The sequence below is a fragment of the Bradyrhizobium sp. LB8.2 genome (assembly GCF_040548035.1).
Classification (GTDB): domain Bacteria; phylum Pseudomonadota; class Alphaproteobacteria; order Rhizobiales; family Xanthobacteraceae; genus Bradyrhizobium.
Genome location: NZ_JBEPQV010000028.1, coordinates 56992 through 113191 on the forward strand (window position 1 = coordinate 56992; position 56200 = coordinate 113191).

54 protein-coding genes (1 of these 54 cut by a window edge) are annotated in these 56200 nt (G+C 64.8%); 38 read left to right on the top strand and 16 right to left on the bottom strand.

Annotated elements, in window-relative coordinates; translation table 11 throughout:
- Position 1 precedes the first annotated feature (1 nt).
- Both ABIB06_RS28395 and ABIB06_RS28400 read left to right on the top strand, forming a co-directional pair.
- Complete coding sequence (locus ABIB06_RS28395) at positions 2 to 1243, top strand: threonine synthase (RefSeq protein WP_354047962.1); 1242 nt, start codon at positions 2 to 4, stop codon at positions 1241 to 1243.
- A gap of 86 nt (positions 1244 to 1329) precedes the next feature.
- Positions 1330 to 2298: a tripartite tricarboxylate transporter substrate binding protein BugD gene (locus tag ABIB06_RS28400; protein WP_354047960.1), complete on the top strand. Its 969-nt coding sequence runs from the start codon at positions 1330 to 1332 to the stop codon at positions 2296 to 2298.
- Positions 2299 to 2467: 169 nt separating this feature from the next.
- Here ABIB06_RS28400 and ABIB06_RS28405 read toward each other — a convergent pair whose 3' ends face one another.
- Positions 2468 to 4657 carry a transglycosylase SLT domain-containing protein gene (locus tag ABIB06_RS28405; protein ID WP_354047958.1) on the bottom strand — a complete coding sequence of 730 codons (2190 nt, stop codon included), beginning with the start codon at positions 4655 to 4657 and terminating at the stop codon, positions 2468 to 2470.
- 317 nt (positions 4658 to 4974) lie between these two features.
- Between ABIB06_RS28405 and ABIB06_RS28410 the strand changes: the two genes are divergently transcribed.
- The 7 genes from ABIB06_RS28410 (at position 4975) to ABIB06_RS28440 (ending at position 12563) form a co-directional block, all read left to right on the top strand.
- Positions 4975 to 6711, top strand: coding sequence for an adenylate/guanylate cyclase domain-containing protein (locus ABIB06_RS28410; RefSeq protein WP_354047957.1), 1737 nt, complete (start codon positions 4975 to 4977; stop codon positions 6709 to 6711).
- A 103-nt stretch (positions 6712 to 6814) separates the two neighbouring features.
- Positions 6815 to 6991 (top strand): hypothetical protein, encoded by a 177-nt coding sequence (locus ABIB06_RS28415; protein ID WP_247349180.1) that lies wholly within the window; start codon positions 6815 to 6817, stop codon positions 6989 to 6991.
- 153 nt (positions 6992 to 7144) lie between these two features.
- Positions 7145 to 7357: a hypothetical protein gene (locus ABIB06_RS28420; RefSeq protein WP_247349178.1), complete on the top strand. Its 213-nt coding sequence runs from the start codon at positions 7145 to 7147 to the stop codon at positions 7355 to 7357.
- A 270-nt stretch (positions 7358 to 7627) separates the two neighbouring features.
- Positions 7628 to 8206 carry a hypothetical protein gene (locus ABIB06_RS28425; RefSeq protein ID WP_354047954.1) on the top strand — a complete coding sequence of 193 codons (579 nt, stop codon included), beginning with the start codon at positions 7628 to 7630 and terminating at the stop codon, positions 8204 to 8206.
- Positions 8187 to 8600, top strand: coding sequence for a MerR family DNA-binding protein (locus ABIB06_RS28430; RefSeq protein ID WP_354069508.1), 414 nt, complete (start codon positions 8187 to 8189; stop codon positions 8598 to 8600). Before ABIB06_RS28425 ends, ABIB06_RS28430 begins: the two co-directional genes overlap by 20 nt.
- 1427 nt (positions 8601 to 10027) lie before the next feature.
- The gene (ilvD, locus tag ABIB06_RS28435) at positions 10028 to 11752 is read left to right on the top strand and encodes a dihydroxy-acid dehydratase (RefSeq protein ID WP_354047951.1); all 1725 of its coding nucleotides are present in this window, start codon (positions 10028 to 10030) and stop codon (positions 11750 to 11752) included.
- The gene (locus tag ABIB06_RS28440) at positions 11739 to 12563 is read left to right on the top strand and encodes a tetratricopeptide repeat protein (protein ID WP_247349174.1); all 825 of its coding nucleotides are present in this window, start codon (positions 11739 to 11741) and stop codon (positions 12561 to 12563) included. The genes ilvD and ABIB06_RS28440 overlap by 14 nt, the downstream gene beginning before the upstream one ends.
- Positions 12564 to 12578: 15 nt before the next feature.
- Here ABIB06_RS28440 and xth read toward each other — a convergent pair whose 3' ends face one another.
- Entirely contained in the window at positions 12579 to 13376 is a 798-nt protein-coding gene (gene xth / locus ABIB06_RS28445; protein ID WP_354047949.1) for an exodeoxyribonuclease III, read from the bottom strand.
- Between the two features lie 134 nt (positions 13377 to 13510).
- Here xth and ABIB06_RS28450 point away from each other — a divergent pair, with 134 nt between their 5' ends.
- On the top strand, positions 13511 to 15841 hold the full coding sequence (locus ABIB06_RS28450) for a hybrid sensor histidine kinase/response regulator (RefSeq protein ID WP_354047947.1): 2331 nt from the start codon (positions 13511 to 13513) through the stop codon (positions 15839 to 15841).
- Between the two features lie 9 nt (positions 15842 to 15850).
- Here ABIB06_RS28450 and erpA read toward each other — a convergent pair whose 3' ends face one another.
- On the bottom strand, positions 15851 to 16180 hold the full coding sequence (erpA, locus tag ABIB06_RS28455; RefSeq protein ID WP_007610737.1) for an iron-sulfur cluster insertion protein ErpA: 330 nt from the start codon (positions 16178 to 16180) through the stop codon (positions 15851 to 15853).
- A 150-nt stretch (positions 16181 to 16330) separates the two neighbouring features.
- On the opposite strand from erpA, the gene ABIB06_RS28460 reads away from it, so the two are divergent.
- From ABIB06_RS28460 to surE, 12 genes are all read left to right on the top strand, one after another.
- Positions 16331 to 17539, top strand: coding sequence for a deoxyguanosinetriphosphate triphosphohydrolase (locus ABIB06_RS28460; RefSeq protein ID WP_247349171.1), 1209 nt, complete (start codon positions 16331 to 16333; stop codon positions 17537 to 17539).
- A 9-nt stretch (positions 17540 to 17548) separates the two neighbouring features.
- Positions 17549 to 19339: an arginine--tRNA ligase gene (argS, locus tag ABIB06_RS28465; RefSeq protein WP_247349170.1), complete on the top strand. Its 1791-nt coding sequence runs from the start codon at positions 17549 to 17551 to the stop codon at positions 19337 to 19339.
- Between the two features lie 142 nt (positions 19340 to 19481).
- On the top strand, positions 19482 to 21047 hold the full coding sequence (locus ABIB06_RS28470; RefSeq protein ID WP_354069504.1) for an SPOR domain-containing protein: 1566 nt from the start codon (positions 19482 to 19484) through the stop codon (positions 21045 to 21047).
- Between the two features lie 46 nt (positions 21048 to 21093).
- Positions 21094 to 22122 carry a beta-N-acetylhexosaminidase gene (gene nagZ / locus ABIB06_RS28475; protein ID WP_247349168.1) on the top strand — a complete coding sequence of 343 codons (1029 nt, stop codon included), beginning with the start codon at positions 21094 to 21096 and terminating at the stop codon, positions 22120 to 22122.
- Positions 22119 to 22958 (top strand): segregation and condensation protein A, encoded by an 840-nt coding sequence (locus ABIB06_RS28480; protein ID WP_247349167.1) that lies wholly within the window; start codon positions 22119 to 22121, stop codon positions 22956 to 22958. The genes nagZ and ABIB06_RS28480 overlap by 4 nt, the downstream gene beginning before the upstream one ends.
- 21 nt (positions 22959 to 22979) lie before the next feature.
- Positions 22980 to 23723 carry an SMC-Scp complex subunit ScpB gene (scpB, locus tag ABIB06_RS28485; protein WP_247349166.1) on the top strand — a complete coding sequence of 248 codons (744 nt, stop codon included), beginning with the start codon at positions 22980 to 22982 and terminating at the stop codon, positions 23721 to 23723.
- 167 nt (positions 23724 to 23890) lie between these two features.
- Positions 23891 to 24124 carry a twin-arginine translocase TatA/TatE family subunit gene (locus ABIB06_RS28490; RefSeq protein ID WP_247349164.1) on the top strand — a complete coding sequence of 78 codons (234 nt, stop codon included), beginning with the start codon at positions 23891 to 23893 and terminating at the stop codon, positions 24122 to 24124.
- 85 nt (positions 24125 to 24209) lie between these two features.
- Positions 24210 to 24773 (top strand): Sec-independent protein translocase protein TatB, encoded by a 564-nt coding sequence (tatB, locus tag ABIB06_RS28495; RefSeq protein ID WP_354047943.1) that lies wholly within the window; start codon positions 24210 to 24212, stop codon positions 24771 to 24773.
- Positions 24770 to 25582, top strand: a complete 813-nt coding sequence (tatC, locus tag ABIB06_RS28500) for a twin-arginine translocase subunit TatC (protein ID WP_247349162.1) — start codon at positions 24770 to 24772, stop codon at positions 25580 to 25582. Before tatB ends, tatC begins: the two co-directional genes overlap by 4 nt.
- A gap of 187 nt (positions 25583 to 25769) precedes the next feature.
- Positions 25770 to 27101, top strand: coding sequence for a serine--tRNA ligase (serS, locus tag ABIB06_RS28505; RefSeq protein ID WP_354047940.1), 1332 nt, complete (start codon positions 25770 to 25772; stop codon positions 27099 to 27101).
- Positions 27102 to 27195: 94 nt separating this feature from the next.
- Positions 27196 to 27558, top strand: coding sequence for a hypothetical protein (locus tag ABIB06_RS28510; RefSeq protein WP_354047939.1), 363 nt, complete (start codon positions 27196 to 27198; stop codon positions 27556 to 27558).
- A 100-nt stretch (positions 27559 to 27658) separates the two neighbouring features.
- Positions 27659 to 28426 carry a 5'/3'-nucleotidase SurE gene (gene surE, locus ABIB06_RS28515; protein ID WP_354047937.1) on the top strand — a complete coding sequence of 256 codons (768 nt, stop codon included), beginning with the start codon at positions 27659 to 27661 and terminating at the stop codon, positions 28424 to 28426.
- Positions 28427 to 28445: 19 nt separating this feature from the next.
- Here surE and ABIB06_RS28520 read toward each other — a convergent pair whose 3' ends face one another.
- The gene (locus ABIB06_RS28520; RefSeq protein WP_008547195.1) at positions 28446 to 28817 is read right to left on the bottom strand and encodes a response regulator; all 372 of its coding nucleotides are present in this window, start codon (positions 28815 to 28817) and stop codon (positions 28446 to 28448) included.
- 224 nt (positions 28818 to 29041) lie between these two features.
- Here ABIB06_RS28520 and ABIB06_RS28525 point away from each other — a divergent pair, with 224 nt between their 5' ends.
- The gene (locus ABIB06_RS28525; protein WP_247349468.1) at positions 29042 to 29692 is read left to right on the top strand and encodes a protein-L-isoaspartate(D-aspartate) O-methyltransferase; all 651 of its coding nucleotides are present in this window, start codon (positions 29042 to 29044) and stop codon (positions 29690 to 29692) included.
- A gap of 109 nt (positions 29693 to 29801) precedes the next feature.
- Complete coding sequence (locus ABIB06_RS28530; RefSeq protein WP_354069501.1) at positions 29802 to 31187, top strand: LysM peptidoglycan-binding domain-containing M23 family metallopeptidase; 1386 nt, start codon at positions 29802 to 29804, stop codon at positions 31185 to 31187.
- A gap of 135 nt (positions 31188 to 31322) precedes the next feature.
- On the opposite strand, the gene ABIB06_RS28535 is transcribed toward ABIB06_RS28530, so the two are convergent.
- Positions 31323 to 32327 carry an ATP-binding protein gene (locus tag ABIB06_RS28535; RefSeq protein WP_354047931.1) on the bottom strand — a complete coding sequence of 335 codons (1005 nt, stop codon included), beginning with the start codon at positions 32325 to 32327 and terminating at the stop codon, positions 31323 to 31325.
- Between the two features lie 180 nt (positions 32328 to 32507).
- Here ABIB06_RS28535 and yajC point away from each other — a divergent pair, with 180 nt between their 5' ends.
- From yajC to ABIB06_RS28565, 6 genes are read left to right on the top strand one after another with little or no spacing between them, the layout of a single operon-like run.
- The gene (gene yajC / locus ABIB06_RS28540; RefSeq protein WP_007590674.1) at positions 32508 to 32873 is read left to right on the top strand and encodes a preprotein translocase subunit YajC; all 366 of its coding nucleotides are present in this window, start codon (positions 32508 to 32510) and stop codon (positions 32871 to 32873) included.
- A gap of 47 nt (positions 32874 to 32920) precedes the next feature.
- Positions 32921 to 34525 (top strand): protein translocase subunit SecD, encoded by a 1605-nt coding sequence (gene secD, locus ABIB06_RS28545; protein ID WP_247349155.1) that lies wholly within the window; start codon positions 32921 to 32923, stop codon positions 34523 to 34525.
- A gap of 10 nt (positions 34526 to 34535) precedes the next feature.
- Positions 34536 to 35555 (top strand): protein translocase subunit SecF, encoded by a 1020-nt coding sequence (secF, locus tag ABIB06_RS28550; protein ID WP_354047927.1) that lies wholly within the window; start codon positions 34536 to 34538, stop codon positions 35553 to 35555.
- Positions 35556 to 35615: 60 nt separating this feature from the next.
- Positions 35616 to 35999 carry an Mth938-like domain-containing protein gene (locus ABIB06_RS28555; RefSeq protein WP_354047925.1) on the top strand — a complete coding sequence of 128 codons (384 nt, stop codon included), beginning with the start codon at positions 35616 to 35618 and terminating at the stop codon, positions 35997 to 35999.
- Positions 35996 to 36859: a phytoene/squalene synthase family protein gene (locus ABIB06_RS28560; protein ID WP_354047924.1), complete on the top strand. Its 864-nt coding sequence runs from the start codon at positions 35996 to 35998 to the stop codon at positions 36857 to 36859. The genes ABIB06_RS28555 and ABIB06_RS28560 overlap by 4 nt, the downstream gene beginning before the upstream one ends.
- A 45-nt stretch (positions 36860 to 36904) precedes the next feature.
- A complete protein-coding gene (locus ABIB06_RS28565) occupies positions 36905 to 38149 on the top strand; it encodes a threonine ammonia-lyase (RefSeq protein WP_354047922.1) in 1245 nt (414 codons plus the stop codon).
- Between the two features lie 12 nt (positions 38150 to 38161).
- On the opposite strand, the gene ABIB06_RS28570 is transcribed toward ABIB06_RS28565, so the two are convergent.
- Positions 38162 to 39715, bottom strand: coding sequence for a winged helix-turn-helix domain-containing protein (locus tag ABIB06_RS28570; protein ID WP_354048047.1), 1554 nt, complete (start codon positions 39713 to 39715; stop codon positions 38162 to 38164).
- A 127-nt stretch (positions 39716 to 39842) separates the two neighbouring features.
- Between ABIB06_RS28570 and ABIB06_RS28575 the strand changes: the two genes are divergently transcribed.
- On the top strand, positions 39843 to 40304 hold the full coding sequence (locus ABIB06_RS28575; protein ID WP_354069498.1) for a cupin domain-containing protein: 462 nt from the start codon (positions 39843 to 39845) through the stop codon (positions 40302 to 40304).
- Between the two features lie 69 nt (positions 40305 to 40373).
- On the opposite strand, the gene ABIB06_RS28580 is transcribed toward ABIB06_RS28575, so the two are convergent.
- From ABIB06_RS28580 to ABIB06_RS28600, 5 genes are all read right to left on the bottom strand, one after another.
- Complete coding sequence (locus ABIB06_RS28580; protein WP_354047919.1) at positions 40374 to 41552, bottom strand: aminotransferase class V-fold PLP-dependent enzyme; 1179 nt, start codon at positions 41550 to 41552, stop codon at positions 40374 to 40376.
- Positions 41553 to 41642: 90 nt separating this feature from the next.
- Positions 41643 to 42194, bottom strand: a complete 552-nt coding sequence (locus tag ABIB06_RS28585; RefSeq protein WP_354047917.1) for a CAP domain-containing protein — start codon at positions 42192 to 42194, stop codon at positions 41643 to 41645.
- Positions 42195 to 42302: 108 nt separating this feature from the next.
- Entirely contained in the window at positions 42303 to 43397 is a 1095-nt protein-coding gene (locus tag ABIB06_RS28590; RefSeq protein WP_354047915.1) for a serine/threonine protein kinase, read from the bottom strand.
- A 7-nt stretch (positions 43398 to 43404) separates the two neighbouring features.
- Complete coding sequence (trmFO, locus tag ABIB06_RS28595) at positions 43405 to 44832, bottom strand: methylenetetrahydrofolate--tRNA-(uracil(54)-C(5))-methyltransferase (FADH(2)-oxidizing) TrmFO (RefSeq protein WP_354047913.1); 1428 nt, start codon at positions 44830 to 44832, stop codon at positions 43405 to 43407.
- Between the two features lie 126 nt (positions 44833 to 44958).
- The gene (locus tag ABIB06_RS28600) at positions 44959 to 45111 is read right to left on the bottom strand and encodes a DUF1127 domain-containing protein (RefSeq protein WP_247349143.1); all 153 of its coding nucleotides are present in this window, start codon (positions 45109 to 45111) and stop codon (positions 44959 to 44961) included.
- A gap of 650 nt (positions 45112 to 45761) precedes the next feature.
- Here ABIB06_RS28600 and ABIB06_RS28605 point away from each other — a divergent pair.
- A complete protein-coding gene (locus ABIB06_RS28605) occupies positions 45762 to 46088 on the top strand; it encodes a hypothetical protein (protein WP_247446623.1) in 327 nt (108 codons plus the stop codon).
- A 72-nt stretch (positions 46089 to 46160) separates the two neighbouring features.
- Here ABIB06_RS28605 and ABIB06_RS28610 read toward each other — a convergent pair whose 3' ends face one another.
- Both ABIB06_RS28610 and ABIB06_RS28615 read right to left on the bottom strand, forming a co-directional pair.
- Positions 46161 to 46985 carry a lytic murein transglycosylase gene (locus ABIB06_RS28610; protein ID WP_354047910.1) on the bottom strand — a complete coding sequence of 275 codons (825 nt, stop codon included), beginning with the start codon at positions 46983 to 46985 and terminating at the stop codon, positions 46161 to 46163.
- A 131-nt stretch (positions 46986 to 47116) separates the two neighbouring features.
- A complete protein-coding gene (locus ABIB06_RS28615) occupies positions 47117 to 48025 on the bottom strand; it encodes a DUF2189 domain-containing protein (protein ID WP_354047908.1) in 909 nt (302 codons plus the stop codon).
- Between the two features lie 331 nt (positions 48026 to 48356).
- Between ABIB06_RS28615 and ABIB06_RS28620 the strand changes: the two genes are divergently transcribed.
- Entirely contained in the window at positions 48357 to 48758 is a 402-nt protein-coding gene (locus ABIB06_RS28620; protein WP_247349138.1) for a DUF3597 domain-containing protein, read from the top strand.
- 54 nt (positions 48759 to 48812) lie between these two features.
- Here the strand turns inward: ABIB06_RS28620 and ABIB06_RS28625 are convergent, their stop codons facing one another.
- The gene (locus tag ABIB06_RS28625) at positions 48813 to 49088 is read right to left on the bottom strand and encodes a GNAT family N-acetyltransferase (RefSeq protein WP_247349137.1); all 276 of its coding nucleotides are present in this window, start codon (positions 49086 to 49088) and stop codon (positions 48813 to 48815) included.
- Positions 49089 to 49191: 103 nt separating this feature from the next.
- On the opposite strand from ABIB06_RS28625, the gene ABIB06_RS28630 reads away from it, so the two are divergent.
- Positions 49192 to 50127 (top strand): tetratricopeptide repeat protein, encoded by a 936-nt coding sequence (locus tag ABIB06_RS28630; RefSeq protein WP_354047906.1) that lies wholly within the window; start codon positions 49192 to 49194, stop codon positions 50125 to 50127.
- Between the two features lie 63 nt (positions 50128 to 50190).
- Here the strand turns inward: ABIB06_RS28630 and ABIB06_RS28635 are convergent, their stop codons facing one another.
- Positions 50191 to 50550 (bottom strand): hypothetical protein, encoded by a 360-nt coding sequence (locus tag ABIB06_RS28635; protein ID WP_354047904.1) that lies wholly within the window; start codon positions 50548 to 50550, stop codon positions 50191 to 50193.
- Between the two features lie 179 nt (positions 50551 to 50729).
- On the opposite strand from ABIB06_RS28635, the gene ABIB06_RS28640 reads away from it, so the two are divergent.
- The 4 genes from ABIB06_RS28640 to ABIB06_RS28655 all read left to right on the top strand — a co-directional run bounded on the left by ABIB06_RS28640 (position 50730) and on the right by ABIB06_RS28655 (position 55686).
- Entirely contained in the window at positions 50730 to 52337 is a 1608-nt protein-coding gene (locus ABIB06_RS28640; protein WP_354047903.1) for an acyl-CoA synthetase, read from the top strand.
- A gap of 9 nt (positions 52338 to 52346) precedes the next feature.
- Positions 52347 to 53210, top strand: a complete 864-nt coding sequence (locus ABIB06_RS28645) for a PCC domain-containing protein (RefSeq protein WP_354047901.1) — start codon at positions 52347 to 52349, stop codon at positions 53208 to 53210.
- Positions 53211 to 54169: 959 nt separating this feature from the next.
- A complete protein-coding gene (locus tag ABIB06_RS28650; protein WP_354047900.1) occupies positions 54170 to 54739 on the top strand; it encodes an SRPBCC family protein in 570 nt (189 codons plus the stop codon).
- Between the two features lie 2 nt (positions 54740 to 54741).
- A complete protein-coding gene (locus ABIB06_RS28655) occupies positions 54742 to 55686 on the top strand; it encodes a YVTN family beta-propeller repeat protein (RefSeq protein WP_354047899.1) in 945 nt (314 codons plus the stop codon).
- A gap of 26 nt (positions 55687 to 55712) precedes the next feature.
- Here ABIB06_RS28655 and ABIB06_RS28660 read toward each other — a convergent pair whose 3' ends face one another.
- A protein-coding gene (locus tag ABIB06_RS28660) for an HAD-IA family hydrolase (RefSeq protein ID WP_354048045.1) crosses the window boundary here: on the bottom strand, positions 55713 to 56200 show its 3' portion. 145 nt of this gene lie beyond the right edge of the window; 488 of the gene's 633 nt are visible here — the last part of the coding sequence; its start codon lies off the right edge, out of view; it ends in the stop codon at positions 55713 to 55715.

Consider the following 56200-nt stretch of genomic DNA (forward strand, 5'->3'; position numbering starts at 1 on the left):
CATGCAGGACAACGACAACCTCACCATCGAGCGCCCGAGCTTCGTCACCCATCTCGAATGCGCGATGGAAGGCGATCATTACGCCGCCGATCAGGTCCACAATCTCTCCAAGGCCGGCAAGCCGCTGCTCGTGCGTTACGACCTCGCGGGCGTGAAGAAGGCGCTGACCAAGGACGCGCTCGCCCAGCGCCCCGCCGACATGTGGCGCTACCGCGAGCTGCTGCCGGTGCGCAAATGCAAGGACATCGTCTCGCTCGGCGAGGTCACGACGCCGCTGATCCGGCTGCCCAAGCTCGGCGCCAAGCTCGGCGGCGGCGAGATCATCGTCAAGGACGAGGGGCGGCTGCCGACCGGCTCGTTCAAGGCGCGCGGCCTGGTCATGGCAGTGTCGATGGGCAAGGCGCTAGGCATCAAGCACATGGCGATGCCGACCAACGGCAATGCCGGCGCGGCGCTCGCGGCCTATGCGACCTCCTGCGGCATCAAGACCACGATCTTCTGCCCGGCCGATACGCCGGAGGTGAATGTCAGCGAGATCGAGCTTCAGGGCGCGACCGTCTACCGCGTCAACGGCTATATCGACGATTGCGGCAAGATCGTCGGCGAGGGCAAGGCGAAAGTCGGCTGGTTCGACACCTCGACCTTGAAGGAGCCGTACCGCATCGAAGGCAAGAAGACGATGGGCCTCGAGCTCGCCGAGCAGCTCGGCTGGGACGTGCCCGACGTGATCTTCTATCCGACCGGCGGCGGCACCGGCCTGATCGGCATGTGGAAGGCGTTCGACGAGCTCGAGAAGATCGGCTTCATCGGAAGCAAGCGCCCGCGCATGGTCGCGGTGCAGGCGTCGGGCTGCGCGCCGATGGTGCGCGCCTACGAGGCCGGTACCGAGCATGCGACGCGCTGGGAGGATGCTCACACCATCGCTTCGGGCATCCGCGTGCCGCAGGCGATCGGCGACTTCCTGATCCTGCGCGCGGTGCGCGCGAGCAAGGGCTTTGCGATCGCGGTCGACGACGACAAGATCTCGTCGGCCCTGAACGAGGTCGCGCGCGAGGAGGGGCTGCTATTGTGCCCCGAAGGCGCCGCGACCTACGCCGCCTACAAGGAGAGCCTCGCCGACGGCCGTGTCAGCAAGACCGACCGCGTGATGCTGTTCAACTGCGCTACCGGCCTGAAATACCCGCTGCCAAAGGTCGACCGCACGCTCGATCGCCACAAGCCGATCGACTATTCGCAGTTCTAGCGCGTCATTTCGTCTCTTTGCGAACGAGCCCTCTTCCCGTACGCGGGAAGAGACAAAAATAACAATGTCATCGCTGGGAGAACACAATGAAGGCCACTTGGGCTGCGCTGGTTGCTATTCTCGCTGTTGCAGGCGCCGCGCGCGCCGACGATTATCCTTCACGTCCCATCACCATCATCGTTCCCTTCGCCGCCGGCGGGCCGTCGGATGCCATGGCGCGCGTGCTTGCCGAGCGGATGCGGACGTCGCTCGGCCAGGCCCTGGTGATCGAGAACGTCACCGGCGCCGGCGGGTCGATCGGCGTCGGCCGCGCCGTGCAATCGCCGCCGGACGGCTACACGATCTCCTTCGGCCATCTCGGCACCCACGTTGCCAACGGCGCCGTCTACAAGCTCAACTACGATCTCGTCACTGACCTCGAACCCGTGGTGCTGCTGCCGAGCAACCCGATGATCGTCGTCAGCAAGAACGCGGTGCCCGCGACCTCGCTGAAAGAGCTGATTGAATGGCTGAAGTCGCGGCCGTCGCCGGCAACCGCGGGCACGGCCGGCGCGGGGTCCGGCAGTCACATCGCCGGAGTCTATTTCGAGAGCGTCTCCGGTATCAAGCTGCAATACGTGCCGTATCGCGGCACCGCGCCCGCCCTGAACGATCTCATCGCCGGCCAGATCGACGTCATCGTCGACCAGACCTCCAACTCCATCAACCAGGTCCGCGCCGGCACCATTCGCGCCTACGCCATCACCGACGACAAGCGCCTGTCGTCGGCACCCGACATCCCGACCACGGCGGAGGCCGGGCTGAAGGGTTTTAGCATGACGCTGTGGTCCGGCCTGTGGGTGCCGAAGGGTACGCCGAAGGCGATCGTCACCAAGCTCAATGCCGCAGCCGTGGAAGCGCTGAACGATCCCGCCGTGAAGAAGCAGCTGGAAAGTCAGGGCCTGGAGATGACGCCGCAGGATCAGCTCACGCCCGAAGCGCTTGGCGCGCGTCAGAAAGCCGAGATCGCGAAATGGTGGCCGATCATCAAGGCCGCGAACATCAAGGTGGATTGAGGGGCGGTGTCTGCGTTCCGAGCGCAACACCCACAGACCTCATCCTGAGCAGGCCGCATCGCGGCCGTCTCGAAGGATGTGCCGCAACCGAGAGCGGGGCCTTCACCCTTCGAGACGCCTGCTGCGCAGGCTCCTCAGGATGAGGGGATAGAACGGATGCAAACGGATTTCACTCCGTTCCCGTAAATCCCACCGGCGTCGCCACGGCCGCCGCATCCTTCGTCACCACGCGCTGATCGCTCTTGCCGGCGACCATGCCGCTGCCCTCGAACCGTGCGCGATAGACCAGCACGTTCTCGATCACGCGCTGGACGTAGTTGCGCGTCTCCGACAGCGGGATACGCTCGACCCAGTCGACCGGATCGACCTTGGGGTCCCTGGGGTCACCGCGTGCCTGCACCCATTCGCGCACGCGGCCACGGCCGGCATTGTAGCCGGCGAAGGTCATGATCTGGTTGCCGCGGTATTCGGACAGAAGTGCGCTGAGCTCGGCCGCGCCCATCTGCGTGTTGTAGACGGGGTCGGAGACCATCTTGTCCCAGTCATAGGTCACGCCGAACCGCTTGGCGGTATCGCGGCCGGCTTCCGGCGTCACCTGCATCAGCCCGACTGCGTTGGCCGCCGACTTGTCGCGCTGGTCGAACGAGCTTTCGGTGCGCGCCACCGAATAGATCACGCTGGTCTCGATCGCGGGCGCCACCTGCTTGTGCTCGGGAATGCCGATGGTGGGGAAGGCGTAGTGGTCGAGCGCAAGCCCGCGCGCCAGCGCTGATTTGCCGACCTCCAGCATGACCCGCGCGTCGTTGCGCCGGCCGGCGAGCTCGCCGAGCGCTTCGAGCGCCGCGACGTCGGTGCTCTCCTTGGCGAAATCCTCGGCGTAGTAATACACCATGTCGCGCTCATTGACGCCGTAGAGCATGTCGGCGGCGCGCACGCGTTCGTCCGTGGGCGGTGTATCAGCCGCGGCCAGCACGGGCGAGGGCGCGCGCAGCTCGATCCGGTCGAGGCCGAGTTTGGCGCGGGCGAGCTGTCCGTAATAGGCGGTCGGATAGCGCGCCGCCGTCTGATAGCTCAGGCGCGCATCGGCCGTTGCGTTCATCGCCTCGGCGGCGCGGCCGCGCCAATAGTTGGCCCGCGACAGCGCGATCGGATTGGCCGAACCTTCGTCGATCGCGGCGAAGTGCATCATCGCCGCCCTGGGATCGTCGAGGTAGCGCTGCGCGATCCAGCCGCACATGAAGTGATAGTCGACGCGATAGACTTCCATCGCGGGCACCGCCGCCGAGCGCACCACGTCATAGGCGGTTTTGAACTTGCCCTGGTCGAGCAGCTTTCGCGCAAGCAGGCGGCGCTCGCGCCACCAGGCGTCGGTGTCCTGAGCCGCCATCGTATCGGGCGCGGCGGCCAGGATCACCTCGGCGGCGTCGTCGATGCGGTCGTTCTGGAGATGCCATTGCGCGCGGCACAGCACATAGCCGAGATCGCGGCGCGCCTCGGCCGGAACGTCCTCGAGATAGTCCTTGGCCTTGGTGACCTTGCCGGTGACGGCGGCGCAGGCCTTGACGATCGCGAGCGCATCCTCGCCGAGCCGCTTGGCGGCGCGCCGCGCCCCTGCGTAGTCCTTGGCGCCGAGGCGCTTGTCCATGCGGGCGCGATGGTCCTCAGCGGTCAGGAGATCGCGGAACGCTTCGTAGGAATCCTCTTCGCTGCGCTCGGACAATTCATCCGTGCGCCAGGCCTCGCGCACCAGACGTGCGGCCCTGTCGCTGTCGCCCTCCGTCACCAGCACGCGGGCTAGCGCGAACTTGCCCTTGGCGCTGGTCGGCCGGTCCATCGTGAATTTGTGCACCGTCGCCGCGTCGGCCTTCTCCTGCCACAGCCGGGCCTCGGCACGGCGGCGGAGCAGGGCGCTGCTCGGCCAGTCCGGATTGGCGGCCAGGAAGGCGGCGTAGCGCTTGAAATTCGCGGTGCTCTCGGAATGGCGCAGCATGAACCAGTCGGCGAGTTTCTGTCCGGCGGGGTCAATGATGCGGTCGCGCGCCGCGCTCGCATCGTCCGTCTTGCCCTTTCGCGCGAGGTCGATGGCGTCCTTCAACGCGGCGAGATCGCCGGTCAGCGGCGGGGCTGCCTGCTTGTCCGAGGGCTCGTCGTCGGACTTCTTGGACTTGCGCTTGGCCTCGGCATGCTTGCCGTGCCGCGCTTTGCCGGCGGAGGCATGGCGCTGCTTGCCGGCTTTCGCCTCATGCGTCTTCTTCGGCGCGGACGATTTGTGACTGCTCTTCGCTGCCAGCTCATTAGGAATGAAGGCCAAAGCGGCCACGGCAACGACACACGCGAGCGAGCGTAGGCACTGGTTCATTCGATGGTCCCCCCGCGAAACCACTACAAACCAAGGTCCGCGACGACATGCGGCTTGAGAATCAAGGACGACACCAAAACGATGCCACCACATCGTTTCGCATTCCTCACGCTCGTTCAACAATGCGGCAAAATACGGATCGGGAACGCGGGAACTTCCGAAACGCCGGAAAAGGCCGCTTTTTAACCTTCTCGGGGTTCGCGTGAGGGTTGCGCACAGCTCACGGCGGCGCGAATGGCCAGATTGCGCGTGTTCCCCCGTCAAATCCGGTGTACTGAGTTCCCTCAAGCCATCCTTTCAGCCTTTGCTCCGTACCCATGCCACTTTTCAACCAGTCGATCCGGCGCAAGATCGTCGGCATCGCCCTCGGATTGATCGTCCTGATGCTGGTCACCTCGATCCTGTCGATGGTGATGTCGGGCCAGGTCGGTGTCCTGCTCAACGAGCTGACCGATCGCTACATCCCGGCCTATGGCCATCTGGCACGCGCCAACATCCGCTCGCTGGAACGGGCACTGGCATTGCGGCGCATGGTCATGACCAAGATGCAGTCGCCGTCGGACGAAGAGGCCTATGCGGCGCGCCTTCGCGAGTTCGAGGAAACCGACCGTAGGATCGAGGAGGAGGCCGAAAGCGCGCGCAAGCTCATCAACGCGATTATCGACGATCCCAGAACGGCCTCCGACAATGCCGCGCTGGCGCGGATCGAGACCCGCATCGAGACCGCCGTCGCCGAGCTGCGCCGTGACCTGAACGAGGACCACGCAAAACTCCTTAAGCAGGTCGATGGCAAACAGATGACGGAAGCGCGCGGCACGCTGGAACATCTCGATCTGTTGCGCGATCAGTTCAATCAGCAGATCGATGCGATCCGCGCCGACATGCTGAAGCAGGTATTTGCCAGCACATCGCAGGTGATCGGTCGTCAGCGTCAGGCGATGATCATTTCGGGCATCGTGACCTTGCTCGCGGCGATCGTCGGATTCGCTTTTGCGCTGCTGGTCAGTAGCGGCATCACGCGTCCGGTGCGGCTGTTGCTGGCTGGCACCCGCGAGGTCGAGGCGGGCCGGTTCGACAAGACCATCACTGTCTCGACCCAGGACGAGATCGGCGAGCTCGCCGCCGCCTTCAACCGCATGATCGAGCAGTTGCGGCACAACGAGCGCATTCGCGAGACCTTTGGCCGCTACATCGATCCCAAGGTGGTGCAGGGCCTGATCGACCGGCCGGAAGTCGCCATCGACGGCCAGCGCCGGGTCATGACCATCATGTTCTGCGACATGAGCGGCTTCACCTCGATGAGCGAGGGCATGACCCCGCGCGGCCTGGTCAAGGTGATGAACCACTATTTCACGCTGATGTCCGGCCCGATCAGGAGCAACCGCGGCATCATCGACAAATATATCGGCGACGCCATCATGGCCTATTGGGGCCCGCCCTTCATCGAGGAGGACGAGCCGGCGCTGCTCGCCGGCCTTGCCGCCATCGACATGGCCGACCAGGTGCCCGCGCTGCAGAAGCAATTGCCGGATCTGCTGGGTATCCGCGCCATGCCGGCGCTGTGCGATTTGCGGATCGGCATCGCCACCGGCGAAGTCCTGACCGGCAGCATCGGCTCCGAGCTGATGATGAGCTTCACCGTGATGGGCGATGCCGTGAACCTCGCCTCGCGCCTGGAGGCCGTCAACAAGACCTATGGCACCCGCATCCTGATCTCGCAGGCGACGGCGGATGCGATCGGCTCGCATCTCGAGCTGCGCGAGGTCGATCGTCTTGCAGTCGCCGGCCAGAGCGCGCCGCAATCGGTCTTCGAGGTGATGGGCCGCGCAGGCGCGCTCACTGCCGCGCATGAGAGCCTGCGTTCGCACTACGCCGAAGGCCTCGCCGCCTATCGCGCCCGGCGCTTCGACGAGGCGCGTGCCGCCTTCAACGCGGCGCTCGAAGCCGTCCCCGGCGATGGCCCCGCGCGCGCACTGCTCGCCCGCCTGGCGCAGTTCGAGGTTAATCCGCCGGACGAAGGCTGGAACGGCGCCTGGCGGCTGCAGCAGAAATAGCCGGCCGCGGGAAAAATTGTTTCTACTCGATAACGATGTTCGCCGTGACCTATTTCCCGGGCCTAGGTTTGATGTCCTTGAGGCGTTTGATGGGGATACGCCGATGACAGAACTTGAGGACAGGCTGGAGCGGTTCGAGACGCTCACCGCGGAATGCGAGTTGATCGCCAAGCTCGCCACGGACCGCACCAAGCGGGAATTTTATCTGAAGCTTTCGGAGCAGTATCGCCAGCTGGCGTTGGATATGCGTCAGGCGATCGCGACCAAGGCTGCGGCCTGACGCCGGCTGCAATCCGTTCTTAACACTTGGCGCGCATCCTACATGTCGATGCGGGGACGCTTGCTGTGCTTCTCCGCTGTGGGAATGCCGGGGCACGCTGCGATGCAGCGCGCCTTGTAAACATTGTTTTGTCGTGTCTCACAGGGCGATCCCATGCGGCTCCTTGCGGTGATGATCCTTGCGCTCATGACGGCTGCCTGCAATCAGGAGCAGGACATCACCGGCTCGACCCCGGTCTGCGCGATGCGGAACTACACCTCCTACAATTCCCGCGACATGAACCAGTGCGTTGCCGCCTGCAAGGCGTGCGACCACGGCAACACGGTCACTTGCAGCACCTCTTGCACCCTCAAGGGTGCGCGCTGAGCTGCTCGGCTTCCTGGATTTAAGAGGCCGCCGTGGCCTTGAAGGTGTTTTGGCACCGGAACGATTCACTTGGCTCCCGCGACGTCACCGCGGCCTGGGCTCAGGCCCAGCGCCCAAGAGGGCGTAGCCCGCCCGTTTAGGGACAAGAGGCGAGGACAAGAGGGCGAGCGTAGGCGCCGTTCGGCCTTCCTCATCAGGAAGTTGGGAATTGCCGCGGGAGGAGGATCCAACCAGTGCAAATGTGCTAGGATCGCCGCCAGGAGTTCATTCATGGCCCATCAGTTCCTGCCGCCCCACGCAGACCGTTTCCGCCTTCACCCGGTCGCGCCGCGACTTGCGCCGATGTTCGGCTTCGCGCTGCTGACCATGTCATGCGCGCTTGCTAGCTTTGCGTTCGCCTGCGCCACGCCGTTTGCGGCTTTTGCGGTTGTCGCCGCCGCGATGCTGCCGCTGGGTCCGGCGCTGCTCGTCGTTACCGGCGCGTGGCTGGTGAACCAGACCATCGGTTTCGGCGTGCTGCACTACCCCCTTGACGCCAGCACCATCGCCTGGGGCTTTGTCATCGGCGCGGCCGCGCTTCTATCGACCACCGGGGCGTCGGCCGTGCTTCGCATGCTGCCGCAAGGCCGCACGCCGCTGATGCTGGCGATCGCGCTCGTGGTCGCCTACGTGGCCTACGAGTTCACGCTGCTTGCCGCGACGCCGTTCCTCGGCGGAGAGAGCGCTTTCACCTCTGTCATCGTCACGCGCATTGGGTTGACCAGCGCCGTCTGGCTCGCCGGCCTCGTTGCCGCCTGTGAGATCCTCCGCCTGGTCGATCCGTTCAGCCGTGCGACGCGGAACGCCTAAGCGCCGCGTCCTCGCCAAAGCCGCCGGCATTTCCGTCCCTGCGATCCGCTACTACGAGAGCATCGGTCTTCTGACGGCGCCGGCGCGGCAAGGAGGCCAGCGCATCTACGGCAGCGACGACCTCAGGGCGCTCAGTCTCGTCAGGCATTGCCGCGAGCTCGACTTCTCGATCGACGAGACGCGCGACATCCTCGCATCGGTTCAGCGGCGGCTGCCCTGTAGCGACACCAAGACTTTTGCGGAGAAGCACCTCGCGTCGATCAGGAAGAGAATTGCGGAGCTGCGCGCGCTGGAGATGACGTTAGCTGCGCTGGTCAGCGGCCGCGAGGCGACGTGCTGCGGGAGTGCCGCGCCGGATTGCGTGATCCTGCAGCCGGGATGCGGGGTCTCGTAGCCCGATGGAGCGAAAGCGCAATCCGGGGCCCCTCGCCCGTCATCGGGCACTTGCCGGATCACGCTTGCGCTCCATCGGACCTTGCTGTTTCGCCCCCTCTGTCAAGCCGGCGCATCTAAAATATTCCACTTTACCGAAATTCGGTTTTGACGTATGTGTCGCCCATCCCGGCTCACCCTTGAGGGGCGGCCATGTGTCGTGATGGTCGTAGAGCCGGGCGTGCGGTGGACGCGACAGCGTCGGGTGCGAGAGGCGTGGGCAGGGCGGATTGCTCTCCGTGAGCCCGAGGCTTCGTGCCGACGAGCGGCGCTGTCAGGTTCGTCTCGTCATCAGGTCGGCGGCAACGTGCACAACGTCGTCGAAACCGGTGGCGACAAGCGAGCCGTGCGTACGGCAAAACCGTGTGGTCCTGGCCGTCGTTGCTACGGTCAAGCCTTGGCGGAGGCGGCATTCGCGTCAACCGGCGCGGTGTCCGCGACTTTCGTGAAGGCGAGGGAGGCCAACAGGAACTCGGCTCCCGGGAGAGCACGGCATACGCCGTAAAGCCACTGCGCAGGGAAGGCCGAGTGATTTGGCTACACCTGTATGCTGCTGTGCGGTTTCCTTGCGCTACATCTTCGCGCAGCGGACCGTGGGTGCCAGCCGGCACCCGGCCTTCCCTGCGCCCTCCTGGACAAGAGGGTGAAGCGATGAAGCAAAGCTCGGGCGAATCCGTCGCGAGGATGCGAAGGCGTGTCTGCAATTGAAGTGGACGCGACGTTGAATTCCGCTCTCGTGCCCCGGACGCCGCGCAGCGCCTTGCGGCGCGCTGCAGAGCCGGGGCCCATGCTGCAGAGAATTCGCGGCTTCTGGGTCCCGGCTCCGCGCCGCAACGCTAAGAGGCGTTGCAGCTTGTCCGGGACACGAGAGTGAGCACCGACGATGCCCCTTGCTCCGTCATCGCGAGCGCAGCGACTTGTCCGCCGAAGCTTTAGCGAAGGCGGAAGCAATCCAGAATCCCTCCGCGGAAAGATTCTGATCTCCTACCCAGGATGCGGCGCAGCGCTTCCGGGACACGTGAGTGGTGATGAAGGCGCCGACTCAGCCGAACTGCGCGCCGTCATCTGCCGAGGTGAGCCGCGCGCGTCACCCGCCGCAAAATCTGAGGTTGTGGACCGCCTTTCCAGCGAGGGTATCACTGTAGGCTTTTCCGTGTCCTTCGGGCCACGATTGTGCCGTCCATGCAACACTCCTACCGGATCTAACCCCTCATCTCTGTCCGTTCGCATCAACGCCGCTTTTTGGCCACACCTGAACTTGAATAAAATCACTCTAATGTTTTAGCGGCAGCGGTGGTCCTGAAAGGCGACGGGAAATCCCAAGGTCGATTCAAATCTTGGCTCTGATTTTTCGGGTCTGAAAGGGTTGGCCGGGGAAACTGGTTTGCGATGGACGCAAAGACCGACATCAAGCAGAGGCTGCCGAGCCGTCACGTGACGGAAGGCCCTGCGCGCGCGCCCCATCGCTCCTACCTCTACGCCATGGGTCTCACCACCGAGCAGATCCACCAGCCGTTCGTCGGCGTCGCCTCGTGCTGGAACGAGGCCGCGCCCTGCAACATCTCCCTGATGCGCCAGGCGCAGGCGGTGAAGAAGGGCGTCGTATCCGCCGGCGGCACGCCGCGCGAGTTCTGCACCATTACCGTGACCGACGGCATCGCCATGGGCCATGACGGCATGCGCTCCTCGCTGCCGTCCCGCGAATGCATCGCCGATTCCGTCGAGCTGACGATCCGCGGCCACGCCTATGACGCTCTCGTTGGCCTCGCCGGGTGCGACAAGTCGTTGCCGGGCATGATGATGGCGATGGTCCGCCTCAACGTGCCCTCGATCTTCATCTACGGCGGCTCGATCCTGCCCGGCAATTTCCGGGGCCAGCAGGTCACCGTGCAGGACATGTTCGAAGCCGTCGGCAAGCACTCGGTCGGAGCGATGTCGGACGAGGATCTCGACGAGATCGAGCGCGTGGCGTGCCCCTCGGCGGGTGCCTGCGGCGCGCAGTTCACCGCCAACACGATGGCGACCGTCTCCGAGGCGATCGGCCTGGCGCTGCCGTACTCGGCTGGTGCTCCGGCACCGTATGAAATTCGCGACGCCTTCTGCATGACCGCGGGCGAGCAGATCATGGCCTTGATCGCTCAAAACATCCGGCCGCGCGATATCGTCACCCGCAAGGCGCTGGAGAATGCGGCCGCCGTGGTCGCCGCGTCCGGTGGCTCGACCAATGCTGCATTGCACCTGCCGGCGATCGCGCACGAGTGCGGCATCAAGTTTGACCTGTTCGACGTCGCTGAAATCTTCAAAAAGACACCATATGTCGCTGATTTGAAGCCGGGCGGCCGTTATGTCGCCAAAGACATGTTTGAAGTAGGTGGCATACCGCTTCTGATGAAGACGCTGCTCGACAACGGATTTCTCCACGGTGACTGCATTACGGTTACCGGTCGAACGATCGCCGAAAATCTCAAAAGCGTTAAATGGAATCCGCACCAGGACGTGGTGCACCCGGCAGACAAGCCCATCACCGTCACCGGCGGTGTGGTCGGTCTGAAGGGCAATTTGGCGCCAGAAGGTGCGATCGTGAAAGTCGCGGGAATGTCCAACCTCAGGTTTACCGGTCCGGCCAGGTGCTTCGACCGTGAGGAGGATGCTTTCGAGGCCGTCCAGAAGCGTACCTACCGCGAAGGCGAAGTCATCGTGATCCGCTACGAGGGGCCGAAGGGCGGTCCCGGCATGCGGGAAATGCTCCAGACCACCGCGGCGCTGACCGGCCAGGGCATGGGCGGCAAGATCGCGCTCATCACCGACGGCCGCTTTTCCGGCGCCACCCGCGGCTTCTGCATCGGCCATGTCGGGCCTGAAGCCGCCATCGGCGGCCCGATCGGGCTGCTCGAGGACGGCGACATCATCGAGATCGATGCGGTCGCCGGGACACTTGACGTAAAATTGAGCGACCAGGAGCTTGCCCAGCGCAAGACCAAATGGAGCGCTCGCGCGACTAACCACACGACGGGCGCGCTCTGGAAATATGCTCAGCAGGTTGGACCGGCGGTCGGGGGGGCAGTGACCCATCCGGGCGGCGCGCACGAGAAACAGTGCTATGCGGACATCTAGGCGTATCATAGTTGCGTTTGTGTTTGGGGCTACCGCGCTAGGCGCGCCGGCGCTCGCCTTCGACGGCGCGCCCGTCAGCCCGAAGGATGCGACCATCCCGGTGGTGACGACCTTGCCGGGCGCAGCGGGCAAGGTGCGCAATGTGCCGCCGGCGGTCGCGACTCAGGAAAGCTCGCTCAGCGCCCTGCAATATGCCGCCGAGGGTGGCCACCCCATCGCGCAGTGGAGGCTCGGCCGCATGTACGCCAATGGCGACGGCGTTGCTCAGGACGATGTGCGCGCGTTCGAGTATTTCAGCCGCATCGCCAACGCACATGCCGAGGACAGCCCCTCGGCGCCGCAGGCGCAGATCGTCGCCAACGCCTTTGTCGCGCTCGGTCGCTATTATCTGAGCGGCATCCCGAATTCGAAGGTCAAGCCGGACCAGGAGCGCGCGCGGGAGATGTTCTCCTATGCCGCGTCCTATTTCGGCAACGCGGATGCGCAATACGACCTCGCCCGCCTGTACCTGAAGACACCGGACGCCTCGCGCGAGGATTTCCGCTACGGCGCGCGCTGGCTTGGGCTCGCCGCGCAGAAGGGCCAGCACGAGGCCCAGGCGCTGCTCGGTCAGATGCTGTTCAACGGCGACCGCCTGCCGCGGCAGGCCGCGCGGGGCCTGATGTGGCTGACGCTGGCGCGTGACAGCGCAGGTAGCGACGAGACCTGGATCAAGGAAAACTACAACCGCGCCTTCGCAAAATCGTCCGACGACGACCGCGCCATGTGCCTGCAAATGCTGGAGCAGTGGGTGCAGGGCCGCCGGGAGTGATTGGTTGAGGCGGCCTCACGCCGCCTCGAGGTCCAGATCCGCCCACACCGGCACGTGGTCCGACGGCTTCTCCCAGCTGCGCACATAGCTGTCGATGCCGACATTGGCGAGCCGGTCGCTGGCCTGTGGCGACAGCAGCAGATGGTCGATCCGCAGGCCGTGATTCTTCTGCCAGGCGCCGGCCTGGTAGTCCCAGAAAGTGTAGAGCCCGGGCTCGTCAGTAACCGCCCGCAGCGCATCGGTCAGGCCGAGGCCGAGCAGGGACTGAAAACTCTCCCGCGTCTCAGGCTTGAACAGGGCGTCCTCGGTCCAGGCGGCGGGGTTATGGACGTCGCGGGCATGCGGGATGACGTTGAAGTCGCCTGCGAGGACCAGTGGCTCCTCGGACTTGAGGCGCTCCTTCGAATACTCAAGAAGCCGCGACATCCATTTGAGCTTGTAGGGATATTTCTCGGTCCCGACCGGATTGCCATTGGGCAGATAGAGGCAGGCGACGCGCAGCACCCCACGCTTCAAAGTGACCACGCCTTCGAGGAAGCGAGCGTGCGCATCCTCGTCGTCGCCGGTCAGCCCCGACTTGGTCTCGTCGAACCGGAGCTTCGAGAGCAGGGCGACACCGTTGAACGTCTTCTGCCCATGGGTGACCACGTTGTAGCCGAGCGCCTCGATCTCCAGCCGCGGAAAGGCCTCGTCGACGCATTTGATCTCCTGGAGGCAGACGATGTCCGGCTGGCACTCCTTCAGCCAGGTCAGCAGCAGATCAATCCGCTGCCGGACCGAGTTCACGTTCCAGGTGGCTATTCTGATGGGCATGTCGACGGGCTCCGGGCAGGGGCCATGGTTAGAACAAACTGCAAACGCGCCCGTCAAGGCGTCCGCAAAATCTCCCACAAAATTAACCCGGCTTAAGCCGGCCCTGGGCCATTGATACTGAAAAGGTTTTTCGAATGGGATGGCCGGACAAATCCATGAAGCGAACCGAGCCGCGCGACGGCCTGATCGGCGCGTTCCTGTACTGGCTCGGCGGCTTCGAGATCGAGGACGGCCTGACCGCCGATCTCAGCGAGCGCGAGCTGCGCCGCATCCGCGCCAAGCAGATCGACGCGATGACGCGGCTGATCCCGATGACGATGGCCGTCACCATGCTCAATGTCGCGGTCGTGCTGGTCCTGTTCTGGGGCCGGGGCTGGAACGATTTCCTCGCAATCTGGGGCATGACCCTCGCCGCCACCGCCTCGCTCGCGGTGCGCGCGTGGCGGCGTTCGCATCGGAACCCGCCGCAAGAGGCTACCGCGCGCGCCGCGCGGCAGATGCTGCGGCAGGCATTTTTCCTGGCCGCGATCTGGGGCACGCTGCCGCTCGCCCTGTTCAGCCGCATCGAGCCGACCAGCCAGCTCGTCCTGGCCTGCCTGATGGTCGGCATGATGTCTGGCGGCGCCTTCACGCTCTCGACCTTCCCGCGCGCCGGCCTCGTCTATCTCGCGACGACAACGATCGCCTGCGCCGGCGCACTGCTGTTGTGCGGCACCGGGCCTTACCTCGTGACTGCGGTGTTCCTGCTGCTATTCGCGTTCTTCATGGCGCGCAACATCGTCTCGCAAGGCAATCTGTTCCTCGGCAATCTCAAGGCCCAACTCGAGCTCGAGCGCCAGACCGAGATCATTTCGCTGCTGCTGAAGGATTTTCAGGAGAACGCCAGCGACTGGCTGTGGCAGACCGATGCCGAAGGGCATCTGGTCGACGTGCCCGAGCGCTTCGCCGCCGTCGCGCAGCTGCCGCTGCAGCTGCTGAAGGGCTCGCATTTCGCCGACGTGCTCGACATGCTGTGCCCCGAGGACAAAAGCGCGGCCTACAACGTCGTCGGGCTGATGGAGCACGCCGAACCGCTGCACGAGATGAACCTCAAGGTCGTTGCCGGCGGCGAGGCGCGGCTGTGGTCGCTCACTGCGAATCCAGCCTACGACCGCGACGGCCAATTCCTCGGCTATCGCGGCTTCGGCCGCGACGTGACCGAGCGCTGGCGCGCGGAAAAGGCCGAGGCCGAGAGCCGCGCCAAATCGGATTTCCTGGCGGTGATGAGCCACGAGATCCGCACGCCCATGAACGGCGTGCTCGGGCTCGCCAGCATGTTGCTGGAGACGAAGCTCGATCCGGAGCAGCACGAGGCCGTCACGTCGATCCGCGAATCCGGCGATAATCTCCAGCGCATCCTCAACGACATCCTCGATCTCTCCAAGCTCGAGGCCGGACGCTTCGCGTTCGAGGCGATCGACTTCGCGCCGCAGGCGCTGGTCGAGACAGTCGCGACCGTCGTGCGCGCGAGCGCCAAGAGCAAGGGGCTCACGGTCAAGGTCGAGCTTGATCCGAACCTGCCGCCGACGTTGCGCGGCGACGTCGCACGCATCAGGCAGGTGCTGCTCAACCTCGCTTCCAACGCGGTGAAATTCACCGACCAAGGCGAAGTCACGATCGCAGCAGTCTGTCAGGCGCGCCGCGATCTGCTCGCCACTGTCGAATGGAGCGTGACCGACAGCGGCATCGGCATCGCCCCCGAAAAGCTCGGCCAGCTCTTCTCTGACTTTGCGCAGGCCGATGCCTCGATCAGCCGCCGCTTCGGCGGCACCGGGCTGGGCCTGGCGATCTCCCGGCGCATCATCGAGCAGATGGGCGGCACCATCGGCGTCACCTCGACGCCGGGTGAGGGCTCGACCTTCCGCTTCACGCTGGTGCTGCCCTGGAGCCAGGCGCAGGCATCCGACCACAATTCAGACCGCGACGAAGCCGACGATCTGAAGGCGCGTATCGCCGAACTCGACCGGCCGTTGAAGGTGCTGGTCGCGGAGGACGATGCCGTCAACCGTATGGTCGTCAGCAAGATGCTCGGCGCCTTCGACGTCGAGCTGCGCGTCGTGGCCGACGGCGTCGAGGCCGTCGAGACGGTTGCCGAGAGCAACTATGATGTCGTGCTGATGGACGTGCGCATGCCCGAGATGGACGGCCTTGCTGCGACGCGTGCGATCCGCGCACAGGGCGGGCGCTTCGAAGCCCTGCCGATCGTCGCGCTGACCGCCAACGCCTTCGCCGAAGACGTCAAGATCTGCCGCGAGGCGGGCATGTCCGACTTCCTGGCAAAACCGTTGCGCAAGCCCGCGCTGGTCGCGGCACTGCTGCGCGCGCTGGACGGCCAATTGGTGTCGGAGGATGCACCGCTTCAGCCGCAGCAGATGCCGGTCGAGGCGGACTGGACGGACGAGGAAAGGCAGATCACCGGCGCATAACCGGCGACGTCAGATCGAGAAGCTGGTCCCGCAGCCGCAGGACGCGGTGGCGTTCGGATTGTTGACGCGGAACGAGGCGCCGATCAGATCGTCGACGAAATCGACCTGCGAGCCCGCCAGGAACGGCTGCGAGGCGGAATCGACCAGCACCACCGCATTGTCCTGCTCGATCACGAGATCGTCGTCGGTGCGGGCACGGTCAATGTCGAACTTGTACTGGAAGCCGGAGCAGCCGCCGCCCTCGACCGAGATCCGCAGCATCGCGCCAGACCCTTCGCCCTTGAGGATCTCCCCAATCCGGCGTGCGGCCTTGTCACTGATGGTCACGTCAGTCGTCATCGTTCGTCTCCGATAGTCCCGCGGTCACACCAAGGGCACCTGAAGGAAGGGGCACTTGAAGGTTACTTGCCCAATTCATTTGGTATCCCGGGTGCGGCATAGTTAAGTACCACCATACGCAGAATCAAATGGATAGAGACTAAATTCGCCGTGTCCGTCGGAATGGCTGCCCCCCACGCGCCCTATGCCTGCGATCCCGAGCGCAGCCGCGGCCGGTTGGTTGCGGAACCGCCGAGCCAGACCCGCAGCCCGTTCCGGCGGGATTGCGACCGGGTGATCCATTCCACCGCGTTCCGTCGGCTGAAGTACAAGACCCAGGTGTTCGTGTTCCACGAGGGCGACCACTACCGCACCCGGCTGACCCATTCGCTGGAGGTGGCGCAGATCGCCCGCGCGCTGGCCCGGCAGCTCGGACTGGACGAGGATCTCACGGAAACCCTCGCGCTCGCCCACGACCTCGGCCATCCGCCCTTCGGGCATGCGGGCGAGCGGGCACTGGACGCCTGCCTGAAGGAGTTTGGCGGCTTCGACCACAACGCCCAGACCTTGCGCGTCGTTGCGGCGCTGGAGCACCGCTATCCTGATTTCGACGGGCTCAACCTGACCTGGGAGGCGCTGGAGGGCATCGTCAAGCACAACGGTCCGCTGACCGATCGCAGCGGCGCGCCGGTCGGGCATTATCGCGAGCACGGCATTCCCGTCGGCATCGCCGACTACATCAAGATCTACGATCTCGAATTGTGGAGCTTCGCCTCGCTCGAAGCACAGGTCGCCGCGATTGCCGACGACATCGCCTATGATGCCCACGACATCGACGACGGCCTGCGCGCCGGCCTGTTTCACCTCGACGACCTCAAGGTGATGCCGTTGACCGCGGAGATCATCGGCGAGACCTCCGCGCATTACCCCGACCTCGAAGACGTCAGGCGCGGCGCCGAACTGGTGCGCGAGCTGATCTCGCATCTGATCGGCGCGGTATTCGCCGAGGCGCAGAAGAACCTTGCCGCCGTCAAACCGCAATCCGCCCAGGACGTGCGCCGGCAGAGCCGGGCGCTGATCGCGTTCCCCGCCGCGGTCGCCGAGGAGGAGGCCGCCATCAAGCGCTTTCTCTATCAGCACATGTACCGCCACAAGCGGGTCATGCGGGTGATGGGCGAGGCGGAACAGATCCTGTTCGACCTGTTCGCCAAATACCTCAAATCGCCCGGCGAGCTGCCGCCGGAATGGCTGGTCGGGGCGGAGGCGGACAATGAAGGCGACCGGGCCCGGCGGATCGGCAATTTCATTGCTGGAATGACCGACCGTTTCGCTCTGACCGAGCACCAGCGGCTCTTTGACTCGACCCCGGATTTGCGTTAGGCGGCGCCCATGCCCGACACATCCTCAGCACTGCACCTGTTCGCCGACGTGCTCGCACGCGTGCACGCGGTCTGCCGCGCGCTCGCGACGGAAGCCAACTGGCCCGAGGGTATCGATTTCTCGCGCGTGGTTGTCGAGCCGCCGCGCGACGCCACCCATGGCGACATGGCGACCAACGCCGCCATGGTGCTTGCGAAAGAGGCAAAGGCAAAGCCGCGCGATTTCGCCGAGCAGATCGCCGAGCGCCTGCGCGCGGATACCCTGATCGCCAAGGTGGACGTCGCCGGCCCAGGCTTCATCAACTTGACGCTGAAGCCGGCTGCCTGGGCGGAAGCGCTGCGTACGGTGCTGCGCGAGGGCGCCGATTACGGCCGCGCCCGCGGCGGCTCAAAGGTCAACGTCGAATACGTCTCGGCCAACCCGACCGGGCCGATGCATGTCGGCCATTGCCGCGGCGCCGTGTTCGGCGACGCGCTGGCGAGCCTGCTCGAGTTCGCAGGCCGTGACGTCACGCGCGAATATTACATCAACGACGCCGGCGCGCAGGTCGACGTGCTCGCCCGCTCGGCGTTCCTCCGGTATCGCGAAGCGCTCGACGAGGACATCGGCGCGATACCGGAAGGCCTTTATCCCGGCGACTATCTGAAGCCCGTCGGGCAAGCGCTGGTGAAGGAGCATGGCGACAAGCTCCTCGCAATGAGCGAGGCCGCATGGCTGCCGACGGTGCGCGCCAAGGCGATCGCAATGATGATGGACGAGATCAAGGGCGATCTCGGCGCGCTGAACATCCGCCACGACGTGTTCTTTTCGGAGCGCTCGCTGCTGGACCCCGGCAACAACAAGGTCGCCGAGACGATCGATTTCCTGCGCGCCAAGGGCGACATCTATCAGGGCCGCCTGCCGCGGCCTAAGGGCGCTCCGGCCGAGGATTGGGAAGATCGCGAGCAGCTGCTGTTCAAGGCGACGGCCTATGGCGACGACGTCGATCGTCCGCTGATCAAGTCAGACAATTCTTACACCTACTTCGCCTCCGACATCGCCTACCACAAGAACAAGTTCGACCGCGGCTTTGCCGAGATGATCGACGTCTGGGGCGCCGACCACGGCGGCTACATCAAGCGCATGCAGGCGGCGGTGAAGGCGACGACCTCCGGCAAGGGGGCGCTCGACGTCAAGATCGTCCAGCTCGTGAAATTGCTGCGCAACGGCGAGCCGGTGAAAATGTCGAAGCGGAGCGGGGACTTCGTCACCTTGCGTGAGGTGGTGGATGAGGTCGGCCAGGACGCCGTCCGCTTCATGATGCTCTATCGCAAGAACGATGCGGTGCTCGACTTCGACCTCGCCAAGGTCATGGAACAGTCGCGCGACAACCCGGTGTTCTACGTGCAGTACGGTCACGCCCGTGGCCACTCGATCTTCCGCAACGCACGCGCGGAGGTGTTCCCGGAACTCCCCGAGGATACGGAAAAGCGCATCGCATGGCTCGCCGAGTCGGCGGTAGAGCGGCTGTCGGACCCGGCTGAGCTCGACCTTCTCAAGCGGCTCGCAATTTTTCCGCGCATGCTGGAAGCGGCCGCAAGCGCCCACGAGCCGCACCGAATTGCCTTCTATCTCTATGATTTAGCCAGCGAATTTCATGCACTTTGGACGAAGGGGCGCGATTTGCCCTATTTACGCTTCATTATCAATAATGATGCACTTCTAACGAAGGCGCGGCTGGCCATGGTCCAGGGCGTCGTCTCTGTCCTGGCATCGGGCCTCGCCATCCTCGGCGTCCATGCTCCGGACGAGATGCGGTAGTTTGGGGCGAACTACTTAAGGGGATTGTTGGGGGTAACCGGCAGAAGCCGGATCGCTTAGACTTGGTTGAAAGCCTTGTGGGTCGAAAGCCGTGCCTTGGTCGAGGGGGCGTGCGGCTTTCCCGAAGGGACGCATCATCACGATGGCCGAACGATATCAGGACAGACCGTTTCCTTCCGATGACTATGGTCGCGGTGGTGATCAGCATGGGAGGGCCGAGAGCGGCGATCCCTTGGCCGAGCTCGCTCGCCTGATCGGGCAGACCGATCCGTTCGCAGCGCAGGGGCGGCCCGGCGCGCACCCGCCAGCGGCGCCTGCGCCTGCCCAAAGGTATCAGGACGACGACTACCGGCAGGACGATTACCAGCAGGACCATGCCGAGCAGGCCTCGCCGCCGCCCGGACCACCCTCATGGATGCGGCGCGCCAATGTGCAGCCCGCGCCAGCCCCTGAGCCTGCGTATCCCGTTTCCGGAAGCCCGGTTCATCCGTTGCATCGCTATTCAGCCCAGCCGACCGCGCCGGAGCCTGATTTTCATCAGCCGCAGGCCCATCAGGATCCCGCTCACCAGGATCAGGCTTATCAAGCTCAGGCCTACCAGGATCAGGCCTACCAGCAGCCCGATCAGGCTTACCAGGAGCAAGCCTATCAGCAGCCCGATCCGGCGCGCTACGACGATGCGCTCTACGGACGGCTGGAGGCGGGCGAGCAGGACTACCAGCGCGACCCCGCCTATCCCGACGATCCTTACGCGTTCCAGAGCGACTATCCCGAGGCCGATCTCGACGAGCCGAAAAAGCAGCGCGGCGGCATGATGACGGTCGCGGCGATCCTGACGCTTGCCGTGGTCGGGACCGGCGCTGCTTTCGCCTACAAGACCTATGTGGGCTCGCCCCGCAGCGGCGAGCCGCCGATCATCAGGGCCGACAACACGCCGACCAAGGTCGTGCCGGCGCCGTCGGATTCTTCGGCGAAAGTGCCGGACCGCATGGTCACCGGCGATGGCACCGAGAAGATCGTGCCGCGCGAGGAAGCGCCTGTTGACGTCAACGCCAAGGCGGGAGGTCCCCGTGTGGTGTTCCCGCCGCTGAACCAGAACGCGAACCCGCCTCCGGTCGCGAGCGTGTCGCCGTCCAGTATTCCGCCGTCGGGTGCGGGTCCGAACCCGAGCAACGGGACGCTGCCGAACAATTCGCCGCGCCCGATCAGGACTGTGGCCGTGAAGGGCGATCAGAACGATAGCGCGGCGCCGCAATCGGCTGCGGCCAGGACGGCAACTGCGCCGAAGACGCTCACGGCACCAGCTGCGCCGATCGCCCCGCATACGCCCCCGACCTCGGCCAATGCCAGTGCCAACCAGCCGATGTCGCTGGCGCCGCAGGCGCCGCCAGCCGAACCGCCGCAGCGGATGGCTGCGAGCAACCCGACGCAACTCGCGCCCGCCAGCAGTGGCGGCTATATCGTACAGGTCTCGTCGCAGCAGAACGAGGACAGCGCCGCCGCATCTTACCGGGTGCTTCAGGGCAAGTATGGTAGCATCCTTGGATCGCGCTCGGCGGTGATCAAGCGGACCGATCTGACTGACAAGGGCAAGGGTATCGTCTACCGCGCCTTCGCCGGGCCCTATGGTTCGGCCGCGGAAGCGACGCAGGTCTGCAACAGCCTGAAGGCTGCCGGTGGACCACAGTGTCTCATCCAGAGGAATTAACGGCCGTTTCCTTGACCCCCTCGCGGGTCAGGGTTAATCGGCCGTTATGAGCACGCGGGCCTTCATTACGGGCGTATCCGGAACGGAACTGACCGCCGTAGAGCGGGAGTTTATCCGCAGCGAACGCCCATGGGGCTTCATCCTCTTCAAGCGCAATATTGAGACGCCGGCTCAAGTTGCTGCACTCGTTGCGGAATTGCGAGCGGCTGCGGGTTCTGCTGATGCCCCTGTCCTGATCGACCAGGAGGGCGGACGGGTGCAACGGCTGGGACCGCCGCATTGGCCGGTCTATCCGCCGGGCGCCATTTTCGCAGGCCTCTACGACATTGATTCGGCGTTCGGGCTGACCGCGGCGCGCCTCAGCGCCCGGCTGATCGCGGCCGATCTCGCCGATCTCGGCATCACCGTGGATTGTTTGCCCCTGGCCGACGTTCCCGTGGCCGGCGCCGATGCAGTCATCGGAAATCGAGCCTATGGCACTGAGCCGGGCAAGGTCGCGGCGATTGCCCGGGCCGTCACCGAGGGCCTGGAACAGGGAGGCGTGCTGCCGGTCCTCAAGCACATTCCCGGCCATGGGCGAGCCACCGCCGATACTCATTTCAAGCTGCCGACGGTCGATACATCCAGGGACGAACTGGAACGGACCGACTTCGCGGCATTCAAGCCGCTGGCGGATTTGCCGATGGCCATGACTGCACATGTTGTGTTTAGCGCGGTCGACCCCGCCCATCCGGCGACGACATCTGCGACAATGATCGCTGAAGTGATTCGCGGCGTGATCGGGTTCCAGGGTTTGTTAATGAGTGATGACGTGTCGATGAACGCGCTGTCGGGGAATATCGCCGAACGGACCCGCGCCATCTTCGCGGCCGGCTGCGACGTGGCCCTGCATTGCAACGGCAACATCGAGGAGATGCGCGAGGTCGCCGGCCAGACACCTGAATTGGCGGGCAGGGCGCTGGAGCGGGCAAACGCCGCGCTCGCGGCGCGTAAAGCACCGCAGCCGCTCGACCGCGCGGCCGCACGCGCCGAACTGGACGCATTGATCGCACGGGCAAACACGGCATCGGCATGACCGCAGAAATCCTATCGTTTGAAACCGGGCGGCCCGCAGAACTCGCCGAGGGTGAGCCGGCGTTGGTGGTGGACGTCGAGGGCTATGAGGGGCCGCTCGACCTGCTGCTCGCACTGGCGCGGCAGCAGAAGGTCGATCTCGCCAAGATCTCGATCCTGGCGCTCGCCGACCAGTATCTCCACTTCATCGAAGCCGCGCGAAAGATCCGGCTCGAGCTTGCCGCCGATTATCTCGTGATGGCGGCCTGGCTCGCCTTCCTGAAATCGCGCCTGCTGCTGCCGGAGCCGCCGAGTGCGGACGGCCCGAGCGCGGAGCAGATGGCGACGGCGCTCGCCAACCGCCTGCGCCGGCTGGAAGCCATTCGCGAAGCCGCCAACCGGCTGATGAATAGGCAACAATTGCTGCGCGACATCTTCCCGCGCGGTGAGCCCGAGCAGATCGCCGAGATCAAGCATCCGAAATACACCGCGACGCTCTATGACCTGCTCACCGCCTATGCCTCGCAGCGCCAGTCGCGCGTGCTGGCGAGCGTGCATCTGGCCAAGCGCACGGTGTGGTCGCTCGCCGAGGCGCGCGCCACGCTGGAGCGGCTGGTCGGCAGCATCAGCGAACAGGACGACTGGGGCGTTCTCGACGACTATTTGCTCCGGCACGTTGCCGATCCGACGCAGCGCGCGACGGTGCTGGCTTCGAGTTTTGCGGCTGCGCTCGAACTGGTGCGTGAAGGTCAGCTCGAGCTGAACCAGAAAGAGGCGTTTTCGCCCATCTATTTCCGGAAGGGGCGCCCTCAGCCGATCGTGGACGCAGCTCCTGCGCCCGATGCGCCGGTCGCTTAAGTGCAACAAGGAGAATCTGCCATGGCAAGCCTGGCTGAAATGCGGGTAGATGAGGCCGAGCCGATGGAGAACGAGTCCCAGGCACGTCCCGAAGAATTGCGGCTGCTGGAAGCGCTGCTGTTTGCTTCGAATGAACCGTTGGACACTGCGACGCTGGCCAAGCGCATGCCCGAGGGCGTGGACGTGAAGGCCGCGCTCGAGCAGTTGCAGGCCGACTATTCCTTGCGCGGCGTGAACCTCGTGCGGGTCGCCAACAAATGGACCTTCCGCACCGCGGGCGATCTCGCCTGGCTGATGACCCGTGAGAGCACCGAGACCCGCCGCCTGTCGCGCGCCGCGATCGAGGTGCTCGCGATCATCGCCTATCACCAGCCCGTGACGCGCGCCGAGATCGAGGAGATCCGCGGCGTCGTCACCTCGAAGGGCACACTGGACGTGCTGCTGGAAACCGGCTGGATCAAGCCGCGCGGCCGTCGCAAGACACCGGGGCGTCCCTTGACCTTCGGAACCACCGAGGACTTCCTGTCGCAGTTCACTCTGGAACAGCTCGGCGATCTGCCGGGCTTGGAGGAGTTGAAGGGCACGGGCCTGCTGGATTCGCGTCTGCCGACCGGATTCAGCGTGCCGACGCCGTCGGACGACCCGCAACTGCGTGAGGACGAGGATCCGCTGGAACCGGGCGAGGACCTCGATCTGGCGCTGGCGCCTGCGGTCGAGCCCGAAACGCCGCCGGAAGAGGGTGGTGAGGGCGGCAGCGCGGACTGACGTCCCAGCTCTTTTACCGGCCTCCTGCGACCAGTTAACACTAGCAAGATTACGTAGCGCCAACAGCGAATTGGCGCTGCCTTGGTCCTTGTTTTTGACACCTGCCAAGCCTAGGTTTCTGTGAAGATCGGCCGGTCCCCGGCCATACGCGTTTGGAGGATTGCAGGATGGGTTCACTTAGCATTTGGCACTGGATCCTGGTGATCGCAGTGGTCCTGCTTCTGTTCGGCCGCGGCAAGATTTCGGATCTGATGGGCGACGTGGCGCAGGGCATCAAGGCGTTCAAGAAGGGCATGCAGGACGACGACAAGGTCGCCGACAAGCCCGAGCCGGCCAAGTCCCTCGAGCACACTGCCGCGCCGACCGCGGCACGGTCCGACGTCGGCAGCAAGGCCGTCTGAGCCAGAGAGCACGCGAGACGCAGGTAGCGCCCGATCCTGCGCGCAAGGGATTGGCCGGTCGCGGCTGGCGTGAACGGAAGACCTCATGTTCGACATCGGGTGGAGTGAACTGGTCCTGATCGGGGTCGTGGCCCTGGTGGCCATCGGCCCGAAAGAGCTGCCGGGCGTGCTGCGCATGGTCGGGCAGTGGATGGGCAAGGCCCGCAAGATGGCCGCCGAATTCCAGGGCCAATTCCAGGAAGCGATGCGCGAGGCCGAAATGGCCGACCTCAAGAAGAGCTTCGATGAGGTCAAGGAAGCGGCTTCCGGTTTTGCCGGCAACAATCTGATGACCTCGCTGCAGAAGGACGTCAGCGACGCACTCCGCGTCGATGCCCTGGACAAGCCGGCCGAGACGACCACCACGGCGGTCGAACCGCCGGCGACTTCGATTGAAGCGCCGACGACGTCAAGTGACGCGTCGACGACGTCAAGTGACGCGTCGCTCACCCCGACCACTCCGGAAGCGCCGAGGCCGGAGACCTTCGTGGAGGCCGAAGCGCATGCGGCCGTGAACGAGCCGCTCGCCATCACCCGTGAGGTTGAGCAGGCGCAGGTCGCACAGGACACCGCACCATCCGAAGCGATCAAGGACGCCAAAGCGTCATGAGCGACGCCGATATCGAGGCCAGCAAAGCCCCATTGATGGACCATCTGATCGAGCTGCGGTCGCGGCTGATCAAGGCGCTGCTCGGCTTCGGCGTGGCCTTCATCTTGTGCTTCTTCTTCGCCAAGCAGATCTACAACGTGCTGGTCTGGCCGTTCGTGTGGGTCGCGGGTCCCGAGAACTCCAAATTCATCTACACGGCGCTGCTGGAATATTTCATCACCCAGCTCAAGCTTGCACTGTTCGGCGCCGGCTTCATCTCGTTCCCGATCGTCGCGACCCAGATCTACAAATTCGTCGCGCCTGGCCTGTACAAGCACGAGAAGAATGCCTTCCTGCCGTATCTGGTCGCGACCCCGTTCTTCTTCGTGCTGGGCGCGGCCCTGGTCTATTTCGTCGTGCTGCCGATGCTGGTCCGCTTCTCGCTCGGCATGCAGCAGGCCGGCAGCGACGAGACCGCGCAGATCCAGCTGCTGCCCAAGGTCGGCGAATATCTGTCGCTGATGATGTCGCTGATCTTTGCCTTCGGCATCGCTTTCCAGCTCCCGGTGATCCTGACGCTCTTGGGCCGGATCGGCATCGTCTCGGCAAAAATGCTGCGCGAGAAGCGCCGCTATTTCATCGTCATCGCCTTCGTCATCGCGGCCGTGCTGACGCCCCCCGACGTGCTCAGCCAGTGCTCGCTCGCGATCCCCTTGCTCGCGCTCTACGAGGGCTCGATCATCGCGGTGAGCATTGTGGAGAAGAAGGCGGCAGCTTCAAAGGCGGCCACCGGCACTGACGTATCGACCCCGGCTAATCCGGCGGAGTAGGGACGAGGTGTCATTCCCCGCGAAGGCGGGGAATCCAGTACGCCGCGGCCTCTCGGATAATCATTGACCTCTCTGGAATACTGGATCATCCGCCTTCGCGGATGATGATAGCCATGCTAGGAGACGCGCACATGTAAATCGTCAACATTCACGTTGACTGTTTACGCGCGGCCCCAGGACCACAGCCATGCACGACATCAAATCGATCCGCGACAATCCGCAAGCCTTCGACGCCGGCCTCGCCCGGCGTGGCCTGAAGCCGTTGTCGGCGTCGCTGCTCGCGATCGACGAGAAGCGGCGGGCGGCGATCCTGGCCTCGGAGCAGGCGCAGGCGCGGCGCAATGCGGCCTCCAAGGAGATCGGCGATGCCAAGAAGGCCAAGAACGAGACGCGCGCGGCCAGGCTGATGGCGGAGGTCGCCGAGCTGAAGACAACGATGCCGGAGCTCGAGGCGGCCGCGAAGGCTGCCGACGAGTTGCTGACAATGGAGCTGTCCGCGATCCCGAACATTCCATTCGATGAAGTGCCCGATGGTGTCGACGAGCACGGCAACGTTCAGCGCCATGTGTTCGGCAACAAGCGCAACTACGGCTTCGCGCCGCAGCTGCATGACGATCTCGGCACCGCGCTCGGCTACATGGATTTCGAGGCGGCGGCAAAACTTTCCGGCGCGCGCTTCGTCGTGCTGAAAAAGGGGTTGGCGAGGCTGGAGCGCGCGCTCGGCCAGTTCATGCTCGACCTGCATACCAACGAGCACGGCTACACCGAGATCAACCCGCCGCTGCTGGTGCGCAACGAGGTGATGTTCGGCACCGGGCAATTGCCGAAATTCGAGGACGATCAGTTCTGGGCGATCAAGGGCGAGCTCCTGGCCGCGCCGGACTCTGAGCGGCTGATGACCGAGCGCCTCGGCCTCATCCCGACCGCCGAGGTTGCCCTCACCAATCTCGTTCGCGAATCCATTCTCGACGAGAAGCAGCTGCCGATGCGGCTCACCGCGTTGACGCCGTGTTTCCGCGCCGAGGCGGGCGCGGCCGGGCGCGACACCCGCGGCATGATACGCCAACACCAGTTCACCAAGGTCGAGCTGGTCTCGATCACGACGCCGGAGGTGAGCAAGGACGAGCTGGAGCGGATGCTGTCCTGCGCCGAACAGGTATTGCAGAAGCTCGACCTGCACTACCGTGTGATGACGCTCTGCGCAGGAGATATGGGTTTTTCGTCGCAAAAAACCTATGACATCGAGGTCTGGATGCCGGGCCAAGGTGAGGGCGGCGCATTTCGCGAGATATCGAGTTGCTCGGTGTGCGGCGATTTCCAGGCCCGCCGCATGGATGCGCGCTCGCGTGGGCCGGACGGGAAGCCCCGCTTTGTGCACACGCTGAACGGCTCCGGGACCGCAGTCGGCCGCGCGCTGATCGCCGTGATGGAGACCTATCAGCAGGAGGACGGCTCGATCGCGGTCCCCAGCGTGCTCCAGCCCTATATGGGCGGGATCAAGGTGGTCGCGCGCGAGTAGGCGTGTTGCCAATCTGAAACTCAGAAACGTTTGGTTGCGAAGATCGCGCGGCCGGTTATCCTGCCGGCCACCCGACAACGCGAACCCCTCGTTCATGGCCTTGCACCGCGACATCTTCTGGGTGGGCAGACAATGGGCGGTGACAGGGGCCGGCATCCAGGCTGTCGATCAGCGGCTGCGTGGCGTGCTCGACATCGCGATCGCGCGGCTATGGGACGACGATCTGGTCCAGAGCCGGCGGGCCAAGCCCGGCGTGAATGCCGCGGATTTCGACAACGCGCTGACGATGGCACGGGAACGCTTTCCGCAGGCGCCGGTGGCGGACCCGTTCGTTGAACAGCTGGAGGCGCTCGGCGTCATCGAGGCTCCAATCGTGAGACCGGTCGTGCCGGCGATGAAGCTGCATGCGGAGGGCCGGCTGGCGCGCTTCCTGCCGCAATGGCGCGTTCGCCGCTAACAGAACCGGGAACGGCCGCCGGCCCCCGATCGGCCGGTTTGCCTGATCGGCCCCAGCCGGATAAGACGGATCAGACCCGTTTCAGGAATCGACCTTTCGCATGCGCATTCTCTGCACCAATGACGACGGCATCCACGCCCCCGGCCTCAAGGTGCTGGAGGAGATCGCACGCGCATTGTCCGATGACGTCTGGGTGGTCGCGCCTGAGCTCGACCAGTCCGGCGTGTCGCATTCGCTGTCGCTGAACGATCCCCTGCGCCTGCGCGAAGTCGGCCCGCGGCACTTCGCCGTGCGCGGCACGCCGACCGACTGCGTCATCATGGGCGCGCGCCACATCCTCGGCGCCAAGCTGCCCGACGTCGTGCTGTCGGGCGTCAACAAGGGCCGCAACGTCGCCGAGGACGTGGTCTATTCCGGCACCATCGCCGGTGCGCTGGAAGGCACCATCCTGGGGCTGCCGTCGTTCGCGCTGTCGCAGGAATTCAGCGTCGAGACCCGCGACCAGCCGCTGTGGGACACAGCGCGCAAATTCGGCCCCGACATCCTGCGCAAGGTGATCGCCGCCGGCATCCCGAAGGACACGGTCATCAACGTCAACTTCCCGGCTTGCGCGCCGGAAGATGTGCTGGGCATCCGCGTGACGCGGCAGGGCAAGCGCAATCTCGGCTTCCTCAGGATCGACGAGCGCAAGGACGGCCGCGGCAATCCCTATTTCTGGATCGGCTTCGAGCGCGCGGCGATGATTGATACGCCCGCCGAAGGCACCGATCTCGCGGCGCTGCGCGGACGCTACGTCTCCGTCACGCCGCTCAGACTCGACCGCACCAACGAAGCGTTTTCCGAGGCGCTGAGTGCGACGCTGAAGTAAGTCTGCTGGAACTTAAGGCCTAGCCGCCGCGAAGCGCGGCTTCGATGGTCTTGCCGAGCGCGTCGAGCTGAAACGGCTTCTGAAGCGCCGGCCGATCGCGGTACTGCTCGGGGAGCCCGGAGGAGCCGTAGCCGGTGGCGAAGATGAACGGGCAGCCTTTCGCCTTGATGACATCGGCGACCGGCGAGATGACCTTGCCGTTGACGTTGACGTCGAGAATGGCGATGTCGAACTCGGTTGCCTGGGCGAGCCGCATGGCTTCGGTGATGTCGCCCGCCTCAGCCGCGACCTTGTAGCCCAGCTCTTCGAGCATATCCGCGACCATCATCCTGATCATCACCTCGTCTTCGACGAGGAATACAGAGCGGCCTGAAAGCCCCGTCGCGGTCATGGTAGAGTCCTTGCCCATTGCCAAAAACGTTCGCAGATAACGTGAATCGACGCAATGCGCGTTTCGACGATCGGATGTCTGAAATGGCCATCGAGGCTCGCCCGTTGCAAGCCGATTTGTGGTCAGATACGCCAGCAGAAGCGTATCACGGGTTCCTGAACCGGAACAAGATTCTCGCGCCCCGGGGTTGGCATCCCGGATCCCCAAAACAGCATAAGCAGGCAATGACCTCCCATCAGCACCCGCCGGAAAAGATGATGTTTCAGCTCACGCTGAGGCGCCGGGGTATCAGCGACCAGGCGATCCTGCGGACCATGGAGGAGGTGCCGCGCGAGCAGTTCGTGGACGAAGCCGATCGCGACGGGGCCTATCGCGATACCGCGCTGCCGATCGCCTGCGGGCAGACCATCAGCCAGCCCTTCGTCGTCGCCTATATGACCGAGCAGCTCCAGCTCCAGAAGAAGCACCGTGTGCTCGAGATCGGCGCCGGCTCGGGCTACCAGGCCGCGGTGCTGTCGCGGCTCGCCGGCCAGGTGTTGACCGTCGAGCGCTACCGCAAGCTCGCGGACGCCGCACGTATCAGGCTTGAAAAGCTCAACTGTCATAATGTCGAGGTGATGCTGGGCGACGGACTCAATCTGCCGCCCAATATCGGCCCGTTCGACCGCATCATCGTCACGGCCGCGATGGAGCAGATTCCGGACAACCTGATCGAGCGGCTGGAGGTGGGCGGCATCCTGATCGCGCCCGTCGGCCCGCATCAGGGCGTGCAGACGCTGATCCGCCTGAGCCGGACCGAGGCCGGGATCGAGCGCAAGGAACTCGTCGACGTCCGCTTCGTGCCGGCGCTGCCCGGCGTGGCGCGGGAGCTGTAGAATTCCGGATTGGATGTGCTGCCAACATCTTATTGGGAGGGTTAAGCCGTTATTTACTCGGCGCGTGTTTACTTAAAAGACCAGTTCTGTTGCGTACGAGTGAGTAACCATGTCCGCTGTCGCCGAGTTGCTTTACTCGCGCCGCGTACCGCAGGTCGCGGTGCTGGCGCTGATCTCCTTCAGCTTCGCAGGGTGCAGCGCCGACATGTCGTCGCGCATGTCCCAGTCGAACTTCTCCAACCCCTTCGCGCAGGAATCGACCGGCTCGGTGCAGCAGGCACCGCCGCCGCAGCGCGAGCTGCCGCAATATTCGCGGCCACAGACGCAGTCCGGCTACTACCAGTCGCAGCCCTTGTCGCCGCCGGCGGTGTCTGCGTCGCAATCCTATCCGGTTGCGGCAGGTGGCGGTGTGTCTGGAGGCGGACGTGGCATGGGGTCCTACGCACCCCCGGCGCAGCCGCATCTGGAGACCACGGCCACCGTGCCGCCGCGCTCGGTTGCAGCCGCCCAGCCGGTCGGTGGAACCAAGATCATCGTCGGCACCAGCGATACGCTTGAGTTGCTCGCCAAACGCTATCGCGTCACGCCCCAGGCGATCCTCGCGGCCAACGGCTATAAGGGCCCGCGCTCGCTCTCGCCCGGCCAGCAGCTGATCATCCCGCACCAGGCCACGGCCGCTGCGCCCGCGCCGCTCATGGCTCCCGTTGCGGTGGCGCCTGCTGCGAAGCCGGTTGCTGCCGTTGCCGTGCCGCCGAGCACGCACTTCGTGAACCACGGCGACACGCTCGTCAGCATCGCCCGCAAGAACCACATCTCGGCGGCTGAACTGGCCCGCGCCAACGGCCTCAATCCGTCTGCAAAGCTCAAGCTCGGCACCCGGCTGGCCGTGCCCGGTGCCAGGACTGCCGCCCTCGCGGCGCCGGTTGCCGCGGCTCCGGTCGGATCCGCCCCCGTCGTGGGTACGCTACAGCCCGTCGCGGTCGCTCCTGCGCCTGCGACCAAGATGGCGGCCGTCGCCGCGCCGGTGCAGAGCGCGCGCCTGGCGCAGGCCACGGCCAATGTCGAAGAGAAGACCGCGGAAGCTCCGGCGAAAGCTGCGGAGACCACCAGCGCGCTGCCGACCTTCCGCTGGCCGGTGCGCGGAAAAGTGGTCACGACTTACGGCGCCAAGACCAATGGCAAGTCCAATGACGGCATAAATCTCGCGGTGCCCGAGGGTACGCCCATCAAGGCGGCCGAAGACGGCGTCGTTGCCTATTCCGGCAACGAGCTGAAAGGTTATGGCAATCTCATCCTGGTTCGGCACTCCAACGGCTACGTCACCGCATATGCCCATGCGAGTGAGCTGATGGTGAAGCGCGGTGATACCATCAAGCGCGGCCAGGTCATCGCCAAATCGGGTCAATCCGGGGAGGTGGCGTCGCCGCAGCTCCACTTCGAGATCCGTAAGGGATCGAGCCCGGTTGACCCGCTTCAATTCCTGAACGGGGCGTGAGGCCTGCGTTGCCCCGGCACTGAATCCGTCCAGTACGCCGCAGCCTCTCGATTGATCACAACCGTCTCTGGAATACTGGATTCCTCGCCTGCGCGGGGAATGACAGCGATGGGCCGGGCAACAGCTTCCGACTGATTACTTCGCCGTCAGCTTCACGCCGAGCCGTCCCGCAAGCTCCTGCACGAACTGCCAGGCGACGCGGCCCGAGCGCGAGCCGCGCGTCGTGGACCATTCCAGTGCCTCGCGTTCCAGCGCCTCGTCGTCGACCTTGACGCCGAAATGGCTGCAATAGCCGCGCACCATGGCGAGATATTCGTCCTGGCTGCAGCGGTGGAAGCCGAGCCAGAGGCCGAACCGATCCGACAGCGAGACCTTCTCCTCCACGGCTTCGCCGGGATTGATCGCGGTCGAGCGCTCGTTCTCGATCATCTCGCGCGCCAGCAGATGGCGGCGGTTGGAGGTGGCGTAGAGGATGACGTTCTCGGGTCGGCCCTCGATGCCGCCTTCGAGCACCGCCTTGAGCGACTTGTAGGACGCATCATTGCCGTCGAAGGAGAGGTCGTCGCAGAACACGATGAAGCGGAAGGACGAGGCGCGGAGCTGCTCCATGAGTGCGGGCAGGCTCTCGATGTCCTCGCGATGAATCTCGATCAGCTTCAGTCTGTCGGCCGGTTTGCGCCCCGCGTTGATGCTGGCATGCGCCGCCTTCACCAGCGATGACTTGCCCATGCCGCGCGCGCCCCAGAGCAGCGCGTTGTTGGCGGGCAGGCCATTGGTGAAGCGCTCGGTGTTCTCGATCAGGATGTCGCGCACCCGATCGACGCCTTTGAGCAGGAACAGCTCGACGCGGCTGACCCGTGGCACCGCCGCAAGGCGGCCGTCCGGGTGCCAGACGAAAGCATCCGCCTGCTTGAACGATTCGCGTTCGACGGCGAGCTTGCCTTGGGCGGAGAGGTGCGCCGCGATCGTCTCCAGTGCGCGAACGACGCGCTCCTGGGAGAGGTCAGGGGTCGCCTTGGAAGCTGCCTTGGCAGTTGCCTTGGAGGCCGCCTTGGGACGTTTTGCCGCGACGCGGGCATGCTTCCTGGCAGCGGTGCGGGGGCCTTTGCCGGCCGGGCTTTTGCTTGGTTTTTGGGGCATGTCCGAAGTTCCTGAGAACGCAGCCTTATCGGGCCTGAGCACGCTCCGCAAGGTGGCCAAATCGACGGTCTGGCAGCGTTGCAATTGGGGCAATGGCCGCTATAGTCCGCGCGAATTTGACCGAACCGGTCGCCATTTGGGCCTGACCGGTTTTCCCCCGTTCTCTCGAGGATCGTCCGAATGCTGATTACCCCTGCGTATGCCCAGGCTGCGGGCGCCGGCGACACCAGCGGCATGTTGATGTCGCTGCTGCCGTTCGCCCTGATCTTCGTGATCATGTACTTCCTGATTCTGCGTCCGCAGCAGAAGAAGGTCCGTGACCATGCCGATCTCGTGAAGAACATCCGTCGCGGCGACACCGTCGTGACCTCGGGCGGCCTCGTCGGCAAGGTCACCAAGGTCGTCGACGACGACCAGATCGAGTTCGAAATTGCTGACGGCGTGCGCGTGCGGCAGATGCGCTCGATGGTCTCCGGCGTGCGCGCCAAGGGCGAGCCGGCCAAAGAATCCAAGGAAAGCGCCAAGGACGACGCGGCGGCGAAGTAAGCGCTTCCGCGAGTCTCTCAAATCTCCTGATCTGACAGGTCCAGTCGATGTTGTATTTCACGCGGTGGAAGGCGCTCGGGATTATCCTGACGGCGCTGATCGTGTGCCTCTGCGCGGTCCCGAACTTCTTCCCCGAAGCGCAGGTCAAGACCTGGCCCGCCTGGGCGCAGCGCCGACTCGTGCTCGGCCTCGATCTTCAAGGCGGCTCCTATCTGCTGCTCGAGGTCGACGGCAATTATGTGAAGAAGGAGCGGCTCGATCAGGTCCGCGACGACGTTCGCCGGACGCTGCGCGATGCCAAGATCGGCTTCACCGGCGGCGTCACCGTGCGCAACGACGCGGCCGAGGTTCGGATCACCAAGGAATCCGACCAGCAGGCCGCGCTCGCCAAGCTGCGCGAGCTGGCCCAGCCGCTGGGCGGACTGGTCGGATCCAGCGGTCAGCGCGACCTCGAGGTGACGGATGCTGGCGGCGGCCTGATCCGGCTCGCCATCCCGCAGGCCGCGATGATCGAGCGCATGCGCAAGACCATCGAGCAGTCGATCCAGATCGTCGAACGTCGCGTCAACGAGCTCGGGACCGTCGAGCCCGTCATCCAGCGCCAGGGCAACGATCGCATCCTGGTGCAGGTCCCCGGCCTCCAGGACCCGACCCGCCTGAAGGAATTGCTGGGCAAGACTGCAAAGATGGAATTCCGCATGGTCGATCCTTCGGTGCCGCCGGACCAAGCGCAGCAGGGCGCGTTGCCGCCGGACTCCGAGTTCCTGCCGAGCGCCACGCCGCCGCCGCCCGGCTACGTGGTCAAGAAGCAGGTGCTGGTTGCGGGCGGCGACCTAACCGACGCCCAGGCGACCTTCGACCAGCGCACCAGTGAACCCGTCGTCAGCTTCAAGTTCAATACGTCAGGCGCGCGCAAATTCTCGCAGGCCACGCAAGAGAACGTCGGGCTGCCCTTCGCGATCGTGCTCGACAACAAGGTGATCTCCGCGCCTGTGATCCGCGAGCCCATCACCGGTGGCCAGGGCCAGATCTCCGGCAGCTTCACCGTGCAATCGGCCAACGATCTTGCGATCCTGCTGCGCGCCGGCGCGCTGCCGGCACCGCTCACGGTGGTCGAGGAACGTACCGTCGGTCCGGGCCTCGGCCAGGACTCGATCGAGAAGGGCGAGCTTGCGGCCTATGTCGGTTCGATTCTGGTCATCATCTTCATGCTCCTGACCTATCGGCTGTTCGGCGTGTTCGCCAACATCGCGGTGGCCATCAACGTCGCCATGATCTTCGGCCTGCTGTCGCTGCTCAACGCGACGCTGACGCTGCCCGGAATCGCCGGCATCGTGCTCACCGTCGGCATCGCGGTCGATTCCAACGTGCTGATCTACGAGCGCATCCGCGAGGAATTGCGTGGCGGCCGCAACGCAATCTCGGCGATCGACGCCGGCTTCAAGCGGGCGCTCGCGACCATCCTCGATTCCAACATCACTACCTTCATTGCCGCCGCGGTGCTGTTCTACATCGGCACCGGTCCGGTGCGCGGCTTCGCCGTGACGCTCGGCATCGGCATCATCACCACGGTGTTTACCGCCTTCACCCTGACCCGGCTGATCGTCGCTGGATGGGTGCGGTGGAAGCGGCCGCAGAGCGTGCCGATCTAGGAGCCTGATCGTGAATCATACTGTTCTCATCGGGCTCGGCGTCCTCATTGCCATTCTCACCGTGGTTGCGGCATTCGGCTGGCTGCCGTCGCTGCGCATCGTCCCCGACGTTACCCATTTCGACTTCACGCGCTTCCGCCGCATCAGCTTCCCGATCTCAGCAGCGTTGTCGATCGTCGCAATCACGCTGTTCTTCACCCACGGGCTGAATTTCGGCATCGACTTCCGCGGCGGCACGCTGCTCGAAGTGCAGGCCAAGTCCGGCACCGCCGATATCGCGGCGATGCGTACGACGCTGGATGGTTTGCGCCTCGGCGAAGTCCAGCTGCAGCAGTTCGGCGGTCCGGCCGACGTCCTGATCCGCGTCGCGGAGCAGCCGGGCGGTGACGCCGCGCAGCAGGAGGCCGTGCAGAAGGTTCGTTCCGCGCTCGGAGATTCCGTCGACTATCGCCGCGTCGAGGTGGTGGGTCCGCGCGTCTCCGGCGAGCTGCTGGCCTACGGCATGCTCGGCCTGATGCTCGCGATCGTCTCGATCCTGGTCTACCTCTGGTTCCGCTTCGAGTGGCAGTTCGCGCTCGGCGCCATGATCGCCAACGTGCACGACATCGTGCTGACGATCGGATTCATGTCGATCAGCCAGGTCGATTTCGACCTGACCAGTATCGCGGCACTTCTGACCATTCTCGGCTATTCGCTGAACGACACCGTCGTCATCTACGACCGCATCCGTGAAATGCTGCGGCGCTACAAGAAGATGCCGATGCCGCAGCTCCTCAACGAGTCCATTAACTCGACGCTGTCGCGCTCGATCATCACCCACTTCACGGTGACGCTGGCGCTGCTGGCCCTGCTCCTGTTCGGCGGTCATGCCATCCACAGCTTCACCGCGGTGATGATGTTCGGCGTGGTGCTGGTCGGCACCTACACCTCGATCTTCATCGCGGCCCCGATCCTGATCTATCTCGGCGTCGGCGAGCATCGCGAAGATGCGCGCGATACGGCTGCGCCGGCGAAGAAAAACAAGGCATGATCCGAACCGCATGCACTCGCAGGCGTTTGCGAGGGCGATAAGCCTATTCGGACGAAGCTCATGGCCGGCGATTCCAACGCACCGCATTTCCCGCGCTCGGCGCCGATCGAAGCCTATGGCAAGGGCGGCTTCGCCTTTGCCGGGATGTCGCATCGGGGCTCGCTGCTCTGCCTGCCTGACGCGATCTGGGCCTGGAACGTGACCGACCCGGCGCGGATCGACTGCTATTCGCTGGAGCGGGTGTTCATCTCCGCCAACAGTATCGACACGCTTCTGATCGGGACGGGAACCGGTGTCTGGCTGCCGCCGCCGGAGCTGCGCCAGGCGCTGAAAGCGGTGAGGGTGGTGCTGGACACGATGCAGACCGGACCTGCCGTGCGCACCTACAACATCATGATGGGCGAACGGCGCCGCGTCGCGGCCGCGCTGATCGCCGTGCCATGAGCAGTTCCGCGCCGCCGCCGGATTCCGCTGTCTTCTGCGCTGACCTCGTGCGCAGCCACGACTTTTCCCGTTATGCCGCGACCCTGTTCGCGCCTGCCCCCGAGCGCCGCGCGCTGCTGGCGCTCTATGCCTTCAATGTCGAGATCGTCCGCGTTCGCGATCAGGTGAGCCAGCCCTTGCCGGGCGAAATCCGCCTGCAATGGTGGACCGACATGCTTTCGGGCCAGGTCCACGGCAGCGCCGAGGGCAATCCGGTGGCGGCGGAACTGCTCCGCGCGATCCGCGATTTCGACCTGCCGGTCGAGCCGCTGTCGCTGCTCGCCGACGAGCACCAGTTCGACCTCTACAACGATCCGATGCCGACCATGACGGCGCTCGAAGGCTATCTGGCCGCGACTTGCTCGGCGCTGTTTGCCCTCGCGGCACGGATCATGGCGTCACCTTTGGACGCAGCGGAGCATCTCGCGCGGCATGCCGGGCTGGCCCAGGGCATCGCTCAGGTCATCGCGAACTTGCCGCGCGATGCGGCGCACCGGCGATTGTTCTTGCCGCAGCAGGTTCTGGCGAGCCATGGCTGCAACATGGAGGATGTGTTCGCCGGCAAGGAGACGCCGAATTTGCGCGCCGTCCTGAACCAACTCGCGGGCGAGGCCGGGCAGCATTTGACCACGGCCTTGTCGCTGTTGGCGGAGGTGCCGCCGTCGGCACGGCCGGCATTTCTGCCGCTGAGCCAGGTGCGGCCCGACCTCGATCGCCTGTCGCAGCCCGTGCGTAATCCGTTTACGCCGCAGCAGTCGTCGCGGCTGCGCACGCTGTGGACGCTGTGGCGGGCTTCACGATCGCGGGAATTTACCAAATAGAAGCTGGCTTATCGCCTCATTTTGCCAAATGCTCTATGCTGTCCCATGGCTGAATTGTCCCAAAGCGTGTCCTCTGATCTCAGCGGCCTTCCGGTCGCGCCCGATGATATTCATGCCGCCGCCAAGACCATCCGCGGCGCCGTCGTCGAGACGCCCTGTAGCTACAGCCGCACGCTGAGCAACATCTGCGGCTGCGACATCTGGCTGAAATTCGAGAACCTCCAGTTCACCTCCTCGTTCAAGGAGCGCGGCGCGCTCAACCGCCTCGCGGCGCTGACACCGGAGGAGCGCGCGCGCGGCGTCGTCGCGATGTCGGCTGGTAACCACGCGCAGGGCGTTGCCTATCACGCCAAGCGGCTCGGCATTCCCGCCACCATCGTCATGCCGGTCGGCACGCCCATGGTGAAGGTCGAGAACACCAAGCACCACGGCGCCGAGGTGGTGGTCACGGGCGCGACGCTGGAGGAATCCGCCGCGTATGCACGCAGCCACGGCGAAGCTCGCGGCATGATCTTCGTCCATCCTTACGACGATCCGCTTGTCATCGCGGGGCAGGGCACGGTCGGGCTGGAGATGATGAAGGCGGTACCGGAGCTTGACACGCTGGTCGTTCCGATCGGCGGCGGCGGCCTGATCAGCGGGATCGGCATTGCCGCGAAATCGATCAAGCCATCGCTGCGGATCCTCGGCGTCGAGGCCTGGCTCTATCCCTCGATGTACAACGCCATCCATGACGGCAATCTGCCGGCGCGCGGCGATACGCTCGCCGAAGGCATCGCGGTGAAATCGCCTGGCAAGATCACGACCGAAATCGTCCGCCGCCTCGTCGACGACATTGCGCTGGTCAACGAAGCCGAACTTGAACGTGCGGTCGCCACCCTGATCTCGATCGAGAAGACGGTCGTCGAGGGCGCCGGCGCCGCTGGCCTCGCTGCGCTGATGTCCGATCCCTCCCGCTTTGCCGGCCAGAAGGTCGGGCTGGTGCTGAGCGGCGGCAATATCGACACACGGCTGATCGCGTCGGTCCTTACCCGCGAGTTGGCGCGCGAGGGGCGGCTGACCCAATTGTCGCTCGACATCCCCGACAGGCCCGGTCAACTGGCTGCGGTCGCGGCACTGCTGGCCGAGGCCGGCGCCAACATCATCGAGGTCTCGCACCAGCGCACGTTCTCGGACCTGCCGGCGAAGGCGACGCTGCTGCAACTCGTCATCGAGACCCGCGACAGCGCCCATCTCGACGAGGTCATGGCCAAGCTTGGCGCATCCGGATTGAGTGCGCGCTGCACGTGATTGGCGCGACCGTTATTCCGGCAGGCCGGCGGCACGAAGCGCCTCGCCAAGGGACGACGCAAGCGCCGGGGAACAGTTGACGCCTGAGAACTGCCGACTGTAGCGGAACGTCGGATGCAACTCAAGCACCCGGGCGGCCGCCGCCTTCGCTTCTTCCAGACGTCCGAGCTTTGCGAGCGCCGCGGCCAGTTGCACATAGGTAATGCTATGTCGAGGATTGGCCTGAACCGACCGGTAGGCCGCACGACAGGCTTCTTCATATCGACCGCGGTGGAAGTGACCCATGGCCTGGGCGTCGAACGCAGCAAAGGCCCAGGGATCGAACGGACTGAGCCGCACGCCCCTTTCGCTCCACTCGATGGCGCGGTCGGCTTCGCCGCCCCAACCGAGCATGACGCTGCCGAGGATGTAGGTCAGCGCCGATGATGGGCTGATGGCGAGTGCGGCGTCGAGTGCAGTGAATGCTGCGGAACGATCGTGCCCATCCATGCCGATCGAAAAAGCCGCAAGGGTGAGAGCAAGCGCGTCATCCTGTCCGTGGATCAGGGCCGACCGAGCATGATCGATAGACGCGGCCCGATTGACCTCCTGCAAATCGGCTCGAAGGAACAGGCAATGGTGGCACATTGCGGCATTGCCGTGCGCTAGCGCATAAGTAGGCTCTAGCGCGATCGAACGCGCGAGCAGCACAAGGGCCTGCGTGACCTGCTCAGGCATTCCGGAATCGACATCCGGCTGGGCCCGCAGGACAAGATCATACGCATCGAGGCTGTCGGGCCGTTGGCGCTTGACCCTGTTGAATTCGGCGCGCCGCAGGCTCGGCGCAATGGCGCCGACGACCGATAGGGCGATGTCATCCTGGAGGGCGAAAACGTCCTCGGACCGGCGGTCGTAGCGCTCGGCCCACACATGCCCGCCGGTCGACGTATCGATCAACTGGCCTGTGATACGGACCGTTGTGCCGGTCTTCCGGACGCTGCCTTCCAGCACATACCGGACGCCAAGCTCGCGGCCGACCTGTTTCAAGTCCACCGCACGGCCCTTGTAAATGAACGTCGAATTCCGCGCGATCACGAACAGCCAATTGATGCGCGACAGTCCTGTGATGATATCGTCGACCATCCCGTCGGCAAAGTAGTCCTGCTCTGCATCACCGCTCAGGTTCGCGAAGGGCAAGACCGCGATTGACGGCCTGTCAGGCAACATCAGCGATGGCGCTGCGGAGGCGGCGGATGCGTGATCCCGCTGGGACGTCGTAACGGAGGGACCCACATAGCGGTAGCCGTGCCGCGGCAGGGTCTCGATCCAGCGGGCCTCTCCAGAGATATCCGCCAAAATGCGCCGCGCAGCAGCGATTTGGACGGTCAAATTACTGTCTTCGATTGCCTGGGCGGGCCACGCCGCCTCGATCAAGGCTTCCTTGGACACCGGCGCGCCGGCCCGTCGCACGAGCAGGGCCAAGAGCAGGACGGCTCGCTGGCCGAGGGGGGTCGGCTCGGCACCGTGGAAAAGGATTCTTGCATCGGCGTCCAGACGGAATGGACCAAATTCAAGGATCATGGCCATTGCCAAAGAAGGGCACATTTCGGAGGTTTTTTGCAATGTTTTCCGAACGGCTTCACCACTTTCAGGAGCCGCTGGATCACAATGGCGCAGTTTTCAGGCAGAGCCGCACCAAGCCATGGAGGGTCACATGAACGCCAAACCGCTCATCCGCAGGCCCGGCGAGACCAAGGGAATCATGCTGCGCGGTCAACCGATGGCCTTCCTGGTAACCGGCGAACATACAAAGCACACCAGCATGTTCGACTGGACGATACCGGCGGGGTTCGCCACAGGCCGGCACGCTCATCGCGTGCAGGAAGAGACCTTCTACATGCTGGAGGGCGAGTGCGAATGGCATGTCGGTGACGAAGTCGTCCGAGCGGCACCGGGGACCTACCTCTTCATCCCCCCGGGCGTCCCGCACAACATCACCAACGTCAGCGAGAAGCCCGCGCGCGTGCTCATGACGGTCTCTCCACCGGGACACGAACGCTACTTCGAAGAATTGGCCAAGCTGACCGCAAGCGGAGCCCCGGACGCGAAAGCCATCAGTGAATTGCGCGCCCGCTTCGACACCGATCAGCTGTCGGCGCTGACAACGAAAGGTTGAAGGCCATGTGCTGGGGCGACGGCGGATCGGCTTCGAACTCGATTCGGTCGCGCAGGTTCTTGCGCCTTGCTATCGCGGCACCAAACCCGCCAAATGGGCGATCAGCCGATCGATCTCGGCTTCCGTGTTGTAGTAATGCGGGGATGCCCGCACCACCGGCGGCAGCGAACGAATTTCGGCATCGATGCGCGTGCTCGACGGATCTGAGGCACCGATAGTGATGCCGGCTGCGGCCGCATCACTGACGACCGCTTCCGCCTCGTACCCTTCCATCGTGAAGCTGACGATGGCTCCCGGAGCGCGTCCGAGGTCGCGAATTCTGATGCCGCGAACGGACGCGAGGCCGCCCCGGAGACGGTCCGACAGCACGCGGCAGCGCTGCTCGATGGGGCCTATTCCGATGTCGAGGGCATAATCGACAGACGCGCCCAGTCCCAGACGCGCCGCGTAATTGTTCTCCCAGGTCTCGAACCGGCGCGCATCGTTACGCAGCCGGTAAGCATCCCGGGAGACCCAGGGCGCGGCGAAGTGGTCAATCATCGGCGGTTCGAGCTGTTGCAGCATCTCCCGGCGGACGTAGAGAAAGCCGGTGCCGCGCGGGCCGCGCAGGAATTTGCGGCCGGTCGCCGACAACATGTCACAGCCGATGGCCTCGACGTCGACCGCCATCTGTCCGACCGCCTGGCAGGCGTCGAGCAGATAGGGAATGCCTCGCGCTCGCGCGATTTTGCCGACGGCTGCAGCCGGATTGACCAGTCCGCCATTGGTCGGAACCCAGGTGATCGCAATCAGTTTCACGCGCTCGTCGATCATGCGTTCGAGCGCGTGGACGTCGAGCTCGCCGCTGGCGTCGCTCGGCACGACTTCGATGACGGCGCCTGTACGCTTGGCGACCTGAAGAAAGGCGACATAATTGGCAGCGTATTCCGCCTCGGCGGTCAGGATCCGGTCGCCCTCGCGAAACCGAAATGCGTAGAACGCCATCTGCCAGGCCACCGTCGCGTTCTCCATGAGCGCGATCTCATCCGGCGCGGCATTCAGCAGGCGCGCGACCGAGCCGTAGACCGCTTCCAGCCGATCGAACGCCCGGTCGGCCGCAGCGTAACCTCCGATCTCGCTCTCCAGATCGATATGCCGCTTCATGGCCTCCACAACGGGAGCCGGCATGAGAGCCGCCCCTGCGTTGTGAAGGTACGCAAGCCGGGAGGTAGCTGGCGTATCGGCACGTATTCGCTCGATGTCGATCAATTGCGCCTCCGCTTCTCGCGATCTCAATGCATGAATTAGGCGCGTGGAGGAGTGCGAGCAAGATGGCCGCCGGCAATGCCTGAGTTCGCCTCAGATACAGAGCCCGAGCAGCTTGATGTGACAGCCGCCGGATTTGGGCTTGCTTGCAGGAGCGGCCTCACGTTTCACGGCGACCAGCGGCTCCTTGTCCTTCTTGCGTTTGCCCTTCGGCTCGTAGTCGCCGGCGATCACCATCGCCCAATAGGTGCGCTTGCCGCTGGCGGTTTTCGCGTTCGCGATTCCGACGCGGGAGGCGTTGTGCAGCAGCAGGTTCTTGCGGTGTCCGGACGAGTCGATCCACTGGCCCAGCGTCTTCTCGAAATTGTCGTAGCCGTAGGCGATGTTCTCGGCGGCGCGGCCTGCGCCGGCCGGCGCGACGCGGCGATTGAACGGACCGAGGGCGTCGTGACTGAGGTCGTCTTTCGCCGCCATCGCGCGCGCCTGGTCCATGGCGATGCGGTCGAGGGTCGAATCCCGCACGACGCGGACCTCACCATGCTTGAGGCGGAAGCTCGAGATTTGATCGGTTGGGGATTCGGCCATTGCGGGCGTGGTGGCGAGCAGCAGAAGGCCAGCGATCAGGCTGCCAACCACACGATGCATCATCGTTCCCCGAGTACCCATGACCCCGTCAGCCCCTCCCGCAAAGCCCAAAATTCTCCGATCGCTTCTCTATCGCCAATGTGGGCGCTTCAAGGCGGGTCCACTGTGCTAGCCCGCCGGCAGGTCCGCCTCGAAATTGAAGCGATCGCGCAGGTTCTTGCGCTGCTCCAGGATGTCCTTGAGGAAAGCGCGGTCCTGGTCGTTCTTCATCATCGGCTCGATCAGGTCGAGCTGGTTCATGGCGACCAGTTGCAGGATCTCGGTGCGCGGCTTGCCACCCGCATCGCGGGGCAGTGCGTGCACGATTTGGATGTGTTCCGGCGGCTTTGGGCCCTTGGCGGCGGCGAGCTCGTCCCGCAATTGGCGTTCAAGGTTGGACTGATCAGCTTCAACGAAGGCATAGAGCCCGACACCGGAACGGCGGTCGGCAAAGGCGACGATGGCAGTGTCGCGCACGGCGGGATTCTTGCGGATCAGCTCCGCCAGCAGCGGCGCGTCGTTGACGAGCCGGCGGCCGCCGCCTTCGCGGTCGGTGAAGTTGAACAGGCCGCGTGTGATTGCCCGATAGACCTTCTTGCCGGTGGCGAGCCAGAGGCTGGCGGCGAACGACTTTTTCGCCAGGATTTTTCGCTCCCGCGGCGTCAGCGCATCAGGTGCATAGGAGCGCTTGTGCTTGAGCAGATGCCGCAGGTCTTCATAGGCCAGGACGCGATAGAGCCGGCCGCGTCGGTTGAAGCAGGCCGCAAGCTGGAAGTCGGTCACGTAGGCAAGTCCGTCGCGGCCGACCAGCCAGTTCTGTTCCTTGGCAAGGTCGTTGTGGCAGATGCCGGCGCGGCGCAGCCGGCGCAGCGCTGCTTTGGCCGAGCGGAAATAGGCGAGGTCGCCGTGCGGTTTGGCCAGATGCAGCGCAACGCCGTCGACGAAGCTGCGCGCCAGCGCGCGGCGTCCGGCCCACAATAGCTCGGGCCCGACGTTCAGCCCCTTGGCGAGCACCAGCGCATGCTTCTCTCGGGCGAACAGATGGCGTGCCAGCAAGAACGACCACCACGGTACTTCATCCAGCCGGCGCAGCACCGCGTCGACTTCACTGTTATCGCCACGGAAGCGCCCGCGCTCGACGGTCGAGAACACGTCGCGCTTGAGCAGGACGCCCTCGGTCCAGCGCGCCGAGAGTGTTGCGGCGTCGTCTTTGGGAAGTTTCATCGAAAACTCACGCCGCGGCGGCAATACGCAGGTGATCGGCGATCCAGCGATCGAGATCGGCGAGCGCCAGCGCGCTCATCGCCTGCTTCTTGGCCACGGTCTTTTCGTTCCCGCGCAGCCGGCTTCCGTCTGGCTTCTTCGTCGGTGCGCTGGCGAGCGGGGGGAATAGGCCGAAATTGATGTTCATCGGCTGGAACGAGCGCGTGCCGGGCTCGATGGTCTCGATATGGCCGCCGGTGATGTGGCCGAGCAGGGATCCGAGCGCCGTCGTGCCCGGCGGGCTCGCAAGTGTCTCGCCGCGCGCATCCGCGGCAGCATAGAGGCCGGCGATCAGGCCGACGCTAGCGGATTCCACGTAGCCCTCGCAGCCCGTCATCTGACCGGCAAAACGCAGCCGCGGCTGTGCGCGCAGGCGCAACTGGCCGTCGAGCAGCTTTGGCGAGTTGAGGAAGGTGTTGCGATGCAGGCCGCCGAGGCGGGCGAATTCGGCCTTTTCCAGCCCCGGAATGGTGCGGAAGATGCGCTGCTGCTCGCCGTATTTCAGCTTCGTCTGGAAGCCGACGATATTGTAGAGCGTGCCGAGCTTGTTGTCCTGGCGCAGCTGCACGATTGCGTAGGCTTTGGTGGTGGGATCGTGCGGATTGGTGAGGCCGACCGGCTTCATCGGCCCGTGGCGCAAGGTCTCGGGGCCGCGCTCCGCCATCACCTCGATCGGCAGGCAGCCGTCGAAATAGGGCGTGTTGGTTTCCCATTCCTTGAACTCGGTCTTCTCGCCGGCGACCAGCGCGGCGACGAAGCCGTCATACTGCTCCTTGGTCATCGGGCAGTTGATGTAGTCGGCACCGGTGCCGCCGGGACCGACCTTGTCGTAGCGCGACTGGAACCATGCTGCCGACATGTCGATGGATTCGCGGTGCACGATCGGCGCGATCGCGTCGAAGAAGGCGAGCGCGTTCTCGTCGGTCAGCTCGCGGATGGCTTCGGCCAGCGGCGCTGAGGTGAGGGGACCAGTCGCAACGATGACGTTGCTCCACTCGGCGGGCGGCAGGCCTGCAACCTCGTCGCGGGCGATCTCGATCAGGGGGTGGTCGTTGAGCGCCTTGGTAACGGCGGCGGAGAAGCCGTCGCGGTCGACCGCCAGCGCGCCACCGGCGGGCACCTGGTTGGCGTCGGCCGCACGCATGATCAGCGAGTCGAGGCGGCGCATCTCGGTATGAAGCAGGCCGACGGCATTGTTGGCGGCATCATCCGAGCGGAACGAGTTGGAGCAGACGAGCTCGGCAAGTCCGTCGGTGCGGTGTGCCTCGGTCATGCGAGTCGGCCGCATCTCGTGCAGCACCACGGGCACGCCGGATTTGGCCACCTGCCAGGCGGCTTCGGAGCCGGCAAGGCCTGCGCCGATGACGTGCACGGAATTGGATTGGGGTCCTGTCATGGGGCGGACAGGTAGCGCTTTTCGGCGACGAGTGGAATCGCCGAGATCGAGTTTTCTGCCACTGGATGCGACAACGCCCGCACGAGGCGGGCGCTATCGGTTTGTCCGGTGAAGGGCTGAACGATATCAGCCCTGATACTGACCGGCGGCAACGCGCGCGATGTCCGAGCGATCGAGGCCGATATCGGCCAATTCGCGATCGCTGAGCTGGGACAGCTCGGCAACATTGCGCTGATAGTCCCGGAAAGCCTGGATCATGCGGATGAGCGAGAGCAGCATTGGTAGTCTCCTGTAGTTTGATTCAGCCCTTGCCCGGGCGTCATCGTTGAAATGAATATAGGTGAGAGTGGTGCAGTGCGAAAGTTCCGATGTTGCGATGCAGCTAAGCAATATGTGCATGGCTCGGATAACGGACGATTAACCCGGAGGCACTGCCGCCCAAAGGGTAGGCGCAACGGGGGCATGCGCGCTATAAATGGCCGTGAATTCACGGACTTACCGCGGATATCCAGGTTCCAATTGGAGACGAAATAAGGTTCGTTCCATTCGTTTACAAGGCGATTGTCTAGCTCCTGCACCCAAGTCTCGCATGCGCGAACCGCATGAGAGCAAAAGAATAAAAATGAATTGAAATTCAATTTTATGTCGCGAGCGGCCGCGTTTCGACGGGCGCGGGGTTAGCGATTCGCTTGGTTCCGAGCTGGGCGGATCGACGTGACGGGCGGCTGCAAGGCAGACGATCCAATCCAGCCTCGGTTCACAGCTCCAACCGCTCCCATGGTGCAATGCACACACGCTGAACGTGTGGCCTTCATTACGAGGGTGTAATGAAAATCAGAAGTTTCGCATGCGGCTCTGCGTGGTGCGCAACATCACGCAATTCTCGCGAGGAATTTATTGCGTCATGTTGCCGCGCCCGGAGGAAAGTCATGTCGCAGATTCCGGCAATGTCGCTGGGTCTGTCCCAAGAACAAGAGAAGGAAAGTAACATCATGACGAAGTTACTCGGGGTTATCGCAATTGCCGCCGTCGCATTCGCCGTCGCGCCGGCCCAGGCCGCCAAGCACGCCATGGGCGGCTGCAGCTCGGCCAATCTGGAGAAGACCGAGACCGCGATCGAGGCCATGCCCGATGGCGACGGCAAGATGGTCGCGCAGAAGGAGATCGCGGCCGCGCAGGACTCGCTCCTCAACAGCAAAATGGGTGCGTGCGGTGCCCATCTGAACAAGGCGATGCACGCCACCATGGGCAAATAAGAAACTTCGAAAACGCACCAAGAGAGGGCCGGTCGCCGGGCGATCGGCCCTACGCTTTTGGCCAGCTAACATTTAAGGGGCGTGTGCCAGCTGGGTGGCGAAATGGGCGACGGTCTTGGAATAGACCTCGCTCTTATTCCACTGCTGGAGCACCGCAAAATTCGGGGCGCCAGGCTGCCAGTCCTTGCCGCGCTGCCAGCCATAACCAGCGAGATAGTTCGCGGTGGAGGCGAGCACGTCGGGGGCGTTGTGCAGGAGGTCGCGCTTGCCGTTGCCGTCGAAATCGACGGCATATTTCATCCAGGAGGACGGCATGAACTGGGTCTGGCCGAGCTCGCCGGCCCAGGCGCCCTTCATGTCGGCCGGTGCAAGGTCGCCGCGCTGGACGATGCGCAGCGCATCCAACAGCTCGGCGCGAAACTGCTCGGCGCGCCGGCAGTCATAGGCCAGCGTCGCCAGTGAGCGGATGGTCGCGAACTTGCCGGTGTTGACGCCGAAATCGGTCTCGAGACCCCAGATCGCGACCAGCACCTCGCCAGGCACGCCGTAGGTCTGCTCGATCCGCGACAGCACCGAGCCGTATTGCTTCATCATGTTGGAGCCGCGCGTCATGCGCGGCGGCACCATGCGGCCGGAAAACTCCTCGAAGGTCTGGGTGAAGACCTTTTGCGAGCGGTCGCGGCTGAGCACGCCCTGATCGAGTGTCACGCCGGTGAGTCCGGCGGAAATGGCCTGTTGCGAGACGCCTTTGGCCGCGGCGTCGGTTTTGAAGTCCGCAAGCCAGGCGTCGAAATTGCCAGAGCCGCAGGCAACAGCGGCGAGCGCTGGCTGGGCGGATAGGAATGACGCGGAGATGAGGAAGGCTGCGAGGGCGAGACGAGAAATCGTCGGGGTCATTCGAGTCAATTAATTCCGTGAAGTGATCTGACCGGCGGGCGCAATTTCGGTGGTAACCGCGGCCAAAGCAAGGCGTATGACAAGTGTGCGATCCTGCCCGGACCGGGGCAGGATCGCATGTCACGATATCGTCAGGCGTCGGTCCGATTGCGCCAGGGGAAGAGGTTGGCGGGGAAGTCGGCGGCCGGCTTGCGCGGACGATGCGGCGGAGGCGGCGCAGGACGCGCGCCCGGATCCGACACGATCACCTTCCGGTAGAGATGCCAGGTGGCATGGCCGAGCAGGGGGATCACCACGGCAAGGCCGAGGAAGGCTGGAATGGTGCCCAGCGCCAGCAGGACCGCCACGATCAGGCCCCAGGCCGCCATCGGCACCGGGTTCTTCGCGACCACGCGCAGCGACGTCACCATCGCGTCGAACGCGCCGGCATGGCGGTCGAGCATCAACGGGAACGACACGGCGCTGATGCAGAGCGCGGCAAGCGCGAACAGGAAGCCGGTGCCGCAGCCGACCACGATCAGCCACCAGCCTTGCGGGCTCGTGAGAACACGCGTCAGAAAATCCGAGATCCCGGATGCGCCTTCATAGCCGAACGCCGCGACGTAGATCGCCTGCGCGGTCGCAACCCAGGTCACGAACAGGGCGAGCAGCAGCGCGCCGAGACCGAGCATGGCGCCGAAGGAGGGCGAACGCAGCACCTCCATGGCATCCCAGGCGCTGGCCTCCTCATAGCGTTCGCGCCGGCTGGAGAGCTCGTAGAGACCGAGCGCGGCGAACGGGCCGATCAGGGCGAAGCCCGCGGCCAGCGGGAACAACAGCGGCAGCACCGAATAACCCATCACCACGCGGGCGAGCACGAGGCCCAGCACAGGATAGATCACGCAGAGGATGATGGCGTGGCTCGGGACCGCCTTGAAATCTTCCCAGCCGCGCTTGAGCGCATCGTGCAGATCGGAGAGTTGGATGGTTCGGATCACCGGTCCAGCCGCTTCCGCGGGCTGGGCCATGCTGGGGACATTGCCCCGGTAAAGTGTGGCCATGGTCGCTTGCTCCTTAGGCGGCCGAATCCGGCGCCGGCAAACGGCGCAAGCGGCCGCTCTTCTCTGAGTTTCGCGATCCCGACCAGACGCGAATTCCGGATGGCACCGCGAGCTGAACGTCAAGGCTACGCCCATTTGCGAGTCCTGTCCCTCACGCTTGGGTGAGATTCGATGTCGCAGTGCAACCTCGACAATGTCATTCGGTCGTCATTTCGCCGCAGATAAGCTGATGCTGCGTGTTGGTTCGCGGAACTTCGCGGGCGCAACGACGTAACTTGGTCTATAAGTGCCACTCAAGGCCCTTCCAACGGATCCTTTTCGGGGAGCAGACATGAGCATTTTCGGGAAAATCATGGGCGCGATCTTCGGCAGCAGTCATGCTTCCGCCGCGCCCGCAGGCAGCGCACCGTCGGGCACCGCGCCCGCTAGCGCCGCGCCTGGCGGATCGGCGCCTGCTGCCTCGCCCGGGGCGACAGTGGACGTCGCTTCGATCGTCGATGCGGCGGTCGCCGCGCACAAGGGCGAGAAGCTGGAATGGCGCACCTCGATCGTCGACCTGATGAAGGCGCTCGATATCGATTCCAGCCTCGCTGCGCGCAAGGACCTAGCCAAGGAGCTCGGCTACAGCGGCGACACCAACGATTCCGCGAGCATGAACGTCTGGCTGCACAAGCAGGTGATGTCCAAGCTCGCCGCCAATGGCGGCAAGCTGCCGCCTGAAATCAAGCACTGACCGACCCTCGGTCGTCAGCCAAGGGCCCGCGATCTCGCGGGCCCTTATGCCGATTCAGGCGACGAGATCGGCATCCTCCGGATGCCTCTCGAGATAATCGACGACGAAGCCGCAACCGGCGATCACCTTGTTGCCGTCGCGGCGGATCAATTCCAGCGTGCCCTTGACCAGCTCGGACGCGATGCCGCGGCCGCGCAACGCGAGCGGCGTCTCGGTGTGGGTGATGATCACCGCCGATGGCGTCAGCCGGTAATTGGCGAAGGCGATTTCGCTGCCGACATCGAGTTCGAAGCGGCTTCTGTCCTTATTGTCGCGTACCGATGGCGCCATGCAAAATCCTTCCGACATGCTGCTTGCCTCTGATCTAGGCGCCTGAACCGGCCCTTGCCAAGGTGCGACCAAGAGAGGTTGCCGCAGGGGAGATATCCGGAAAATGCGTGTCCCGCTCGGCCTGATGGCGCTGCTCGCCGCGCTGATCTCGACGGCGCCGGTGCCGGCTTCGGCCGAAGGCGGTCCGGCCTGGGAGGCCTGCGTGGGATTGACCAGCACGCCGGACCAACAGGTCAAGGCCTGCTCGACCGTGATCGACACGAAGAGCGAGAGCGGATCTCGGCTCGCCGGCGCCTATTGCAACCGCGGCCATGGGCTCACCGAGAAGCGCGAGCTCGACGCCGCGCTGTCCGATCTCGACGAGGCGGTCAGGCTCGACCCCGGCTACGCCTGCGCCTACAACAACCGCGGCCGCGTCTACAGTTTCAAGCGCGACTATGATCGCGCCATCGCCGATTACGATCAGGCCATCAAGCTCGATCCGTCGCTGGCGCTGGCCTACAGCAATCGCGGCGAGTCGCGTTTCAACAAGGGCGACCTCGACGGCGCCTTCGCCGACTTCGACGCCGCGATCAAGCGTGATCCCAATTACGCAATGGCCTACGCCAATCGCGCGCTGGTGTATTACCGCAAGCACGACATGGCGCATGCGCTCGCCGACTACACCACGCGGATCAAGCTCGCACCCGATCTGCTTGCCTATATCGACCGGGGCAACGTCTATCGTGACAGCGAGCAGCTCGATCGTGCCGCCGCCGACTATGGCGAGGCGATCCGTGTTGCGCCGACCGACGCGCGCGGCTGGCGCAATCGCGGCATGATCCGGCTCTATCAGGGTGACAGCAAGGGCGGCCTTTCCGACTACGACAAGGCGCTGCAATACGATCCCTCCGACGTGTTCTCGTGGAGCAATCGCGGACAGGCCAAGCTGCGCCTCGGCGACAAGCAGGGCGCGATCGCCGATTTCAGGAAGGCGCTGGAGTTGAAGCCGGGCCTGCCGACGGCGCAGGAACAGCTGAGGAAGCTCGGGGCGTTGTAGCTCTCCGTCATTGCGCGCGATGACGATGCTAGACCTTTACCAGGCCCTGATTGTCCGGATGCTTCAATCGGTCGCTTTGGCGAGCCTGGAATCCTCGGGCTGCGGCTGCGGGCGCAGGCATCCCTGGCAGATGACAAGGGAACGGTTGACCCTGGCGTCCTGCTCGGCCTCGATGCCATCCTGCGCCTGCCACCATTCTTTCGAATAGGGCTGAAGCCCGGCTTGCGATCTGTTGCGCTCGGACCGGACGGCGGTCCGGGTTGGTTCTGAGGCAGCACGCGGCCGATTGGGATTCTCGCCCGCGCCATCCCAGCCATAGCGCGCAGGCTTGAAGGCGGGATCGGAGGCCAGATGCGCCTGCGGGCCCACGGCACACCCGGCAAGCGCCAGCGACAACAGGAGGAGGGCGGGCGCTTTGACCATGATGCGGCACTCTGTACGCGAGAACTGACGGAGGTTGCGCCGATCATGTTTAAAATTTCCTGAACGGTTGGATGGGCTGCGCTGCGACTCGCGGCCTTGCAGGGGCACTGGCTATGGCGATAAATGGGCTGCAATGAGCGGGAGGCTTGCGCGCCGTCCGCTATCGAAGAGGAAGCCCGATGCAGCCCCTGCGCATGTCCCGCCGCGTCATGAATCTCGCTCACACACTGACCCAGAATGCGCGGCGGCATGGATCGCGTCCCGGGTTCGTCTGGGGTGACAGATCCTGGACCTGGCGCGAGATCGATGCGCAGGTCTCGGCGCTCGCCGCAGCACTCGCCGCGCGCGGCATCGCCAAGGGCGACCGCATCCTGGTTCATTCCAAGAATGGCGACGAGATGTTCTTTTCGATGTTCGCGGCGTTTCGGCTTGGCGCCGTCTGGGTGCCCACCAATTTCCGCCTGATGCCGGACGAGGTCACCTACCTCGCGCAGGCCTCCGGCGCGAAGGCGTTTCTGTGCCACGTCGATTTTCCCGAGCACGCCGCGGCCGTGAAGGGCGGGGCGCTCGAATTCACCTGGAGCATTGACGGCAAGGCCACGTTCGGTGAGCGCTCGGTTGCCGACGCCATCGCCTCGCAGGCAAGTCACCTCGTCGAGAACGCTGCCGTCGAGCATGACGATCCCTGCTGGTTCTTCTTCACATCGGGGACCACCGGCCGCTCCAAGGCGGCGGTGCTGACTCATGGCCAGATGGGCTTTGTCGTCACCAACCATCTCGCCGATCTCACGCCCGGCGTCACCGAAGCGGACGCCTCGCTGGTGGTGGCGCCGCTGTCGCATGGCGCCGGCGTGCATCAGCTGGTTCAGACCGCGCGCGGCGTATGCACTGTGCTGCTGCCTACGGAGAAATTCGACATCGACGAGGCGTTTCGCCTGATCGAGGCGCATCACGTCAGCAATCTCTTTGTCGTTCCGACCATTCTGAAGATGATGGTCGAGCATCCCGCCGCCGACAAGTACGATCATTCCTCGCTGCGCCAGGTGATCTATGCCGGTGCGCCGATGTATCGCGAGGACCAGAAGGCTGCCCTGAAGAAGCTTGGCCAGGTCATCGTGCAGTATTTTGGTCTGGGCGAGGTCACCGGCAACATCACGGTGCTGCCGGCGGCGCTGCATGATCCCGAGGACGGCCCGCACGCGAGGATCGGCACCTGCGGCTTCGAACGCACCGGCATGCAGGTCTCGATCCAGGACGACCAGGGCCGCGAGCTCGGCGCCAACCAGAGCGGCGAGATCTGCGTGATCGGCCCTGCGGTGCTTGCCGGCTATTACGACAACCCCGAGGCCAACGCGAAGGCGTTCCGCAACGGATGGTTCCGCACCGGCGATCTCGGTCACATGGACGAGGAGGGGTTCGTCTACATCACGGGACGCGCCTCCGACATGTATATCTCCGGCGGTTCCAACATCTATCCGCGCGAGATCGAGGAGAAGATCTTGACGCATCCTTGCGTCGGCGAGGTTGCAGTGCTTGGCGTGCCCGATGCGACTTGGGGCGAGGTCGGCGTTGCCGTCTGCGTGGCGCGCGAAGGCGAGAAGCCCGTCAGCGAAGCGGAGATGGCGGCGTTCCTTTCGCCAAAAGTGCCGCGCTACAAGATGCCGAAGCGGTTCTTCTTCTGGGAGGCCTTGCCGAAATCCGGCTATGGCAAGATTCCGAAACGCATGGTGCGCGACGAGCTCGAGGCGCGCGGGCTGCTCGATCTCGACAAGACACAGGCGGGCTGAGCGTACGCGATGCGGAGTATCAAGCAGCCAGGCGCACCCGTCGCAGAGCGTATCCAATGCGTCGAGGCGAGGGGACGCGCTTTCTCCTTCACGATACAAGCAGGTCTGCCGCTGCTGGAAGCCGCGCGCCGCGGTTTTGCCGCAGAGGGATTTGCCGGCGGCGTGCTGAGTTTTGGCAGCGGCGCGCTGGGGCCTTTCGCCTATGTCATGCCCGCGCTGTCGAAGACCAGCGAGAACGCCGCGTTCTACAGCGAGACCTTTAGGCCCAGCGGCGTGACGCGCACGAAGCTCGGCAGCATGACGCTGGGCCTGCGCGATGGCGCGCCGTTCTTTCATTGTCACGGTCTTTGGACGGAGGCCGATGGTGGTCGCGCCAGTGGCGGCCACATGCTCCCGGACGAGACTGATGTCGCCGAGCCGTTTGAGGTCGAGGCCTTCGGTGTCGATGGTGCAATGTTCACCGCCGAGCCCGATCCCGAGACCAACTTCAAGCTGTTCGGGCCGGTCGTAGCCGCGAGCACCGGCGTGCGCACGGTCAGCCGCGCTTTCGCGATGCGGCTGCGCCCCAATCAGGATTTTGCGGGCTGTCTCGAAGACTTCTGCCGTGCGCACGGCATCGTGCGTGCGAAGCTCCATGGCGGCGTCGGCTCGACCATCGGCGCGCACTTCACCCATGGCGGCGTGACCGAGCCGTTCGCGACCGAGCTTGCGATAACGGCCGGTGCGATTGCGCCCGGCTCCACCGGCGCGCTCGAAGCTGCGCTCGATGTCGCCTTGATCGACTACACCGGCGGCATCGCCGAGGGCCGCCTGGTCCGCGGCGACAATCCGGTCCTGATGACGATGGAGCTGGTGCTGGAAGCGCTGGAGTAATGAGCGACCGGCGCCTGAGCTCGCAATGACGGAGTGGAGGCAACTGTATTCTCCACTCTCGTGTCCCGGACGCGACGCAGCGCGTAGCGGTGCGGTGCAGAGCCGGGACCCAGTAAGCCGCACGGACGGATTGCTGATGCATGGGCCCCGGCTCTGCAGCGCACCGCTGAAGTAGCGCTGCGCCGCGTCCGGGGCACGGGAGCAAAATCCATCTTCGTATTTCAATCCACATAGTCCGCGCGGTTTCCCGTTCTCGCGGCACATCGTGCCCGAGCTTTGCGGCAGTTGCCGCCCCCAAAAGTGCCGAGGGCGCAGGGAAGGCCGGGCGCCGGCTGGCACCCGCGGTCCACTGTGCGAAAGTTGCGTTACGAAAGCTGCACAGCGGCATACAGGTGAAGCCAAACGACCGGCCTTCCCTGCGCAGTGGTTTTACGGCTTATGTCGTGATCTCCCCGGGGAGCGATGCACTATTGCCCCCGTCGCCTTGCAGATGGCTGATGTTGCAGACCCGGTCGGGCCGTCACATCACCACAAGATTTGGCGCACAGACCCCGGGCGCCAGGACCACACGATTTTGCCGTACGCGGGCTGCACCGGTCGTGTGCGCGCGGATCGCTGCTCACGGAGTGATCCGCCCTGCAACCACCCTCGTGCCGACGCCGCCCGCGTCCACCACGTCCCATCCCGCGTTCGTGACGATCGCGATCCGCCCCTCGGCCGGGTTGGGGTGGCTCTCTATACGATAATCCGAATACGGATAAAGAGAAATATTTTGACGCGATAGCGTTGACCTCGCGGTGGGATGTTTTGCCTGCCGGGCGGCGCAAGAGGTTGTGGGTTGCGTATATCTTCGCCGCAACGGCGCCATGTACCGGTCTCCCCACGGCCCCAAAATGAGCTAGGATGATCGCAGCGCGCCTCAAGTCGCGCACGATCAACGAGACGTATGAGGGAACGAGATGAGGGTGACGATTGGACGGCGCACGCTGTTGGTGGCGGCGCTGACGGCGGCGGGAGCGGCGGCTTTGACGGCGGCGTTTGCGCCGGCCTGGGCCCACGGTCCGACCCGGCAGAAGGTGCGCGAATCCATCGAGATCAACGCCGCCCCGGCCAAGGTGTGGGCCGCGATGGGCAATTTCCAGGACATGAGCTGGCTGCCGCCGGTCACCAAGACCGAGGGCGAGAAGGACAACGAGATCGGCGCCACCCGGAAGCTGACGCTGACGGGAGGAGCGACCGTCGACGAGGAGCTCTACAAGTTCGACGCCGCCGCCATGACCTATTCCTACCGGATCACCAATGTGGACGTGAAGGTGCTGCCGGTGACCAATTATTCCTCGACGCTGACGGTGACGCCGAGCGCCGACGGCAAGGGCTCGACGCTGGAATGGGCCGGCGCGTTCTACCGCGGCTTCCCCAACAACGAGCCGCCGCCGGAGCTGAGTGACGCGGCCGCGGTCAAGGCGGTGAAGGGGCTGTATCAGGCCGGCCTCGAGGCGCTGAAGAAGAAGATCGAGAGCGGAAGCTGACCGTGCGGGCGCTGGTCCTGGCGGCGCTGGCCGCCGGCCTCTGTCTTGCGCACGCATCCGCCGAAGAGGCGTTCGTCACCAACCAGCTCAGCGACGATCTGATGGTCGTGGACCTCGCCACGGCGCGCGCGGTAGCGACCATCCCGATCGGCGGCAAGCCGGCCGGCGTCGCGGTCAGCGCGGACGGACGCTTTGCCTATGTGACGAGCCCGGATGCCAAGGCCGTGACCGTGGTGGACGCAGCAACGCGGCAGGTTGCGGGGCGGATCGAGGTCGGCGGTGGGCCGCTCGGCATTGCCGTCGCGCCTGATGGCCGGACCGTCTATGTCGCGGACTGGTATGCGGCGGCGGTGCGGGTGATCGACGCAGCAACGCGCAGCGTCACGGCCAGCATTGCGGTCGGCGCCTCGCCCTCGGGGCTCGCGGTGACGCCTGATGGCAAGCTGCTGCTCTCGGCCGACCGTGACGACGACAGCGTCTCGGTGGTGGACACCGCGACGCGCGCGCGCAAGGCGACCATCAAGGTCGGCACGCGTCCGTTCGGCGTCACCATCGATGTCGAGGGCAGGCGCGCCTACACCGCCAATGTCGGCTCCAACGACGTCTCCGTGATCGATATCGCAGAAGCGCGCGAAATCGGGCGCGTGCCGGTCGGGATGCGACCCTATGCGGTGGCGCTGACGCTGGGCCGCGGCTTCGTCACCGACCAATATGGCGGCACGGTCAGCGTGTTCGATGTTGCGACGCTGAAGCCGGTGAAGCGCATCAATGTCGGCGACTATCCCGAAGGCATCGCCGCGACCGCGGACGGCAAGCGAATCATCGTCGCCTGCTGGGAGAGCAACACGCTCAGCATTATCGACGCGGCCGAGCTGAAGGTGATCGGCGAGGTGAAGACCGGCGACGGCCCGCGCGCGTTCGGGGCGTTCTTGCGCAGGACGGAGTAGAGGATTGATGTGCACGCTCGTCAGGGCTACGGCACTGGAGACAACGTTCGCACGACCTCATCCATCCGCTCAAACACATGATCCGGCGCCAGCGCCCGCAGCGCCGCCGGCGCCGCATAACCCCAGCACACCGCACCGCAGGCAATCCCGACGGCCCGCGCCGCCTCGATGTCACGCACCTCGTCGCCGATCGAGATGACCTTGTCCGGCTCCACGCCGGCGCGGCGGATGACCCGGCGGAATTTCGCGGCCTTGCCGAACAGCGACGCCGCGCAATCGAAATGCGCGAACAGCGCGGCGGAATCGCCAAGCTTCTCGCGCGCATTGGCCTCGCTGTCCGACGTCACCAGCGCCAGCTGCACACCGTTTTCGGCGAGCGTTCGCAGCATCGCCTCGACGCCCGCAAACAGAAAGATCTCCGCGGCCGCCTCCGCCTTCAGCCGCCGCGCATGCCGCGCGATCGCCGGCAGCTTCCACAGTGGTACCTCGAGCCGAGCCAGAATCTCGCGGCTCG

Bases quoted from the DNA above. Each gene is read 5' to 3' on its own strand.
- tatB (WP_354047943.1), top strand. From the start codon at position 24,210: ATGTTCGACATCGGGTGGAGTGAACTGGTCCTGATCGGGGTCGTGGCC.
- ABIB06_RS28490 (WP_247349164.1), top strand. From the start codon at position 23,891: ATGGGTTCACTTAGCATTTGGCACTGGATCCTGGTGATCGCAGTGGTC.
- ABIB06_RS28410 (WP_354047957.1), top strand. From the start codon at position 4,975: ATGCCACTTTTCAACCAGTCGATCCGGCGCAAGATCGTCGGCATCGCC.
- serS (WP_354047940.1), top strand. From the start codon at position 25,770: ATGCACGACATCAAATCGATCCGCGACAATCCGCAAGCCTTCGACGCC.
- ABIB06_RS28610 (WP_354047910.1), bottom strand. From the start codon at position 46,985: ATGACCCCGACGATTTCTCGTCTCGCCCTCGCAGCCTTCCTCATCTCC.
- ABIB06_RS28450 (WP_354047947.1), top strand. From the start codon at position 13,511: ATGGGATGGCCGGACAAATCCATGAAGCGAACCGAGCCGCGCGACGGC.
- ABIB06_RS28425 (WP_354047954.1), top strand. From the start codon at position 7,628: ATGGCCCATCAGTTCCTGCCGCCCCACGCAGACCGTTTCCGCCTTCAC.
- ABIB06_RS28630 (WP_354047906.1), top strand. From the start codon at position 49,192: ATGCGTGTCCCGCTCGGCCTGATGGCGCTGCTCGCCGCGCTGATCTCG.
- ilvD (WP_354047951.1), top strand. From the start codon at position 10,028: ATGGACGCAAAGACCGACATCAAGCAGAGGCTGCCGAGCCGTCACGTG.
- ABIB06_RS28600 (WP_247349143.1), bottom strand. From the start codon at position 45,111: ATGCTGCTCTCGCTCATCCGCATGATCCAGGCTTTCCGGGACTATCAG.
- ABIB06_RS28650 (WP_354047900.1), top strand. From the start codon at position 54,170: ATGAGGGTGACGATTGGACGGCGCACGCTGTTGGTGGCGGCGCTGACG.
- ABIB06_RS28570 (WP_354048047.1), bottom strand. From the start codon at position 39,715: ATGGCCATGATCCTTGAATTTGGTCCATTCCGTCTGGACGCCGATGCA.
- ABIB06_RS28590 (WP_354047915.1), bottom strand. From the start codon at position 43,397: ATGAAACTTCCCAAAGACGACGCCGCAACACTCTCGGCGCGCTGGACC.
- ABIB06_RS28605 (WP_247446623.1), top strand. From the start codon at position 45,762: ATGTCGCAGATTCCGGCAATGTCGCTGGGTCTGTCCCAAGAACAAGAG.
- nagZ (WP_247349168.1), top strand. From the start codon at position 21,094: ATGAGCACGCGGGCCTTCATTACGGGCGTATCCGGAACGGAACTGACC.
- secD (WP_247349155.1), top strand. From the start codon at position 32,921: ATGTTGTATTTCACGCGGTGGAAGGCGCTCGGGATTATCCTGACGGCG.
- ABIB06_RS28555 (WP_354047925.1), top strand. From the start codon at position 35,616: ATGGCCGGCGATTCCAACGCACCGCATTTCCCGCGCTCGGCGCCGATC.
- ABIB06_RS28640 (WP_354047903.1), top strand. From the start codon at position 50,730: ATGCAGCCCCTGCGCATGTCCCGCCGCGTCATGAATCTCGCTCACACA.
- ABIB06_RS28395 (WP_354047962.1), top strand. From the start codon at position 2: ATGCAGGACAACGACAACCTCACCATCGAGCGCCCGAGCTTCGTCACC.
- surE (WP_354047937.1), top strand. From the start codon at position 27,659: ATGCGCATTCTCTGCACCAATGACGACGGCATCCACGCCCCCGGCCTC.
- ABIB06_RS28585 (WP_354047917.1), bottom strand. From the start codon at position 42,194: ATGCATCGTGTGGTTGGCAGCCTGATCGCTGGCCTTCTGCTGCTCGCC.
- ABIB06_RS28645 (WP_354047901.1), top strand. From the start codon at position 52,347: ATGCGGAGTATCAAGCAGCCAGGCGCACCCGTCGCAGAGCGTATCCAA.
- ABIB06_RS28560 (WP_354047924.1), top strand. From the start codon at position 35,996: ATGAGCAGTTCCGCGCCGCCGCCGGATTCCGCTGTCTTCTGCGCTGAC.
- ABIB06_RS28400 (WP_354047960.1), top strand. From the start codon at position 1,330: ATGAAGGCCACTTGGGCTGCGCTGGTTGCTATTCTCGCTGTTGCAGGC.
- ABIB06_RS28510 (WP_354047939.1), top strand. From the start codon at position 27,196: ATGGCCTTGCACCGCGACATCTTCTGGGTGGGCAGACAATGGGCGGTG.
- ABIB06_RS28535 (WP_354047931.1), bottom strand. From the start codon at position 32,327: ATGCCCCAAAAACCAAGCAAAAGCCCGGCCGGCAAAGGCCCCCGCACC.
- ABIB06_RS28520 (WP_008547195.1), bottom strand. From the start codon at position 28,817: ATGACCGCGACGGGGCTTTCAGGCCGCTCTGTATTCCTCGTCGAAGAC.
- ABIB06_RS28575 (WP_354069498.1), top strand. From the start codon at position 39,843: ATGAACGCCAAACCGCTCATCCGCAGGCCCGGCGAGACCAAGGGAATC.
- erpA (WP_007610737.1), bottom strand. From the start codon at position 16,180: ATGACGACTGACGTGACCATCAGTGACAAGGCCGCACGCCGGATTGGG.
- ABIB06_RS28480 (WP_247349167.1), top strand. From the start codon at position 22,119: ATGACCGCAGAAATCCTATCGTTTGAAACCGGGCGGCCCGCAGAACTC.
- ABIB06_RS28620 (WP_247349138.1), top strand. From the start codon at position 48,357: ATGAGCATTTTCGGGAAAATCATGGGCGCGATCTTCGGCAGCAGTCAT.
- ABIB06_RS28405 (WP_354047958.1), bottom strand. From the start codon at position 4,657: ATGAACCAGTGCCTACGCTCGCTCGCGTGTGTCGTTGCCGTGGCCGCT.
- ABIB06_RS28420 (WP_247349178.1), top strand. From the start codon at position 7,145: ATGCGGCTCCTTGCGGTGATGATCCTTGCGCTCATGACGGCTGCCTGC.
- ABIB06_RS28530 (WP_354069501.1), top strand. From the start codon at position 29,802: ATGTCCGCTGTCGCCGAGTTGCTTTACTCGCGCCGCGTACCGCAGGTC.
- trmFO (WP_354047913.1), bottom strand. From the start codon at position 44,832: ATGACAGGACCCCAATCCAATTCCGTGCACGTCATCGGCGCAGGCCTT.
- ABIB06_RS28635 (WP_354047904.1), bottom strand. From the start codon at position 50,550: ATGGTCAAAGCGCCCGCCCTCCTCCTGTTGTCGCTGGCGCTTGCCGGG.
- xth (WP_354047949.1), bottom strand. From the start codon at position 13,376: ATGCCCATCAGAATAGCCACCTGGAACGTGAACTCGGTCCGGCAGCGG.
- yajC (WP_007590674.1), top strand. From the start codon at position 32,508: ATGCTGATTACCCCTGCGTATGCCCAGGCTGCGGGCGCCGGCGACACC.
- ABIB06_RS28525 (WP_247349468.1), top strand. From the start codon at position 29,042: ATGACCTCCCATCAGCACCCGCCGGAAAAGATGATGTTTCAGCTCACG.
- tatC (WP_247349162.1), top strand. From the start codon at position 24,770: ATGAGCGACGCCGATATCGAGGCCAGCAAAGCCCCATTGATGGACCAT.
- ABIB06_RS28625 (WP_247349137.1), bottom strand. From the start codon at position 49,088: ATGGCGCCATCGGTACGCGACAATAAGGACAGAAGCCGCTTCGAACTC.
- ABIB06_RS28615 (WP_354047908.1), bottom strand. From the start codon at position 48,025: ATGGCCACACTTTACCGGGGCAATGTCCCCAGCATGGCCCAGCCCGCG.
- ABIB06_RS28565 (WP_354047922.1), top strand. From the start codon at position 36,905: ATGGCTGAATTGTCCCAAAGCGTGTCCTCTGATCTCAGCGGCCTTCCG.
- ABIB06_RS28440 (WP_247349174.1), top strand. From the start codon at position 11,739: ATGCGGACATCTAGGCGTATCATAGTTGCGTTTGTGTTTGGGGCTACC.
- scpB (WP_247349166.1), top strand. From the start codon at position 22,980: ATGGCAAGCCTGGCTGAAATGCGGGTAGATGAGGCCGAGCCGATGGAG.
- argS (WP_247349170.1), top strand. From the start codon at position 17,549: ATGCCCGACACATCCTCAGCACTGCACCTGTTCGCCGACGTGCTCGCA.
- ABIB06_RS28415 (WP_247349180.1), top strand. From the start codon at position 6,815: ATGACAGAACTTGAGGACAGGCTGGAGCGGTTCGAGACGCTCACCGCG.
- ABIB06_RS28470 (WP_354069504.1), top strand. From the start codon at position 19,482: ATGGCCGAACGATATCAGGACAGACCGTTTCCTTCCGATGACTATGGT.